Annotated in this window: 53 protein-coding genes and 1 riboswitch (1 of these 54 cut by a window edge); of the genes, 43 read left to right on the forward strand and 10 right to left on the reverse strand. The window is 71.7% G+C overall.

Annotated features, from left to right (window positions below):
* Window positions 1-139 precede the first annotated feature (139 nt).
* Entirely contained in the window at window positions 140-640 is a 501-nt protein-coding gene (bldD, locus tag ACIQJT_RS36995; protein ID WP_003956405.1) for a transcriptional regulator BldD, read from the reverse strand.
* Between the two features lie 253 nt (window positions 641-893).
* On the opposite strand from bldD, the gene pyrR reads away from it, so the two are divergent.
* From pyrR to ACIQJT_RS37065, 14 genes are all read left to right on the forward strand, one after another.
* Entirely contained in the window at window positions 894-1469 is a 576-nt protein-coding gene (gene pyrR / locus ACIQJT_RS37000; protein WP_365463574.1) for a bifunctional pyr operon transcriptional regulator/uracil phosphoribosyltransferase PyrR, read from the forward strand.
* A gap of 81 nt (window positions 1470-1550) precedes the next feature.
* On the forward strand, window positions 1551-2528 hold the full coding sequence (locus ACIQJT_RS37005) for an aspartate carbamoyltransferase catalytic subunit (protein WP_053852071.1): 978 nt from the start codon (window positions 1551-1553) through the stop codon (window positions 2526-2528).
* 5 nt (window positions 2529-2533) lie between these two features.
* Window positions 2534-3820: a dihydroorotase gene (locus ACIQJT_RS37010; protein ID WP_365463571.1), complete on the forward strand. Its 1287-nt coding sequence runs from the start codon at window positions 2534-2536 to the stop codon at window positions 3818-3820.
* Complete coding sequence (locus ACIQJT_RS37015) at window positions 3817-4383, forward strand: hypothetical protein (protein ID WP_365463569.1); 567 nt, start codon at window positions 3817-3819, stop codon at window positions 4381-4383. Before ACIQJT_RS37010 ends, ACIQJT_RS37015 begins: the two co-directional genes overlap by 4 nt.
* Complete coding sequence (gene carA / locus ACIQJT_RS37020; RefSeq protein ID WP_402650044.1) at window positions 4380-5522, forward strand: glutamine-hydrolyzing carbamoyl-phosphate synthase small subunit; 1143 nt, start codon at window positions 4380-4382, stop codon at window positions 5520-5522. The genes ACIQJT_RS37015 and carA overlap by 4 nt, the downstream gene beginning before the upstream one ends.
* A complete protein-coding gene (carB, locus tag ACIQJT_RS37025) occupies window positions 5515-8823 on the forward strand; it encodes a carbamoyl-phosphate synthase large subunit (protein ID WP_402650045.1) in 3309 nt (1102 codons plus the stop codon). Before carA ends, carB begins: the two co-directional genes overlap by 8 nt.
* A 51-nt stretch (window positions 8824-8874) precedes the next feature.
* Complete coding sequence (locus ACIQJT_RS37030) at window positions 8875-9984, forward strand: quinone-dependent dihydroorotate dehydrogenase (RefSeq protein ID WP_402650046.1); 1110 nt, start codon at window positions 8875-8877, stop codon at window positions 9982-9984.
* A complete protein-coding gene (gene pyrF, locus ACIQJT_RS37035; RefSeq protein ID WP_365463557.1) occupies window positions 9981-10820 on the forward strand; it encodes an orotidine-5'-phosphate decarboxylase in 840 nt (279 codons plus the stop codon). The genes ACIQJT_RS37030 and pyrF overlap by 4 nt, the downstream gene beginning before the upstream one ends.
* Before the next feature lie 324 nt (window positions 10821-11144).
* Complete coding sequence (locus ACIQJT_RS37040; protein ID WP_003977346.1) at window positions 11145-11468, forward strand: integration host factor; 324 nt, start codon at window positions 11145-11147, stop codon at window positions 11466-11468.
* Window positions 11469-11528: 60 nt separating this feature from the next.
* On the forward strand, window positions 11529-12122 hold the full coding sequence (gmk, locus tag ACIQJT_RS37045; protein WP_078960127.1) for a guanylate kinase: 594 nt from the start codon (window positions 11529-11531) through the stop codon (window positions 12120-12122).
* 65 nt (window positions 12123-12187) lie between these two features.
* A complete protein-coding gene (gene rpoZ / locus ACIQJT_RS37050) occupies window positions 12188-12460 on the forward strand; it encodes a DNA-directed RNA polymerase subunit omega (protein WP_003988945.1) in 273 nt (90 codons plus the stop codon).
* A gap of 128 nt (window positions 12461-12588) precedes the next feature.
* Window positions 12589-13791, forward strand: a complete 1203-nt coding sequence (coaBC, locus tag ACIQJT_RS37055; RefSeq protein WP_402650047.1) for a bifunctional phosphopantothenoylcysteine decarboxylase/phosphopantothenate--cysteine ligase CoaBC — start codon at window positions 12589-12591, stop codon at window positions 13789-13791.
* Between the two features lie 240 nt (window positions 13792-14031).
* On the forward strand, window positions 14032-15240 hold the full coding sequence (gene metK, locus ACIQJT_RS37060; protein WP_086724675.1) for a methionine adenosyltransferase: 1209 nt from the start codon (window positions 14032-14034) through the stop codon (window positions 15238-15240).
* A gap of 127 nt (window positions 15241-15367) precedes the next feature.
* Window positions 15368-17530, forward strand: a complete 2163-nt coding sequence (locus ACIQJT_RS37065) for a primosomal protein N' (protein WP_402650048.1) — start codon at window positions 15368-15370, stop codon at window positions 17528-17530.
* 155 nt (window positions 17531-17685) lie between these two features.
* Here the strand turns inward: ACIQJT_RS37065 and ACIQJT_RS37070 are convergent, their stop codons facing one another.
* Window positions 17686-18237 (reverse strand): hypothetical protein, encoded by a 552-nt coding sequence (locus tag ACIQJT_RS37070; RefSeq protein WP_365463548.1) that lies wholly within the window; start codon window positions 18235-18237, stop codon window positions 17686-17688.
* A gap of 293 nt (window positions 18238-18530) precedes the next feature.
* Between ACIQJT_RS37070 and fmt the strand changes: the two genes are divergently transcribed.
* Both fmt and ACIQJT_RS37080 read left to right on the forward strand, forming a co-directional pair.
* Window positions 18531-19463, forward strand: a complete 933-nt coding sequence (gene fmt / locus ACIQJT_RS37075; protein ID WP_402650049.1) for a methionyl-tRNA formyltransferase — start codon at window positions 18531-18533, stop codon at window positions 19461-19463.
* Window positions 19464-19772: 309 nt separating this feature from the next.
* Window positions 19773-21191, forward strand: coding sequence for an RsmB/NOP family class I SAM-dependent RNA methyltransferase (locus ACIQJT_RS37080; RefSeq protein WP_402650050.1), 1419 nt, complete (start codon window positions 19773-19775; stop codon window positions 21189-21191).
* Between the two features lies 1 nt (window position 21192).
* On the opposite strand, the gene ACIQJT_RS37085 is transcribed toward ACIQJT_RS37080, so the two are convergent.
* Window positions 21193-23355, reverse strand: coding sequence for an MMPL family transporter (locus tag ACIQJT_RS37085; protein ID WP_402650051.1), 2163 nt, complete (start codon window positions 23353-23355; stop codon window positions 21193-21195).
* Window positions 23356-23489: 134 nt separating this feature from the next.
* Between ACIQJT_RS37085 and rpe the strand changes: the two genes are divergently transcribed.
* The 8 genes from rpe to ACIQJT_RS37125 all read left to right on the forward strand — a co-directional run bounded on the left by rpe (window position 23490) and on the right by ACIQJT_RS37125 (window position 30163).
* Complete coding sequence (gene rpe, locus ACIQJT_RS37090; protein WP_053846711.1) at window positions 23490-24176, forward strand: ribulose-phosphate 3-epimerase; 687 nt, start codon at window positions 23490-23492, stop codon at window positions 24174-24176.
* 78 nt (window positions 24177-24254) lie between these two features.
* On the forward strand, window positions 24255-25298 hold the full coding sequence (locus ACIQJT_RS37095) for a sugar-binding domain-containing protein (protein ID WP_365463535.1): 1044 nt from the start codon (window positions 24255-24257) through the stop codon (window positions 25296-25298).
* 40 nt (window positions 25299-25338) lie between these two features.
* On the forward strand, window positions 25339-25704 hold the full coding sequence (locus ACIQJT_RS37100) for a ribonuclease domain-containing protein (RefSeq protein WP_053846713.1): 366 nt from the start codon (window positions 25339-25341) through the stop codon (window positions 25702-25704).
* Window positions 25701-26003, forward strand: a complete 303-nt coding sequence (locus ACIQJT_RS37105; protein WP_402650052.1) for a barstar family protein — start codon at window positions 25701-25703, stop codon at window positions 26001-26003. Before ACIQJT_RS37100 ends, ACIQJT_RS37105 begins: the two co-directional genes overlap by 4 nt.
* 132 nt (window positions 26004-26135) lie before the next feature.
* A complete protein-coding gene (locus ACIQJT_RS37110) occupies window positions 26136-27578 on the forward strand; it encodes a GuaB1 family IMP dehydrogenase-related protein (RefSeq protein ID WP_402650098.1) in 1443 nt (480 codons plus the stop codon).
* A gap of 114 nt (window positions 27579-27692) precedes the next feature.
* On the forward strand, window positions 27693-28184 hold the full coding sequence (locus ACIQJT_RS37115) for a hypothetical protein (RefSeq protein ID WP_402650053.1): 492 nt from the start codon (window positions 27693-27695) through the stop codon (window positions 28182-28184).
* 58 nt (window positions 28185-28242) lie between these two features.
* Entirely contained in the window at window positions 28243-29700 is a 1458-nt protein-coding gene (locus ACIQJT_RS37120; RefSeq protein ID WP_402650054.1) for an amino acid permease, read from the forward strand.
* 10 nt (window positions 29701-29710) lie between these two features.
* Window positions 29711-30163, forward strand: coding sequence for an Lrp/AsnC family transcriptional regulator (locus ACIQJT_RS37125; protein ID WP_020117426.1), 453 nt, complete (start codon window positions 29711-29713; stop codon window positions 30161-30163).
* On the opposite strand, the gene ACIQJT_RS37130 is transcribed toward ACIQJT_RS37125, so the two are convergent.
* Entirely contained in the window at window positions 30156-30614 is a 459-nt protein-coding gene (locus ACIQJT_RS37130) for a hypothetical protein (protein ID WP_402650055.1), read from the reverse strand. The two genes, ACIQJT_RS37125 and ACIQJT_RS37130, sit on opposite strands and share 8 nt — an antisense overlap.
* Window positions 30615-30816: 202 nt before the next feature.
* On the opposite strand from ACIQJT_RS37130, the gene ACIQJT_RS37135 reads away from it, so the two are divergent.
* The 3 genes from ACIQJT_RS37135 (at window position 30817) to ACIQJT_RS37145 (ending at window position 34673) form a co-directional block, all read left to right on the forward strand.
* Window positions 30817-32040: an MFS transporter gene (locus ACIQJT_RS37135; protein WP_402650056.1), complete on the forward strand. Its 1224-nt coding sequence runs from the start codon at window positions 30817-30819 to the stop codon at window positions 32038-32040.
* A gap of 114 nt (window positions 32041-32154) precedes the next feature.
* Complete coding sequence (locus ACIQJT_RS37140) at window positions 32155-32943, forward strand: carbon-nitrogen hydrolase family protein (RefSeq protein ID WP_053846718.1); 789 nt, start codon at window positions 32155-32157, stop codon at window positions 32941-32943.
* A 32-nt stretch (window positions 32944-32975) separates the two neighbouring features.
* A complete protein-coding gene (locus ACIQJT_RS37145) occupies window positions 32976-34673 on the forward strand; it encodes a flavin monoamine oxidase family protein (RefSeq protein ID WP_402650057.1) in 1698 nt (565 codons plus the stop codon).
* Here the strand turns inward: ACIQJT_RS37145 and ACIQJT_RS37150 are convergent.
* Both ACIQJT_RS37150 and ACIQJT_RS37155 read right to left on the reverse strand, forming a co-directional pair.
* Window positions 34670-35602 (reverse strand): LLM class F420-dependent oxidoreductase, encoded by a 933-nt coding sequence (locus tag ACIQJT_RS37150; protein ID WP_402650058.1) that lies wholly within the window; start codon window positions 35600-35602, stop codon window positions 34670-34672. The genes ACIQJT_RS37145 and ACIQJT_RS37150 overlap by 4 nt on opposite strands.
* Window positions 35603-35678: 76 nt before the next feature.
* Window positions 35679-36365, reverse strand: coding sequence for a DUF5995 family protein (locus ACIQJT_RS37155; RefSeq protein ID WP_365463508.1), 687 nt, complete (start codon window positions 36363-36365; stop codon window positions 35679-35681).
* A 101-nt stretch (window positions 36366-36466) separates the two neighbouring features.
* Between ACIQJT_RS37155 and ACIQJT_RS37160 the strand changes: the two genes are divergently transcribed.
* Together ACIQJT_RS37160 and ACIQJT_RS37165 are read left to right on the forward strand one after the other, a co-directional pair.
* Window positions 36467-37669, forward strand: coding sequence for a glycoside hydrolase family 6 protein (locus tag ACIQJT_RS37160; protein WP_402650059.1), 1203 nt, complete (start codon window positions 36467-36469; stop codon window positions 37667-37669).
* 78 nt (window positions 37670-37747) lie between these two features.
* A complete protein-coding gene (locus ACIQJT_RS37165) occupies window positions 37748-38206 on the forward strand; it encodes an acyl-CoA thioesterase (RefSeq protein WP_402650060.1) in 459 nt (152 codons plus the stop codon).
* Here ACIQJT_RS37165 and ACIQJT_RS37170 read toward each other — a convergent pair.
* Complete coding sequence (locus ACIQJT_RS37170) at window positions 38166-39377, reverse strand: MFS transporter (RefSeq protein ID WP_402650061.1); 1212 nt, start codon at window positions 39375-39377, stop codon at window positions 38166-38168. The two genes, ACIQJT_RS37165 and ACIQJT_RS37170, sit on opposite strands and share 41 nt — an antisense overlap.
* A gap of 113 nt (window positions 39378-39490) precedes the next feature.
* Here ACIQJT_RS37170 and ACIQJT_RS37175 point away from each other — a divergent pair, with 113 nt between their 5' ends.
* From ACIQJT_RS37175 to ACIQJT_RS37220, 10 genes are all read left to right on the forward strand, one after another.
* The gene (locus ACIQJT_RS37175) at window positions 39491-40699 is read left to right on the forward strand and encodes an ROK family transcriptional regulator (protein ID WP_365463499.1); all 1209 of its coding nucleotides are present in this window, start codon (window positions 39491-39493) and stop codon (window positions 40697-40699) included.
* A gap of 674 nt (window positions 40700-41373) precedes the next feature.
* Window positions 41374-41504, forward strand: a riboswitch (FMN riboswitch).
* 147 nt (window positions 41505-41651) lie between these two features.
* A complete protein-coding gene (locus ACIQJT_RS37180; RefSeq protein ID WP_402650062.1) occupies window positions 41652-42257 on the forward strand; it encodes a riboflavin synthase in 606 nt (201 codons plus the stop codon).
* Complete coding sequence (locus ACIQJT_RS37185; protein WP_365463493.1) at window positions 42254-42895, forward strand: nicotinamide mononucleotide transporter family protein; 642 nt, start codon at window positions 42254-42256, stop codon at window positions 42893-42895. The genes ACIQJT_RS37180 and ACIQJT_RS37185 overlap by 4 nt, the downstream gene beginning before the upstream one ends.
* A complete protein-coding gene (locus ACIQJT_RS37190) occupies window positions 42892-44181 on the forward strand; it encodes a bifunctional 3,4-dihydroxy-2-butanone-4-phosphate synthase/GTP cyclohydrolase II (protein ID WP_402650063.1) in 1290 nt (429 codons plus the stop codon). Before ACIQJT_RS37185 ends, ACIQJT_RS37190 begins: the two co-directional genes overlap by 4 nt.
* Window positions 44182-44205: 24 nt before the next feature.
* A complete protein-coding gene (gene ribH, locus ACIQJT_RS37195) occupies window positions 44206-44691 on the forward strand; it encodes a 6,7-dimethyl-8-ribityllumazine synthase (protein WP_365463487.1) in 486 nt (161 codons plus the stop codon).
* A 34-nt stretch (window positions 44692-44725) separates the two neighbouring features.
* A complete protein-coding gene (locus ACIQJT_RS37200) occupies window positions 44726-44998 on the forward strand; it encodes a phosphoribosyl-ATP diphosphatase (protein WP_020117406.1) in 273 nt (90 codons plus the stop codon).
* A 44-nt stretch (window positions 44999-45042) separates the two neighbouring features.
* Window positions 45043-45891: an ATP phosphoribosyltransferase gene (gene hisG, locus ACIQJT_RS37205; protein ID WP_365463484.1), complete on the forward strand. Its 849-nt coding sequence runs from the start codon at window positions 45043-45045 to the stop codon at window positions 45889-45891.
* Between the two features lie 14 nt (window positions 45892-45905).
* Window positions 45906-46364 (forward strand): PH domain-containing protein, encoded by a 459-nt coding sequence (locus ACIQJT_RS37210; RefSeq protein WP_365463481.1) that lies wholly within the window; start codon window positions 45906-45908, stop codon window positions 46362-46364.
* Between the two features lie 179 nt (window positions 46365-46543).
* On the forward strand, window positions 46544-47878 hold the full coding sequence (locus ACIQJT_RS37215) for a hemolysin family protein (RefSeq protein ID WP_365463478.1): 1335 nt from the start codon (window positions 46544-46546) through the stop codon (window positions 47876-47878).
* Complete coding sequence (locus ACIQJT_RS37220) at window positions 47875-48951, forward strand: hemolysin family protein (protein ID WP_365463475.1); 1077 nt, start codon at window positions 47875-47877, stop codon at window positions 48949-48951. The genes ACIQJT_RS37215 and ACIQJT_RS37220 overlap by 4 nt, the downstream gene beginning before the upstream one ends.
* 152 nt (window positions 48952-49103) lie before the next feature.
* Here ACIQJT_RS37220 and ACIQJT_RS37225 read toward each other — a convergent pair whose 3' ends face one another.
* Window positions 49104-50981 (reverse strand): AAA family ATPase, encoded by a 1878-nt coding sequence (locus tag ACIQJT_RS37225; protein WP_402650064.1) that lies wholly within the window; start codon window positions 50979-50981, stop codon window positions 49104-49106.
* 432 nt (window positions 50982-51413) lie between these two features.
* Entirely contained in the window at window positions 51414-52121 is a 708-nt protein-coding gene (locus ACIQJT_RS37230) for a uridine kinase (protein ID WP_402650065.1), read from the reverse strand.
* Window positions 52122-52256: 135 nt separating this feature from the next.
* On the opposite strand from ACIQJT_RS37230, the gene ACIQJT_RS37235 reads away from it, so the two are divergent.
* The 3 genes from ACIQJT_RS37235 (at window position 52257) to ACIQJT_RS37245 (ending at window position 54629) form a co-directional block, all read left to right on the forward strand.
* Complete coding sequence (locus ACIQJT_RS37235; protein WP_402650066.1) at window positions 52257-53618, forward strand: peptidase C39 family protein; 1362 nt, start codon at window positions 52257-52259, stop codon at window positions 53616-53618.
* 140 nt (window positions 53619-53758) lie between these two features.
* Window positions 53759-53899: an SCO1431 family membrane protein gene (locus tag ACIQJT_RS37240; protein WP_402650067.1), complete on the forward strand. Its 141-nt coding sequence runs from the start codon at window positions 53759-53761 to the stop codon at window positions 53897-53899.
* Between the two features lie 67 nt (window positions 53900-53966).
* Window positions 53967-54629, forward strand: coding sequence for a TetR/AcrR family transcriptional regulator (locus ACIQJT_RS37245; RefSeq protein WP_365463460.1), 663 nt, complete (start codon window positions 53967-53969; stop codon window positions 54627-54629).
* 101 nt (window positions 54630-54730) lie between these two features.
* Here ACIQJT_RS37245 and ACIQJT_RS37250 read toward each other — a convergent pair whose 3' ends face one another.
* Window positions 54731-55963 carry a glycoside hydrolase family 18 protein gene (locus ACIQJT_RS37250; protein WP_365463457.1) on the reverse strand — a complete coding sequence of 411 codons (1233 nt, stop codon included), beginning with the start codon at window positions 55961-55963 and terminating at the stop codon, window positions 54731-54733.
* 343 nt (window positions 55964-56306) lie between these two features.
* Between ACIQJT_RS37250 and ACIQJT_RS37255 the strand changes: the two genes are divergently transcribed.
* Window positions 56307-56759, forward strand: the start of a protein-coding gene (locus ACIQJT_RS37255) for an acyl-CoA dehydrogenase (RefSeq protein ID WP_365463454.1). It continues 720 nt past the right edge of the window; 453 of the gene's 1173 nt are visible here — the first part of the coding sequence; it begins with the start codon at window positions 56307-56309; the stop codon falls past the right edge of the window.

Here is a 56759-nt window from a genome sequence, read left to right on the forward strand (position 1 = left end):
CCCGCGCCCGGCGGGGCCGCCCCGTCGGGTGGCGGGGGGCCGCGGTGTGGCGGGCCCCCCCCAGCCGGCGGGGGGGGGGCCCACGCGCGGTCCGCCCCCCCCCCCCGGGCGCCACGTTTCTGCTGAGGCTGGGAGCGGCTCAGCTCTCCTCGTGGGACACCGCGCGACGCGCGTCCGCGTCCAGCACGCCCCAGCTGATCAGCTGCTCGGTGAGGACCGAGGGGGACTGGTCGTAGATGACGGCGAGTGTGCGCAGGTCGTCCTGGCGGATCGAGAGCACCTTGCCGTTGTAGTCACCGCGCTGCGACTGGATCGTCGCGGCGTAGCGCTGGAGGGGGCCCGCCTTCTCGGCCGGGACGTGGGCCAGCCGCTCCAGGTCCAGGACCAGCTTCGGCGGGGGCTCGGCGGCCCCGCCCGGGGTGGTGCCGGGCAGCAGCTCCTGCACCGGAACGCCGTAGAAATCCGCCAACTCGGCAAGACGCTGCACGGTCACCGCGCGGTCGCCGCGCTCGTACGAACCGACCACGACCGCCTTCCAGCGTCCCTGGGACTTCTCCTCGACACCGTGGAGGGAAAGGCCCTGCTGGGTGCGGATGGCCCGGAGCTTGGCCCCGAGCTGTTTGGCGTATTCGCTGGACATATAGCTCCCCGGACACTGGATCGACGCGGCCGCAGTGGTTTCGAGCCGCGCGTCTGGTAACTCACTGTGAGGTTACGCAGCGTGACTCTTCTGCGTCAAGCCGAATGGTCCACACCGACTCTTCCGTAAGAGTGGAGGCCGATTGGGCCAGGGGGGTGAACCGGGGCCTCGTTCCGGCCTGCTACGGTGGATGGCGCAAATCCGACGTCCTTTAAGGTCCGTCCCGTGAGGCGGAGAAGGAGGTCCGTTTCGTATGGACAAGCAGGACACTTCCGATATCCAGGCGTCCGATGCGCGGCCCGTTCTCGAAGGCCCCGACATCGCGCGCGTGCTGACCCGTATCGCCCACGAGATCGTCGAACGCGCCAAGGGCGCCGACGACGTGGTGCTCCTCGGAATCCCGACCCGAGGTGTCTTCCTCGCCCAGCGGCTCGCCGCGAAGCTGGAGGAGATCACCGACCGCACGGTCCCGGTCGGTTCGCTCGACATCACCATGTACCGCGACGACCTGCGCATGCACCCGCCGCGTGCGCTGGCCCGCACCGAGATCCCCGGTGACGGCATCGACGGCCGCCTGGTCGTCCTCGTCGACGACGTGCTCTTCTCCGGCCGCACCATCCGCGCGGCCCTGGACGCCCTGAACGACATCGGGCGCCCGCGCGCGGTGCAGCTCGCGGTCCTCGTCGACAGAGGCCACCGCGAACTGCCCATCCGCGCCGACTACGTCGGCAAGAACCTCCCCACGTCGTTGCGGGAGACGGTCAAGGTCCAGCTCGTCGAGGAGGACGGTCGCGACACCGTCCTGCTCGGTGTGAAGCCGGCCCAGTAGCGAGCCCCCGGGGCACGCCGGTCCTCGGCGCGCCCTCGCTTGCCCGGAATCTCCCCTGAACTGCCTTACGGAGCCTGACAGATGCAGCGTCATCTCATCTCGGCCGCCGACCTCACCCGCGACGACGCCGTCCTGATCCTCGACACCGCCGAGGAGATGGCCCGGGTCGCCGACCGGCCGATCAAGAAGCTGCCGACCCTGCGCGGCCGCACGATCGTCAACCTCTTCTTCGAGGACTCCACGCGCACGCGTATCTCCTTCGAGGCCGCCGAGAAGCGTCTCTCGGCGGACGTCATCAACTTCACCGCCAAGGGCTCCAGCGTGTCCAAGGGCGAGTCCCTCAAGGACACCGCCCAGACCCTGGAGGCCATGGGCGTCGACGCCGTCGTCATCCGCCACGGCGCCTCCGGAGCGCCGTACCGCCTCGCCAACTCCGGGTGGATCGACGCGGCCGTCATCAACGCCGGTGACGGCACCCACCAGCACCCGACGCAGGCCCTGCTGGACGCGTTCACCATGCGCCGCCGGCTCGTCGGGCGGGACGCCGGGATCGGACAGGATCTCTCCGGAAAGCGCATCACGCTCGTCGGGGACGTCCTGCACAGCCGCGTCGCCCGCTCCAACGTCGACCTGCTGCACACCCTCGGCGCCGAGGTCACCCTCGTCGCCCCGCCCACCCTGGTGCCGGTCGGCGTCGAGACCTGGCCCTGCGAGGTCTCGTACGACCTGGACAGCACGCTCGCCAAGTCCGACGCGGTGATGATGCTGCGCGTCCAGCGCGAGCGCATGAACGCCGCGTTCTTCCCGACCGAGCGCGAGTACTCGCGGCGCTACGGCCTGGACGGCGACCGCATGGCGCGGATGCCCGAGCACGCCATCGTGATGCACCCCGGCCCGATGGTCCGCGGCATGGAGATCACCGCCGAGGTCGCCGACTCCGACCGCTGCACCGTGGTGGAGCAGGTCGCCAACGGCGTCTCCATCCGGATGGCCGTGCTGTACCTGCTGCTCGGTGGGAACGAGCCCGCCGCCTCTCACACCCGCATCGAGGAGAAGTAAGTCACATGAGCAAGATCCTGATCCGTGGTGCGAAGGTCCTCGGCGGCGAGCCGCAGGACGTCCTGATCGACGGCTCCGTCATCGAGGCGGTCGGCACGGGCCTCTCGGCCGAGGGCGCCGAGGTCGTCGAGGCGGCCGGCAAGGTGCTCCTGCCGGGCCTGGTCGACCTGCACACCCATCTGCGCGAGCCGGGCCGCGAGGACTCCGAGACCGTGCTGACCGGCACGCGCGCGGCCGCCTCCGGCGGTTACACGGCCGTGTTCGCCATGGCCAACACCTTCCCCGTCGCCGACACCGCCGGCGTGGTCGAGCAGGTGTACCGGCTCGGCCAGGAGCACGGCTACTGCGACGTGCAGCCCATCGGCGCCGTCACCGTCGGCCTGGAGGGCAAGAAGCTCGCCGAACTCGGCGCCATGCACGAGTCGGCCGCCGGGGTCACCGTGTTCTCCGACGACGGCAAGTGCGTCGACGACGCCGTGATCATGCGGCGCGCCCTGGAGTACGTGAAGGCCTTCGGCGGGGTCGTCGCCCAGCACGCGCAGGAGCCGCGCCTGACCGAGGGCGCCCAGATGAACGAGGGGATCGTCTCCGCCGAGCTGGGCCTCGGCGGCTGGCCCGCGGTGGCCGAGGAGTCGATCATCGCCCGGGACGTCCTGCTCGCCGAGCACGTCGGCTCCCGCGTGCACATCTGCCACCTGTCGACCGCCGGGTCCGTCGAGATCGTGCGCTGGGCCAAGTCCCGGGGCATCGACGTCACCGCCGAGGTCACCCCGCACCACCTGCTCCTCACCGACGAGCTGGTGCGCACCTACAACCCGGTCTACAAGGTGAACCCGCCGCTGCGCACCGAGCGGGACGTGCTCGCCCTGCGCGAGGCCCTGGCCGACGGCACGATCGACATCGTCGCCACCGACCACGCCCCGCACCCGCACGAGGACAAGGACTGCGAGTGGGCCGCCGCCGCCATGGGCATGGTCGGCCTGGAGACCGCGTTGTCGGTGGTGCAGGAGACCATGGTGGACACCGGGCTCCTCGACTGGGCCGGGGTCGCCGAGCGCATGTCCCTCGCGCCGGCCCGCATCGGGCAGGCCGCCGGACACGGCCGTCCCGTCTCGGCTGGTGAGCCCGCCAACCTCACGCTGGTCGACACGGAATACCGTGGGTCGGTGGACCCCGCGGGCTTCGCCTCGCGCAGCCGCAACACCCCGTACGAGGGGCGTGAGCTGCCGGGCCGTGTCACCCACACGTGGCTCCGGGGCAAGGCCACGCTCGTCGACGGGAAGCTCACGTGACATCTGCACTACTGATCGCGGCCGGCAAGGAATCGGCGCCGGTGACCGACTGGGCCGCCCGCATCGGCTGGCTCGTCGGCCTCGCCCTGTTCGTCGCCCTCGTCTACTGGCTGATGCGCGAGGGCTGGAAGTGGCGCGGCACCCTCCAGGGCGACCTGCCCGAGCTCCCCGCCGCGCCGGACGACCCCGGCCCGGCGAGACTGAGCATGAGCGGCCGCTACCACGGCTCCACCACGGCCGGCCAGTGGCTCGACCGGATCGTGGCGCACGGCCTCGGCACCCGCAGCCGGGTCGAGCTCACCCTGACGGACGCGGGAGTGGACGTCGTACGCCCCGGGGCGACCGACTTCTTCATCCCGCGCGAGGCCCTGCGGGAGGCCGTGCTCGGCAAGGGCATCGCCGGCAAGGTCCTGACCGAGGGCGGACTCCTCCTCGTGACCTGGGCCCACGGCGAGCGACTGATCGACTCGGGGTTCCGCTCGGACCACGCGGCCGAGCACACCGAGTGGGTCGACGCCATCAACTCCATGATCAACAAGACGGAAACGGAAGGCGCGCGATGACGACCTCCACAAGGGGGGCCTCGAAGGTCCCCGCGGTACTCGTCCTGGAGGACGGCCGGATCTTCCGCGGCCGTGCCTACGGGGCCGTGGGGGAGACCTTCGGCGAGGCCGTGTTCTCCACCGGCATGACCGGCTACCAGGAGACCCTGACCGACCCCTCCTACGACCGCCAGATCGTGGTCGCGACCGCCCCCCAGATCGGCAACACCGGCTGGAACGACGAGGACGACGAGTCCCGCCGCATCTGGGTCTCCGGATACGTCGTGCGCGACCCCGCGCGCGTGCCGTCCAACTGGCGCGCCCAGCGCTCCCTGGACGACGAGCTGGTCGCGCAGGACATCGTCGGGATCTCCGGCATCGACACCCGCGCGCTCACCCGCCACCTGCGCAAGCGCGGCTCCATGCGCGCCGGGATCTTCTCCGGCGAGGCGATCGCCGCCGAGTCCGAGCTCGTCGCGCGCGTGCAGGCCCAGCCGCACATGAAGGGCGCCTCGCTGTACGAGGAGGTCGCCACCAAGGAGACGTACGTCGTCCCGGCGGTCGGCGAGAAGAAGTTCACCGTCGCCGCGATCGACCTCGGCATCAAGGGCATGACCCCGCACCGCATGGCCCAGCGGGGCATCGAGGTGCACGTCCTGCCGGCCACGGCGAGCGTCGACGAGGTCTACGCCGTCGAGCCGGACGGCGTGTTCTTCTCCAACGGACCCGGCGACCCGGCGACCGCCGACGGCCCGGTCGCGCTCATGACCGCGGTGCTGGAGCGGAAGACGCCGCTGTTCGGCATCTGCTTCGGCAACCAGATCCTCGGCCGGGCCCTCGGCTTCGGCACCTACAAGCTGAAGTACGGGCACCGGGGCATCAACCAGCCCGTGCAGGACCGCACCACCGGCAAGGTCGAGGTCACCGCGCACAACCACGGGTTCGCCGTGGACGCGCCGCTCGACAAGGTCAGCGAGACCAAGTTCGGCCGCGCCGAGGTCTCCCACGTGTGCCTGAACGACGACGTCGTGGAGGGGCTCCAGCTGCTCGACCAGCCGGCCTTCTCCGTCCAGTACCACCCCGAAGCGGCAGCGGGCCCGCACGACGCCGCCTACCTGTTCGACCGCTTCGTATCCCTGATGGAGGGCCAGCGTGCCTAAGCGCTCCGATATCCAGTCCGTCCTGGTCATCGGCTCCGGCCCGATCGTCATCGGCCAGGCCGCCGAGTTCGACTACTCCGGTACCCAGGCGTGCCGCGTGCTCAAGGCCGAGGGCCTGCGCGTCATCCTCGTCAACTCCAACCCGGCGACGATCATGACCGACCCGGAGATCGCCGACGCCACCTACGTCGAGCCGATCACCCCGGAGTTCGTCGAGAAGATCATCGCCAAGGAGCGCCCCGACGCCCTGCTGCCCACCCTGGGCGGCCAGACGGCCCTGAACACGGCGATCTCGCTGCACGAGGCCGGCACCCTCGACAAGTACGGCGTCGAACTGATCGGCGCCAACGTCCAGGCCATCCACAAGGGCGAGGACCGCGACCTGTTCAAGGACGTCGTCGAGGAGGTCCGCAAGAAGATCGGGCACGGCGAGTCCGCCCGCTCGGTCATCTGCCACTCCATGGACGACGTCCTCAAGGGCGTCGAGACGCTCGGCGGCTACCCGGTCGTCGTGCGCCCCTCCTTCACCATGGGCGGCGCCGGCTCCGGTTTCGCGCACGACGAGGAGGAGCTGCGCCGCATCGCCGGCCAGGGCCTGACCCTCTCGCCGACCACCGAGGTGCTCCTGGAGGAGTCCATCCTCGGCTGGAAGGAGTACGAACTGGAGCTGATGCGCGACAAGCACGACAACGTCGTGGTCGTCTGCTCCATCGAGAACTTCGACCCGATGGGCGTGCACACCGGCGACTCGATCACCGTCGCGCCCGCCATGACGCTCACCGACCGCGAGTACCAGGTCCTGCGGGACGTCGGCATCGCGATCATCCGCGAGGTCGGCGTCGACACCGGCGGCTGCAACATCCAGTTCGCGGTGAACCCCGAGGACGGTCGCGTGATCGTCATCGAGATGAACCCGCGCGTGTCGCGGTCCTCGGCGCTCGCCTCCAAGGCGACCGGCTTCCCGATCGCCAAGATCGCCGCGAAGCTCGCCGTCGGCTACACGCTGGACGAGATCCCCAACGACATCACCGAGCAGACCCCGGCCTCCTTCGAGCCGACGCTCGACTACGTCGTGGTCAAGGCCCCGCGGTTCGCCTTCGAGAAGTTCCCGTCCGCCGACTCCACCCTCACGACCACCATGAAGTCGGTCGGCGAGGCCATGGCGATCGGCCGCAACTTCACCGAGGCCTTCCAGAAGGCGCTGCGCTCGCTGGAGAAGAAGGGCAGCCAGTTCACTTTCGTGGGCGAGCCCGGCGACAAGACGGCCCTCCTGGAGGAGTCCGTACGGCCCACCGACGGCCGGATCAACACCGTCATGCAGGCCATCCGCGCGGGCGCCACGCCGGAGGAGGTCTTCGAGTACACGAAGATCGACCCCTGGTTCGTCGACCAGCTCTTCCTGATCAAGGAGGTCGCCGACGAGCTGGCCTCCGCTGAGCGTCTGGACGCCGATCTCCTCGCCGAGGCCAAGCGGCACGGCTTCTCCGACCAGCAGATCGGCGAGATCCGCGGTCTGCGCGAGGACGTGGTGCGCGAGGTGCGGCACGCGCTCGGCGTGCGCCCGGTCTACAAGACCGTCGACACCTGCGCGGCCGAGTTCGCCGCGAAGACGCCGTACTTCTACTCCTCCTACGACGAGGAGAGCGAGGTCGCGCCCCGCGAGAAGGCGGCCGTCATCATCCTGGGCTCCGGCCCGAACCGCATCGGCCAGGGCATCGAGTTCGACTACTCCTGCGTGCACGCGTCCTTCGCGCTGTCGGACGCCGGGTACGAGACGGTGATGGTCAACTGCAACCCGGAGACCGTCTCCACCGACTACGACACCTCCGACCGGCTCTACTTCGAGCCGCTCACCCTGGAGGACGTCCTGGAGATCGTCCACGCCGAGCAGCAGGCGGGACCGGTCGCGGGCGTCATCGTGCAGCTCGGCGGCCAGACCCCGCTGGGCCTGGCGCAGGCGCTCAAGGACAACGGCGTGCCGGTCGTGGGGACCTCGCCCGAGGCGATCCACGCCGCCGAGGACCGCGGTGCCTTCGGCCGGGTCCTCGCCGAGGCGGGCCTGCCGGCCCCCAAGCACGGCACCGCCACCACCTTCGCCGGCGCCAAGGCCATCGCGGACGAGATCGGCTACCCGGTCCTCGTGCGGCCCTCGTACGTCCTCGGCGGCCGGGGCATGGAGATCGTCTACGACGAGACCCGCCTGGAGTCCTACATCGCCGAGTCGACCGAGATCAGCCCCTCGCGGCCGGTCCTGGTCGACCGCTTCCTGGACGACGCCATCGAGATCGACGTCGACGCCCTCTACGACGGCCAGGAGCTCTACCTGGGCGGCGTGATGGAGCACATCGAGGAGGCCGGCATCCACTCCGGCGACTCGGCGTGCGCGCTGCCGCCGATCACCCTGGGCGGCTTCGACATCAAGCGCCTGCGGGCCTCCACCGAGGCCATCGCGCGCGGGGTGGGCGTCCGCGGCCTGATCAACATCCAGTTCGCGATGGCCGGCGACATCCTCTACGTCCTGGAGGCCAACCCGCGCGCGTCCCGCACGGTCCCCTTCACCTCGAAGGCGACCGCGGTGCCGCTCGCCAAGGCCGCCGCCCGCATCTCGCTGGGCGCGACCGTCGCCGAACTGCGCGCCGAGGGCCTGCTCCCGGCCAACGGCGACGGCGGCGAGCTGCCGCTGGACGCGCCGATCTCCGTCAAGGAGGCGGTCATGCCGTGGTCGCGCTTCCGCGACATCCACGGCCGCGGCGTGGACACGGTCCTCGGCCCGGAGATGCGCTCCACCGGCGAGGTGATGGGCATCGACTCCGTCTTCGGCACGGCGTACGCCAAGTCGCAGGCGGGCGCCTACGGGCCGCTGCCGACCAAGGGCCGCGCCTTCATCTCGGTCGCCAACCGCGACAAGCGCTCGATGATCTTCCCGGCGCGCGAGCTCGTCGCCCACGGCTTCGAGCTGCTCGCCACCTCCGGCACCGCCGAGGTCCTCAAGCGCAACGGCATCAACGCCACCGTCGTGCGCAAGCAGTCCGAGGGCACCGGGCCGAACGGCGAGAAGACCATCGTCCAGCTCATCCACGACGGCGAGGTGGACCTGATCGTCAACACCCCGTACGGCACCGGCGGCCGCCTCGACGGCTACGAGATCCGTACGGCGGCGGTGGCGCGGTCGGTCCCGTGTCTGACGACGGTCCAGGCGCTCGCCGCCGCCGTCCAGGGCATCGACGCCCTCAACCACGGTGACGTGGGCGTCCGTTCGCTCCAGGAACACGCGGAACACCTGACCGCGGCCCGCGACTAGCAGCCCTGAGGGGGACACCGGAAACGGTGTCCCCCTCTTCATGAGGACACCATGTACAAGATCTTCTTCAATCTCGTCTTCCGGCGCATGGACCCCGAGAAGGCACACCACCTCGCCTTCCGCTGGATCCGGCTCGCCGCCCGCGTCCCCGTGCTGCGCACCTTCGTCGCGGCCGCCCTCGCGCCGCGGCACAAGGAACTGCGCACCGAGGCCTTCGGGCTGCGCATGCACGGACCCTTCGGTCTCGCCGCGGGCTTCGACAAGAACGCGGTCGCGATCGACGGCATGGCCATGCTGGGCTTCGACCACGTCGAGATCGGCACCGTGACCGGGGAGGCCCAGCCGGGCAACCCCAGGAAGCGGCTGTTCCGCCTCGTGCAGGACCGCGCGCTGATCAACCGCATGGGCTTCAACAACGAGGGCTCACTGGCCGTCGCGGCCCGTCTGGCGTCCCGTGAGCCGGTCTTCAAGACCGTCGTCGGCGTCAACATCGGCAAGACCAAGGTCGTCCCCGAGGCCGAGGCGGTCGGCGACTACGTGAAGTCGACGGAACGCCTCGCGCCCTTCGCCGACTACCTCGTCGTGAACGTGTCGTCGCCCAACACCCCCGGCCTGCGCAACCTCCAGGCCACCGAGGCGCTGCGCCCGCTCCTGACCGCCGTCCGCGAGGCGGCCGACCGGACCGTCACGAACCGCCGCGTCCCGCTCCTGGTGAAGATCGCGCCCGACCTCGCCGACGAGGACGTCGACGCGGTCGCCGACCTGGCCGTCGAACTCGGCCTGGACGGCATCATCGCCACCAACACCACCATCGCGCGCGAGGGACTCGGTCTGGCATCCGGACCTGCCCTGGTGAAGGAGACCGGCGGGCTCTCCGGAGCACCTCTCAAGAAGCGCTCCCTGGAGGTCCTCAGGCGCCTGTACGCGCGCGTGGGCGACCGGATCACCCTGGTGGGCGTCGGAGGCGTCGAGAACGCCGAGGACGCCTGGCAGCGGATCCTGGCGGGTGCCACCCTGGTCCAGGGCTACAGCGCGTTCGTCTACGAGGGGCCCTTCTGGGCCCGTGCCATCCACAAGGGCCTCGCCGCGCGCCTGCGCACGAGCCCGTACGCCACCCTCGCCGACGCGGTCGGCGCCGACGTGAGGAAGACCACGGTATGACCGAGCCCTTCGGCGCCCGCCTGCGCCGCGCCATGGACGAGCGCGGCCCCCTGTGCGTGGGGATCGACCCGCACGCCTCCCTGCTCACCGAGTGGGGTCTGCACGACGACGTGGCCGGCCTGGAGCGCTTCAGCCTGACGGTCGTCGAGGCGCTGTCCGACCGCGTCGCCCTGTTCAAGCCGCAGAGCGCGTTCTTCGAGCGCTTCGGCTCGCGGGGCGTCGCGGTCCTGGAGCGGACCGTCGAGGAGGCCCGCGCGGCCGGTGCGCTGGTCCTCATGGACGCCAAGCGCGGTGACATCGGCTCGACCATGGCCGCGTACGCCGAGGCCTTTCTGCGCAAGGACTCCCCGCTGTTCTCGGACGCCCTGACCGTGTCGCCCTACCTCGGCTACGGCTCGCTCTCGCCGGCGATCGCGCTGGCCCGCGAGAGCGGCGCGGGCCTGTTCGTGCTCGCGCTCACCTCCAACCCGGAGGGCGGCGAGGTCCAGCACGCGGTCCGCGCGGACGGCCGGAACGTCGGCGCGACCATGCTGGCCCACCTGGCCGCCGAGAACACGGGGGAGGAGCCCCTGGGGTCCTTCGGCGCCGTCGTGGGCGCGACCCTGGGCGACCTGTCGGCCTACGACCTGGACATCAACGGCCCGCTCCTCGCGCCCGGCGTCGGCGCCCAGGGGGCCACCCCGGCCGACCTTCCCCGGGTCTTCGGCGCGGCGATCCGCAACGTCGTCCCGAACGTCAGCCGGGGAGTGCTGCGGCACGGTCCCGACCTCGGCGCGCTGCGCGCCGCCACGGACCGGTTCGCGGAGGAGATCCGCTCGGCGCTGCCGACGGGCTGAGGCGGGTGTCGGAGGACCGGACGGGGCGTTTCCGGCGGTCGGCGCGGATGTTCGACGCCGGCGTTCGAGTCCTCCGGCGGGAGGTCCGAGGCCCGCTTGAGCCTGAATACATCCTCAAATCCGGGGCAGTATGTCAGGAATGTCCGTCCTGACGGAGGCTGACCAGGACTTTTCCGCTGTTCTCGCTGACTCTGGCGGACTTGGCCGCTAGTCTCCGACGCAGAGTCAACGGGCGAGCGTGTTGCTCGTGGCTCCCCAGGTGTGGGGCGACTAGGTTCCTCACCGGTCCGTATCCGACAGTTCGACATCCGAGGTGACGTAGGCGTGGCTCTTCCGCCCCTTACCCCTGAACAGCGCGCAGCCGCGCTCGAAAAGGCCGCCGCGGCTCGCCGGGAGCGGGCCGAGGTCAAGAATCGACTCAAGCACTCCGGCGCCTCTCTCCACGAGGTCATCAAGCAGGGCCAGGAGAACGACGTCATCGGCAAGATGAAGGTCTCCGCCCTGCTCGAGTCCCTGCCGGGCGTGGGCAAGGTCCGCGCCAAGCAGATCATGGAGCGACTCGGCATCTCCGAGAGCCGTCGTGTGCGCGGCCTCGGCTCCAACCAGATCGCTTCGCTGGAGCGTGAGTTCGGCAGCACGGGTTCCTGAACCGGGTCTCTCCGGGAAGGGGAGTCCCGGGCACTCCGGGATTGCTGGAATAATCGCTGCATGGCTGCAACATTCCGGGGGACGACCCCCGAGCCCCCGGACGTACGTCCGCGGCTGACCGTGCTCTCCGGCCCCTCAGGGGTCGGCAAGAGCACGGTCGTCGCCCATATGCGCAAGGAACACCCCGAGGTCTGGCTCTCGGTGTCGGCGACGACCCGCAAGCCCCGCCCCGGCGAGAAGCACGGCGTCCAGTACTTCTTCGTCACCGACGACGAGATGGACAAGCTGATCGCCAACGGCGAGCTGCTGGAGTGGGCCGAGTTCGCCGGCAACCGCTACGGCACGCCGCGTGCGGCCGTGCTGGAGCGACTGGAGGCGGGTGAGCCCGTCCTGCTGGAGATCGACCTCCAGGGTGCCCGGCAGGTCCGTGAGTCCATGACGGACGCCCAGCTCGTGTTCCTGGCTCCGCCCTCCTGGGAGGAGCTGGTGCGCAGACTCACCGGTCGTGGCACCGAGCCGCCCGAGGTGATCGAGCGCCGCCTGGAGGCGGCGAAGGTCGAACTGGCGGCTGAACCCGAGTTCGATGTGACCTTGGTCAACACCTCCGTCGAGGACGTGGCGCGCGAGCTGCTAGCCTTGATGGATGTCGTGTGATCGTGCCTGCTCGTAGAGGCGTGATCACGCACACCGATTCTTTCCCATCCATCGGAAGGTAGAGCGTGTCCTCTTCCATCTCCGCGCCCGAGGGCATCATCAACCCGCCGATCGACGAGCTCCTCGAGGCCACCGACTCGAAGTACAGCCTCGTGATCTACGCGGCCAAGCGGGCCCGCCAGATCAACGCGTACTACTCGCAGCTCGGCGAGGGCCTCCTCGAGTATGTCGGTCCGCTGGTGGACACCCACGTCCACGAGAAGCCGCTCTCGATCGCCCTCCGCGAGATCAACGCGGGTCTGCTGACGTCCGAGGCCGTCGAGGGTCCGGCGCAGTAGCAGGCGTTTCAGTAGTACTTTCAGCTTTTCGCTGACTCATCCACAGGCCCGACAGCGCGACTGTCGGGCCTGTGGTGTGTGATGGACCCGTACGCCGCACGCGTACGTTGCCGAGCCGGGGAGAGACGGTGGACAAGCCGAAGGTCGTGCTGGGGGTCAGCGGTGGCATCGCCGCGTACAAGGCCTGCGAGCTGCTGAGAAGGCTCACGGAGTCCGGCCACGACGTCCGGGTCGTCCCCACCGCCTCCGCCCTGCACTTCGTGGGCGCCGCCACCTGGTCCGCGCTGTCCGGCCACCCGGTCTCGACCGAGGTCTGGGACGACGTCCACGAGGTCCCGCACGTCCGCATCGGGCAGCACGCCGACCTCGTCGTCGTGGCCCCGGCCACCGCCGACATGCTCGCCAAGGCGGCGCACGGCCTGGCGGACGACCTGCTCACCAACACGCTCCTGACGGCCCGCTGCCCGGTCGTCTTCGCCCCCGCCATGCACACCGAGATGTGGGAGCACCCGGCCACCCAGGAGAACGTCGCGACCCTGCGCCGCCGCGGTGGCGTGGTGATCGAACCGGCCGTCGGCCGTCTGACCGGCGTCGACACCGGCAAGGGCCGGCTGCCCGACCCGGCCGAGATCTTCGAGGTCTGCCGCCGTGTGCTGGCCCGCGGTGCGACCGAGCCCGACCTCAAGGGCCGGCACGTCGTGATCAGCGCCGGTGGCACCCGCGAACCCCTCGATCCGGTGCGGTTCCTCGGGAACCGCTCCTCCGGCAAGCAGGGGTACGCCCTCGCCCGCACCGCGGCCGCGCGCGGCGCCCGGGTCACCCTCATCGCCGCGAACACCGGCATGCCGGACCCGGCCGGTGTGGACGTCGTCCCCGTCGGGACGGCCGTGCAACTGCGGGAAGCCGTCCTGAAGGCCGCGGCCGACGCCGACGCGGTCGTCATGGCGGCGGCGGTCGCGGACTTCCGGCCGCAGACCTACGTGGCCGGGAAGATCAAGAAGAAGGACGGTCAGGAGCCCGATCCCATCGTTCTGGTGCGGAATCCGGACATCCTCGCCGAGATCTCGGCCGAACGCGCCCGCCCGGGCCAGGTGGTCGTCGGATTCGCCGCCGAGACCGACGACGTGCTGGCCAACGGCCGCACGAAGCTGCTGCGCAAGGGCTGCGACCTCCTCGTCGTCAACGAGGTGGGCGAGCGCAAGACCTTCGGGTCGGAGGAGAACGAGGCGGTGGTTCTGGGCGCCGACGGCAGCGAGACCCCGGTCCCGCACGGCCCGAAGGAGTTCCTGGCCGAAACCGTCTGGGACCTGGTGGTGAGGCGTCTGCCCTGACCGCTTCCGTCGCTTCCCGGTCCCCAGGAACCTCTGCCGCGAAGGCGTGGCGCCCCTGGCCAAGTCCGCTCGGAATTGGGCACAATGCCCGTGCCGCAGGTCACAGCACTCCCGAGAGGCGAGACAGGGGGGCCGGTGGCAGAGCACGACCGATAAACTGTTCTCGGACGATGCCGGGCGCAGCCCCCGAGCCCGTCCGCCCATGATCAGCCAGCAGCCGCTGCAACCCCAGGGAGCGTTGTGTCCCGTCGCCTGTTCACCTCGGAGTCCGTCACCGAGGGCCACCCCGACAAGATCGCTGACCAGATCAGTGACACCATCCTCGACGCGCTCCTCAAGGAGGACCCGACCTCCCGGGTCGCCGTCGAGACCCTGATCACCACCGGTCTGGTGCACGTGGCCGGTGAGGTCACCACCAAGACGTACGCGCCGATCGCGCAGCTCGTCCGCGACAAGATCCTGGAGATCGGCTACGACTCCTCCAAGAAGGGCTTCGACGGCGCCTCCTGCGGTGTCTCGGTGTCGATCGGCGCCCAGTCCCCGGACATCGCGCAGGGCGTCGACACGGCGTACGAGAACCGGGTCGAGGGCGACGAGGACGAGCTGGACCGCCAGGGCGCGGGCGACCAGGGTCTGATGTTCGGGTACGCGACGGACGAGACCCCCACCCTGATGCCGCTGCCGATCTTTCTGGCGCACCGCCTCGCGAAGCGCCTCTCCGAGGTCCGCAAGAACGGCACCATCCCCTACCTGCGCCCCGACGGCAAGACGCAGGTCACCATCGAGTACGACGGCGACAAGGCCGTCCGTCTCGACACGGTCGTGGTCTCCTCGCAGCACGCGTCCGACATCGACCTGGACTCCCTGCTGGCTCCCGACATCCGCGAGTTCGTCGTGGAGCCGGAGCTCAAGGCGCTCCTCGACGAGGGCATCAAGCTCGACACGGAGAACTACCGACTCCTGGTCAACCCCACCGGCCGCTTCGAGATCGGCGGCCCGATGGGTGACGCCGGCCTGACCGGTCGCAAGATCATCATCGACACGTACGGCGGCATGGCCCGCCACGGCGGCGGCGCCTTCTCCGGCAAGGACCCGTCCAAGGTGGACCGCTCGGCGGCGTACGCGATGCGCTGGGTCGCCAAGAACGTCGTGGCCGCGGGTCTCGCCTCGCGCTGCGAGGTCCAGGTCGCCTACGCCATCGGCAAGGCCGAGCCGGTGGGCCTGTTCGTGGAGACCTTCGGTACCGCGACGATCGACACCGACAAGATCGAGAAGGCGATCGACGAGGTCTTCGACCTCCGTCCGGCCGCCATCATCCGCGACCTCGACCTGCTGCGCCCGATCTACTCCCTGACGGCGGCGTACGGCCACTTCGGCCGTGAGCTTCCGGAGTTCACGTGGGAGAAGACGGACCGCGTGGAGGCGCTGAAGAAGGCCGCGGGCCTGTAGGTCCGCGCCGTCCCGTACGAGGCCCGGCCCCTTCTGGGGGGCCGGGCCTCGGGCATGTCCGGCGACCGGCTCACCGCAGCGAGGACAGCGCGGCCCGCTGTCAGTCGGGTCTGGTACCAATGATGCTGTGAGCAGCGAGAACGGTTCGGTGGACGAGGGCGCCGAAGGAGCGCGTCCCGAGCAGTTGGCGCTGATTCGGGAGACCGTGCGCAAGGCCAAGGTGCCGCGGGCCAAGCCGCGGACGTGGCGGGGGGCCGCGCTGGCCAAGGAGTTGCCGGTCGCGCGGGTGCTGGTCGACAAGGGCGTGCTGCATCTCGACCGGTACTTCGACTACGCCGTGCCGGAGGAGCTCGACGCGGAGGCGCAGCCGGGGGTGCGGGTGCGGGTGCGGTTCGGCGCCGGGCGCGGGCGCGTCCGGGAGGGGCGGCGTGAGGGCGGGGGGCTGATCGACGGGTTCCTGGTCGAACGGCTGGCTGAGTCCGACTACTCCGGGCCGCTGGCGGCGCTCGCCCAGGTCGTCTCGCCCGAGCCGGTGCTCAGCGAGGAGCTGCTGGGGCTCGCGCGGGCCGTCGCCGACCGGTATGCGGGAAGTCTCGCCGATGTGCTCCAGCTCGCCGTGCCACCCCGTAGCGCCAGGGCCGAACAGCGGCCCTCGCCCGAGCCCTTGCCGCCGCCGGCCCCGCCGGAGACGGCCTCCTGGGGCCGGTACGAGCGCGGGGGCGTGTTCCTGGAGTCGCTGGCCTCGGGAGGCGCACCGCGCGCGGTGTGGAACGCCCTGCCCGGTCCGGAGTGGAGCGAGGAGCTGGCGCGGGCCGTCGCCGCGACCCTGGCATCCGGGCGGGGGGCGCTCGTCGTCGTGCCGGACGGGCGGGCCGTCGCACGCGTCGACGCCGCCTTGAGCTCGGTGCTGGGGGAGGGGCGGCACGCGGTCCTGACCGCCGACGCCGGGCCCGAGAAGCGGTACCGGGAATGGCTGGCCGTGCGGCGGGGCGCTGTACGGGCCGTGGTCGGGACGCGGGCCGCCATGTTCGCCCCGGTGCGGGACCTCGGTCTGGTCGCGCTCTGGGACGACGGCGACGACAGCCACAGTGAGCCGCATGCCCCGCAGCCGCACGCGCGCGAGGTGCTGCTGTTGCGGGCAGCATTGGACAAGTGCGCCTTCCTGCTGGGGAGTTGGAGCTGCACGGTGGAGGCCGCGCAGCTCGTGGAGAGCGGCTGGGCCCGGCCGCTCGTGGCCTCGCGCGAGCAGGTGCGGGCGGCGGCGCCCCTGGTGCGCACGGTCGGGGACCAGGACCTCGCGCGGGACGAGGCCGCGCGGGCGGCCCGGCTGCCCACGCTCGCCTGGCAGGCCGTCAGGGAGGGCTTGCGGCACGGGCCGGTGCTCGTCCAGGTGCCGCGGCGGGGGTACGTGCCGCGGATGGCCTGCGCCAACTGCCGGGCTCCCGCGCGCTGTCGGCACTGCGCCGGGCCGCTGGAGGGGCAGGAGTCGGCGGCGGCGCTGCGGTGCGGGTGGTGCGGGCGCGAGGAGGAGTCCTGGCACTGTCCGGAGTGCGGGGGGTTCCGGCTGCGCGCGCAGGTCGTGGGGGCCCGGCGGACCGCGGAGGAACTGGGGCGGGCGTTTCCGGCCGTTCCGGTGCGGACGTCCGGGCGTGAGCACGTGCTGGACACCGTGCCCGGGGCGCCGGCGCTGGTGGTGAGCACGCCGGGGGCCGAGCCGGTCGCCGAGGGCGGGTACGCGGCGGCGCTGCTGCTGGACGGCTGGGCCATGCTCGGCCGGCCCGACCTGCGGGCCGGGGAGGACGCGCTGCGGCGGTGGATCGCGGCGTCGGCGCTGGTGCGGGCGCAGGGAGCCGGCGGCACCGTGGTGGTGGTCGCCGAGCCCACGCTGCGGCCGGTGCAGGCGCTGGTGCGGTGGGACCCGGTGGGGCACGCGGTGCGGGAGCTGGGGGAGCGGGCCGAGCTGGGGTTTCCGCCGGTGTCGCGGATGGCCTCGGTGTCCGGGCCCGGGGAGGCGCTCGCCGAGTTCCTCGCGGCGGTGGAACTGCCGGACGAGGCCGAGGTGTTGGGACCCGTGCCGTTGCCGGTGACGGCGGCGGGAGGGCCGCGGAGGGTGGGGGCGCCGCCGGTCGGGGAGCGGTGGGTGCGGGTGCTGGTGCGGGTGCCGCCCGGGAGGGGGGCCGCGTTGGCGGCTTCCCTCAAGGCCGCGCAGGCTTCGCGGATGGCCCGGAGCGGGGGAAGCGGGGGCGAGGGAGCGGTCTGGGTGCGGATCGATCCGCCTGACATCGGTTGACGAATGTGGGTGCGGCGGGAGGTGACGGGGCGTCGGACGGCCCGTTCGCGGGACCGCCCACGCGCCGCCGGATGCCGGTGCGGGGCAGTGCGGCCTGGACATGCGTCTGCCCTCCCGGTCGTGGGGTGGGAGGGCAGAGGGAGGGGGCGGAGAGGTCAGCCGTTGCGGGGGCCGGGGAAGGCTGTGGGGCGTGCCTCCTCGCGGAGGGCGGGGCTGCCCGCGGTCGGCTGGGTCGGCATGGAGCGGGCCGCGGGCACCGTGGGGACCGACGGCACGGTGGGGACACCGGTGTCGACGCTGACCGTGCGGGTTCCCGACGGCTCCGTCGCGCGCTCGGCGTCGGCCGTCGCCTGGGCGGCGGCGCGGCGGGCGCCGTAACGACGGTGGACCGCCTGCTTGGTGACGCCGAGGGCGGAACCCACCGCGTCCCACGAGAAGCCGAGCGAGCGGTCGAAGTCGACCGCGGCCGTCACCAGGGTCTCGACACTGTCCCGCAGTTCCTGCGCGAGACGGACCGTGGGGGCGGGTGCGCGTCCGTAGACGACGAAGCCCGTGGAGGGACCGGAGCGGCGCGGGCGGTAGACGTTGCCCAACTGGGCGGTCAGGGTGCGCAGTGCGTCCACCTGCCGGCGGACCCGCTCGATGTCCCGCACCAGCAAGTGCAGGCTGGCCCGAGCCTGGGCGTCGTGGGTTGCGTGGTCGGCCATGAACAAGCCTCTCGAACCGGCGTTGAATAGGACGTTGATTGGGACGTTGAAAAGGATGGGGCCGCGCCAGCGGCCCGTTGTGGTCAACTCTTTCTTGACCAACGCGTCTACGCTCCGCTGGTCACGCAATGGGGGCGTACCGGCATATGCGTGCGCCGGGGGTAGGGGGTTCGCGCCTTGGCAGCAAGGCCGGGTCTCGTCTGCGAGGGCGCTCTCCGGCGGTGCGGTGGTCGTGCCCCGCCATAGACTTGTGTGCTGCCCGTCGTCACCCGTCCGAGAGGCCCTGCCCACCCATGAAGCTCGTCTTCGCCGGTACCCCCGAGGTCGCCGTTCCCGCTCTGGACGCTCTCATCGCCTCCGGGCGGCACGAGGTCGCCGCCGTCGTCACGCGTCCCGACGCGCCGGCCGGGCGGGGGCGCAGGCTGGTCGCGAGCCCGGTCGCGGAGCGGGCCGAGGAGGCGGGCATCGAGGTGCTGAAGCCCGTCCGGCCGCGGGACCCGGAGTTCCTGGAGCGGCTCCGCGAGATCGCCCCGGACTGCTGCCCCGTGGTCGCCTACGGCGCCCTGCTGCCCCGCGTCGCCCTCGACATCCCCGCCCACGGCTGGGTCAACCTGCACTTCTCGCTGCTGCCGGCCTGGCGCGGGGCCGCGCCCGTGCAGCACTCCATCATGGCGGGGGACGAGATCACGGGCGCCTCGACCTTCCTGATCGAGGAGGGCCTGGACTCCGGGCCCGTCTACGGAACCGTCACCGAGGAGATCCGGCCCACCGACACCAGCGGCGACCTGCTGACGCGGCTCGCCTTCGCCGGGGCGGGGCTGCTGGCCGCGACGATGGACGGCATCGCCGACGGCACGCTGAAGGCCGTACCGCAGCCGGCCGAGGGCATCACCGTCGCCCCGAAGATCACCGTCGAGGACGCCCGTGTGGACTGGGCCGCGCCCGCGCTGCGGGTGGACCGGGTCGTGCGGGGGTGCCACCCGTCGCCCGGCGCCTGGACGACCTTCCGCGGCGAGCGGCTCAAGCTCATCCAGGTCCAGCCGGTTCCCGACCGTACGGATCTCGCCCCCGGCGCGCTGTCCGTCGGCAAGAACAGCGTCCACGTCGGGACCGGGTCGTACGGCGTGGAGCTGCTGTGGGTGCAGGCCCAGGGGAAGAAGCCGATGAAGGCCGCGGACTGGGCGCGGGGCGTCAGGATCGCGGAGGGGGAGAGCGTCGGCGGGTGACGGGTCGCGGCGAGGTGGTCCGTGCCTCGGGCCTTCGGTGGGCAACGAGTTGGGCAAGGTGGTGCGCCCCGGGGCCTTCGGCGGGTCGCGGCAGGGTGGCCCGCGCCCCGGGGCCTTCGGCGGGTGACGGGGACCGGCAGGGTGGTCCGCACCGGGTCTTCGGCGGATAGCGGGTCTCGGCGGGGTGGTCCGTGCCCCGGGCTCTCGGCGGACAGCGGGGCCCGGCTGGCGCCCCTCGGGGGGTGGCGGGACCCCCGCTGGACGTACGCTTGGGGCGTATCCAGACCTTGAACCCGGAGCACCTTTTTCGTGAGCGAGCAGCCCCGGCGGGCCGGTAAGCCCGGCAAGCCGTACCGTCGGCCCCAGAAGGACCCCGTCCGCATCCTCGCCTTCGAGGCGCTGCGGGCCGTGGACGAGCGCGACGCGTACGCCAACCTCGTCCTGCCGCCGCTGTTGCGGAAGGCGCGGGAGAAGGGCGGCTTCGAGGCGCGGGACGCGGCGCTCGCCACCGAGCTCGTGTACGGCACGCTGCGGCGGCAGGGGACCTACGACGCGATCATCGCCGAGTGCGTCGACCGGCCGCTGCGCGAGGTCGATCCGCCGGTGCTCGACGTGCTGAGCCTCGGGGCGCACCAGCTCCTCGGCACACGCATCCCGACGCACGCCGCCGTGTCCGCCTCCGTCGAGCTCGCGCGGGTCGTGCTCGGCGACGGACGGGCCAAGTTCGTCAACGCCGTACTGCGCAAGATCGCGCAGGACGACCTCGACGGATGGATCGCCAAGGTCGCGCCGCCCTACGACGACGACCCCGAGGACCATCTCGCCGTCGTGCACTCCCACCCCCGCTGGGTCGTCTCCGTACTGTGGGACTCCCTGGGCGGCGGACGCGCCGGTATCGAGCGGCTGCTGGAGGCCGACAACGAACGGCCCGAGGTGACCCTGGTCGCCCGGCCCGGCCGGGCCACCACCGAGGAGCTGCTGCGCGAGGAGTCCGCCGTGGCGGGGCGCTGGTCGCCGTACGCCGTCCGGCTGGCCGAGGGCGGGGAGCCCGGGGCCGTAGGCGCCGTACGGGAAGGCCGGGCCGGGGTGCAGGACGAGGGCAGTCAGCTCGTCGCGCTGGCGCTGGCGAACGCCCCCCTGGACGGGCGGGACGAGAAGTGGCTCGACGGGTGTGCGGGGCCCGGTGGCAAGGCAGCCCTGCTCGCCGCGCTCGCCGCCGAGCGCGGGGCCGTGCTGCTCGCCTCCGAGAAGCAGCCGCACCGGGCCGGCCTGGTGGCCAAGGCGCTCGACGGGAACCCGGGGCCCTATCAGGTCATCGCCGCGGACGGGACCCGGCCGCCGTGGCAGCCGGGCAGCTTCGACCGGGTGCTGATGGACGTGCCGTGCACGGGGCTCGGCGCGTTGCGGCGGCGGCCGGAGGCCCGGTGGCGGCGCCGGCCCGCGGATCTGGAGGGGTTCGGGCCCTTGCAGCGGGGCCTGTTGAGCACCGCGCTGGACTCCGTCCGGGTGGGCGGCGTGGTCGGGTACGCGACCTGCTCGCCTCATCTCGCGGAGACGCGGGCCGTCGTGGAGGACGTGCTCAAGCAGTGGCCGGCTGCCGAGCTGGTCGACGCGCGGCCGTTGTTCCCCGGTGTGCCGGACCTGGGGGAGGGGCCGGACGTGCAGTTGTGGCCGCATGTGCACGGGACCGACGCGATGTATCTGGCGGTCATTCGCCGGACCGGGTGAGCTAGTCGTGTGTCCGCTGTGCCGTCTCGGCCGGTCGCGCAGGTCCCCGCGTCCCTGAGTGGGGCGAGTCGTCCCCCTCCCCGGCGAGACTGTGGGGCCACCACATCTTCGGTCCCACGTCCAGGAACAGGGACGTCACCAGGACCGAGCGGACGATGAACGTGTCCAGCAGGACACCCAGCGCCACCGCGAAGCCGATCTCCGCGAAGGCGACCATCGGGAGGGTGCCGAGAGCGGCGAAGGTGCCGGCCAGGACCAGGCCGGCGGAGGTGATGACCGCGCCGGTCGCGGCCAGACCCGTGATCACGCCCGCACGGGTGCCCCGGTGGGCGGCCTCCTCGCGGATGCGGGTGGTCAGGAAGATGTTGTAGTCGATGCCGAGGGCCACCAGGAAAACGAACACGAACAGCGGGAAGTCCGTGGACTCGCCCGCGTAGTCGAACAGGTGCCGGAAGGCCAGGGCGCTGATGCCCAGGGCCGCCGCGAAGGACAGGATCACCGTCCCGATCAGCAGCAGCGGGGCGATCAGGGCGCGCAGCAGGGCGCACAGGATCAGCATCACCACGACCAGCACCAGCGGGATGATCAGGATGTTGTCGTGCGTGGTCGCCCGGTCCATGTCCAGCAGGGCGGCCGTACCGCCGCCGACCTGGGCGTCGGCGTCGGGGACCGCGTGGACGGCGTCCCGGACCCGCTCCACCGTCTGCTTCGCGGCCTCGCTGTCCGCCGGGGCGGTCATCGTCGCCTCGAAGAGGACCTTGCCCTCGTGGGAGGGTTTCGTGCCCGGGGGCAGGCCCAGGGACTCGGGTACGACTCCCCGCGTGCCCGCGACCGCCTCGCCGACCTGGCGTGCCTGGGCCTGGTTGCTGACGATGACCAGGGGATCGCCGCTGCCCGCCGGGAAGTACTTCGCCGAGACCTCCTGCCCGACGATCGAGTCCGGTTTCCCGGTGAAGGCGTCCGCGTTGCCGATGCCCTCGGCGCGCAACTGGATCAGGCCGAGGGAGCAGACCGCCAGGACCACGGTCGTGATGATCCAGATCATGCGGGGGCGCTGGGCGATCTGGCGGCCGGTGCGGGCCCAGACGCCGGTCTCGATGCGGTCCGGGGCGCCGAAGCGCGGGGTGACCGGCCAGAAGATCCAGCGGCCGAAGATCACCAACAGGGCCGGGAACAGCGTCATCATCGCCAGCAGGGCGACCGTGACACCGATCGCGGCGACCGGACCGAGACCGCGGGTCGAGTTCATCTCGGCGGCCAGCAGGACCAGCATGCTCAGGACCACGGTCGCCCCCGAGGCGATCACCGCGGGGCCCGCGCGGTGCAGGGCGAGGGCCATCGCCTCGTGGCGGTCCTCGTGCCGGTGCAACTCCTCGCGGTAGCGGGCCACCAGCAGCAGGGCGTAGTCGGTCCCCGCGCCGAAGACGAGGACCGTCAGAATGCCCGCGCTCTGGCCGTTGACCGTCAGGCCTGCGTGCTCGGCGAGCAGGTAGATGAAGGCCTGCGCGGTGAACAGCGCGGCGACCACGGAGAGCAGCGGCACCAGGAGCAGGGTGGGGCTGCGGTAGGTGATGAGCAGCATGACGATCACGACGCCCATCGCGGACAGCAGCAGCGTCGAGTCGATGCCCTCGAAGGCCTCGGAGAAGTCCGCCGAGGTGCCGCCCGGACCGGTGATGTGCACGGCGAGGCCGTCGCCGCCCTCGCCGACGACGTCACGGATGGAGTCGACCGCGGGGGCGATCTCCTCCCAGCCCTTCTCGTCCATGGTGATCGGGACGAGGATCTGGGCCGCGCGCGGGTCGCTCTGCCGGTCGTAGACCGGGCCCCGGGTCTCCGCACCGCGGATGCCGTGCGCCGTGAGCCGCTTGATCTCGGCGACGTCCTCGGCGATCGCGGCCCGTTCCTGCGGCGTGAGGCCGCTCTCGCGCGCGTAGACGACCACCGCGGGGATCTGCTCCGGCCTGAAGCCCTCGCTGATCTGGAGGACCTGGGTCGACTCCGCGGAGCCGGGCAGCCAGGAGGCCGCGTCGTTGTCCTGGGCGTCGGTGAGCTTGGAGGCGAGGGGCGCCGTCAGGAACAGCACCACCAGCCACAGCGCGAGTACCACCCACTTGGCGCGCCGTCCGCAGACGAAGTGCGCGATGCCCCGATTACCGGTCATGGCCACCCCCGGCGCCACCAGTCGAGCCGATCGGCCGCCCAGCATGGCACGCACAGCTCGTCCACAACATCCGATGAACGGCTTAGGTCCGGACCGGCGCGCCCGTTCGGGCCCCGGCATGGGAGGCTTGGGGCATGGCCGCGCAGATCAATCCCAGCATCCTGTCCGCCGACTTCGCCCGCCTCGCGGACGAGGCGAAGGCGGTCGAGGGAGCCGACTGGCTCCATGTCGACGTCATGGACAACCATTTCGTCCCGAACCTCACGCTCGGGGTGCCGGTCGTAGAGTCTCTGGCCCGTGCGACGGACACTCCGCTGGACTGCCATCTGATGATCGAGGCCCCCGATCGCTGGGCGCCCCAGTACGTAGAGGCGGGGGCTTCCTCCGTCACCTTCCACGTGGAGGCGGCCGCCGCCCCGGTCCGGCTCGCCCGGGAGATCCGGGCCAAGGGCGCCCGCGCCTCCATGGCGCTGAAGCCCGCGACGCCCATCGAGCCGTACGAGGACCTGCTCCCCGAGCTCGACATGCTGCTGATCATGACGGTCGAGCCCGGTTTCGGGGGACAGGCGTTCCTCGACATCATGCTCCCCAAGATTCGCCGGACCCGCGAGTTGATCAGCAAACACGGTCTCGAGCTGTGGCTCCAGGTCGACGGCGGGGTCTCGGCGTCCACCATCGAGCGCTGCGCGGACGCCGGCGCCGACGTCTTCGTCGCCGGATCGGCGGTGTACGGGGCGTCCGACCCGGCAGAAGCGGTACGTGCATTGCGCACCCAAGCGGAGGGGGCGACCGCGAAGGCGTCGTGGGCGTGCGACCACTGAGCGTCAGGAACGTGAACGGCTCCGATCAGGGCTGATCAAGTGCGCCGGATCTGCAAGGATGAACGGCGAATCCAGAGTGTGAACAGCAGTGAGGAGAACGCCGTGTCGGGTATGTCGGCGGGCCGGTCAGCCATGCGGATGGGACCCGCTGAGCTGGTGCAGGCGGCGGCCATGGCCCGCCGCTTCTACCTGGAGGGCAAGTCCAAGATCCAGATCGCGGAGGAGTTCGGCGTCAGCCGCTTCAAGGTGGCCCGGGTCCTGGAGACCGCCCTGGAACGGGATCTCGTGCGCATCGAGATCCGTGTGCCCGCCGAGCTGGACGCCGAGCGCTCCGACGCGCTGCGCGCCCGCTACGGCCTGCGGCACGCCGTCGTGGTCGAGTCCCCGGCCGAGGCCCAGGACTCGCCCGACCCCGAGAACCTGGGAGAGGTGGCCGCCGACCTGCTCGGCGAACTGGTCGACGAGGGCGACATCCTGGGCCTGGCCTGGGGCCGCTCCACCATCCACATGGCGGCCGCCCTGGACCGGCTCCCGCCGTGCACGGTGGTGCAGTTGACCGGCGTGTACGACGCCGGGACCGCCGAGCGCGGTTCGGTGGAGGCGGTACGGCGGGCCGCCCAGGTGTCCGGCGGGGACGCCCACCCCATCTACGCGCCGATGCTGCTGCCGGACGCGGCCACCGCGGCGGCGCTGCGCAACCAGACCGGGATCGCCCGGGCCTTCGAGTACTTCGACAAGGTCACGGTCGCCTGTGTCTCCATCGGCTCCTGGGAGCCGGGCATCTCGACGGTGCACGACATGCTCAGCGACGAGGAGCGGGCGCACTACGCCTCGCTCGGTGTCGCCGCCGAGATGTCCGCGCACCTCTTCGACGCCGAGGGCCGCAGGGTCGGCCGGGACCTGGGCGAGCGGTGCATCACCGTCAAGACCGAGCAGCTCCGCCGTATCCCCGAGGTCGTCGCGATCGCGGGCGGTCAGCGGAAGGGGGCCGCGATCGACGCCGTGCTGCGGTCCGGTCTCGTCACCAGCCTGGTGACGGACACCTCCGCGGCGGACTACCTGATGACGGCGGGGGCACCGCCGAAGCCGGCGCTGAACAGGGCGGACCCGGACGGGTCCTGACGCCGGGTCATACGGGGACGGCCGTGGCAGCATCGGACGCATGCTGCTGCGGTTCGTCTCCCGGATCCTGCTCTGCGTCCTCGTGCTGGCCGGCTGCTCGGCCGGACACGACCCGGCGCGGGGCGGCGACATGGCCACCGTCCAGGAGGCCCGGCTGCCGGCCGAGGCCCGGCAGACCCTCGAACTCATCGACAGGGGCGGTCCCTTCCCGTACCCGAAGGACGGCGCCGTCTTCGGGAACTTCGAGGGGCTGCTGCCCGCGCACCGGCGCGGCTACTACCACGAGTACACCGTGCCCACCCCGGGCTCGCGCGACCGCGGAGCCCGGCGGATCGTCACCGGGCGGGACGGCGAGATCTACTACACCGATGATCACTACGACTCGTTCAGGGCGGTACTGAGATGACGGCATGCGTGGTCACACTGGACCTCGGCGGGGTCACGGACAAGGCGGGCCTCATGGAGCGCTGCGCCCGGGACCTGCGGCTGCCGGACTGGTTCGGCCGCAACTGGGACGCGCTGGCCGACGTCCTGTCCGACCCGGACCTGTGGTCCGGTGACGGCGCCGGGGCGGAGACCGTCGTGGTCGTACGGCACTGGGAGCGGTACGCCGAGGCGCGGCCGGACGAGTGGGCGACCGCGCGCGAGGTCTTCGCGGAGGCGTCCGCGCTCACCGTGGCGCTCGCCCTTGGAGGTTCGTCCTAGGGCCCCCGCGGCCGGTCTGGACGATTCGCCCGTGGGTCGCGACCCGCCCGGCATGGGAGAATGAAGTACGTGCTCTTTCCCCCTGGCTGACCTGTCCGGGGGCCACCTCTGATCGACTGGGATGTGCAGCACGTGCGTTTCCTCAACGACATCCAGCCCCCGTACGACCTGACGTACGACGACGTCTTCATGGTCCCGAGCCGCAGCGCGGTCGGCTCGCGGCAGGGGGTGGACCTCAGCTCCCCGGACGGCACGGGCACCACGATCCCGCTGGTCGTCGCCAACATGACCGCCATCGCCGGGCGCCGCATGGCCGAGACCGTGGCCCGGCGCGGTGGCCTCGTGGTCATCCCGCAGGACATCCCGATCGAGGTCGTCACCGAGGTCGTCTCCTGGGTGAAGAGCCGCCACCACGTCCTGGACACCCCGATCGTGCTGGCCCCGCACCAGACCGTGGCCGACGCGCTCGCCCTGCTGCCCAAGCGCGCGCACAACGCCGGCGTGGTCGTCGACGAGGACGGCCGGCCCGTGGGTGTCGTCACCGACCAGGACCTGTCCGGCGTCGACCGCTTCACCCAGCTCGCCGAGGTCATGTCGCGCGACCTGCTGCTGCTCGACGCGGACATCGACCCGCGCGAGGCCTTCAACCGCCTCGACGCCGCCAACCGGCGCTACGCCCCCGCCGTGGACCGGGACGGCCGCCTGGCCGGCATCCTCACCCGCAAGGGCGCCCTGCGCGCCACGCTGTACAAGCCCGCCGTCGACGCGCAGGGCAGGCTGCGGATCGCCGCCGCCGTGGGCATCAACGGCGACTTCGCGGAGAAGGCCAAGCAACTGCTCGACGCGGGCGTGGACACGCTCGTCATCGACACCGCGCACGGCCACCAGGAGTCGATGATCACCGCGATCAGGACGGTCCGGGCGCTCGACCCGCAGGTCCCGATCGTGGCCGGCAACATCGTGGCCGCCGAGGGTGTGCGGGACCTGATCGAGGCCGGCGCGGACATCATCAAGGTCGGTGTGGGCCCCGGTGCCATGTGCACGACCCGCATGATGACCGGTGTCGGGCGGCCGCAGTTCTCGGCGGTCCTGGAGTGCGCGGCCGAGGCGAAGAAGTACGGCAAGCACGTGTGGGCCGACGGCGGTGTCCGGCACCCGCGCGATGTCGCCATGGCGCTGGCCGCGGGCGCGTCCAACGTGATGATCGGGTCCTGGTTCGCCGGCACCTACGAGTCGCCGGGCGACCTCCAGCAGGACGCGAGCGGACGGCTCTACAAGGAGTCCTTCGGCATGGCGTCCGCGCGGGCGGTGCGCAACCGCACGTCGGACGAGTCCGCGTACGACCGGGCCCGCAAGGCGCTGTTCGAGGAGGGCATCTCGACCTCCCGGATGTTCCTCGACCCGGCCCGCCCGGGCGTCGAGGACCTGATCGACTCGATCATCGCGGGGGTGCGCTCCTCCTGCACCTACGCGGGCGCGGGCTCCCTGGAGGAGTTCGCCGAGAAGGCGGTCGTGGGCATCCAGAGCGCGGCCGGCTACGCGGAGGGCAAGCCGCTGCACGCGAGCTGGAGCTAGGTCAGCGGCGAACGGCCCCCGCCGGCACGCGGGGCCGTTCGCGTTTCCCGCCGCTGTCGGCCCTGCGCGTCAGGCCGCTTTGGCGTCAAGCCTCCTTGACGAGTCTCTGGAGCCATGACGACACCCGAGAGCGTCGAGCCGCGGTACACCCTGCTGATCGCCGTCTCCCGGCTCGGCGACCTGCGCATGCGGGAGGCCCTGGGCGGGGACGGGGCCACGGACGCCCCCGACCGGGCCGAACTCCTCGAACTGCGCGCACTGAGCGAGGTCGTGGCCCGCAAAGCAGCCTGCGGTCGCCGGCCGACCGTGCGGGCGGCCCGTGCGGCCGGGGCCTCCTGGCCGCAGATCGGGGCCGCGATGGGCACCAGCAAGCAGGCCGCGTGGGCGGCGCGCACGTGCTGGATCGACGGCCGGGCCCGGCCCACGGCAAGCCCGGCCGGACGGGGTTCGACGCGGCCGAGGCGCGGGCGGTCGCGGGCGAGCCGGAGGACCGCTGACGCCGTCGGAACGGCGCCGGAGACGGGTGCGCGCAACGAACCCCCACCCGGACGCGCGGAACGCAACGATCTTGCGAGGGCGTGCAAGGTTGCTGCATTACGGCTGTGAGGTCCGGGCTCGTAGGGTGCTTCGCTGTACTCACCTGCAACGACGAAGGAGTCAGCGCGTGCTCGACCAAGGCGCACCCCCAGGACAGCGCACACCCCGGGCGACGGGACTCGGTGCGCGCCTCATGCGGCGCAAGCCGGTGGAGCGCCTGGTGGCGGAGGACGGCCAGGGCGAGGGAGGAGCCCTCAGGCGCTCCCTCGGGCTCTGGCAGCTCACGATGATCAGCATCGGCGCCACCCTGGGCACCGGCATCTTCGTCGTCCTCGGCGAGGCGGTCCCCAAGGCCGGCCCGGCCGTCACCCTCTCCTTCGTGATCGCCGGCCTCACCGCCCTCTTCTCGGCCCTCTCCTACGCCGAGCTGGCCGGCACCATCCCGGTCTCCGGGTCCTCGTACTCGTACGCGTACGCAACCATGGGCGAACTGATCGCCTGGATCTGCGGCTGGTGCCTGGTCCTGGAGTACGGGGTCTCGGTCGCCGCCGTGGCCGTCGGCTGGGGCGAGTACCTCAACGAGCTCCTCGACGGCACCATCGGCGTCACCATCCCCGACGCCCTGTCCGCCCCGCCCGGTGACGGCGGCGTCTTCAACCTCCCGGCGCTGATCGTCGTCCTCCTCGCGATGGCCTTCCTGCTGGGCGGCGCACGCGAGTCGGCCCGCGCCAACACCGTGATGGTGGTCGTGAAGATCGCCGCGCTGGTGCTGTTCTGCGCGATCGGCGTCCAGGGCTTCCGTTCGGGCAACTACGAGCACTTCATGCCGCTCGGCATGGCGGGGGTCAGCGCGGCCGGTGCCACGCTCTTCTTCTCGTACATCGGCTTCGACGCCGCCTCCACCGCCGGCGAGGAGGCGAGGAACGCCCAGCGCGACCTGCCGCGCGCGATCATGCTGTCGCTGGTCATCGTGACCGCGCTGTACGTCCTGGTCGCCGCCGTCGCGGTCGGCGCGAAGCCCTGGCAGCACTTCGACGACTCGGAGGCCGCGCTCGCCCAGATCATGCGCGAGGTCACCGGTCAGACCTTCTGGGGCACCCTGCTGGCGTTCTGCGCGGTCATCGCCATCGCGAGCGTCGTCCTGACCGTGCTGTACGGCCAGACCCGCATCCTCTTCGCGATGTCCCGGGACGGACTGGTGCCGAAGGTGTTCGCCCGGGTCCACCCGAGGACCGGCGCCCCGCGCGCCAACACGGTGATCGTCTCCCTGTTCTGCGGGGTGCTGGCCGCGGCGATCCCCCTCGGCCAGCTCGCCGACGCCACCAGCATCGGCACGCTGTTCGCCTTCGCGCTGGTCAACATCGCCGTCGTGGTGCTGCGCCGGACCCGTCCCGACATGCCCCGGACCTTCCGGGTCCCGCTCTCGCCGGTCTTCCCCGCGCTGGGCTTCGGCTTCTGCGTGTGGATGATGGGCAGCCTGTCCACCGTCACCTGGGTGGTCTTCGGGGTCTGGATGGCCGTCGGGCTCGTGTTCTACTTCGTGTACGGCCATCGCCGTTCCCGACTCGCAACACCCGAAAGCTGATCCGCCCACCGTGCTGAACGATCTCGACGAACGCATCGTGCACGCCCTCGCCGAGGACGCCCGCCGCTCCTACGCGGACATCGGGCAGATCGTCGGCCTGTCCGCGCCCGCCGTGAAACGGCGCGTGGACCGGCTGCGTGCCACCGGGGCCATCACCGGCTTCACCGTACGCGTGGACCCGGCGGCCCTCGGCTGGGAGACCGAGGGGTTCGTCGAGATCTACTGCCGGCGCAACACCTCCCCGGAGACCATCCAGCGGGGCCTGGAGCGCTACCAGGAAGTCGTGGCCGCCTCCACCGTCACCGGCGACGCCGACGCAGTGGTGCAGGTCTTCGCCTCCGACATGCGGCACTTCGAACGCGTCCTGGAACGGATCGCGGGCGAGCCCTTCGTGGAGCGCACCAAGTCGGTCCTCGTCCTCTCCCCGTTGCTGCGCCGCTTCTCGTCGGGCTCGCCTACCTGACCTTCTCGGCGCGGCGCCGGACCGCGGCCAGCAGCCGCCCGGTGAGCAGGGCGTGCGCCCCCGTGCCGACGACCAGCAGCCGGTAGAGGGCACCGCCGGGTCCGGGAAAACGGGCCCGGCTCTCCGCCCGCAGCCGCGTCCGCCCGCCCCCGGCCGCCTCCACGCGGAAGACCAGGGCGTACGTCGAGAAGCGGTGCCGCCCGACGAGGACCAGCTCGCGTCCCGGTTCCGCGTCGGCCACCCGGAACCCGGGGAACGCCGAGCCCCGGGCGAGGGGCCGCGGCCCGGACGCCGTACGGTCGGCGACGCCCACGAGCCGGGCGTAGCGGGCGGATCGGGGGCGGCCGAAGGACTCCTCCAGGACCTCGCCGAGCGCGTCCCAGACCTCCCCGGCCGGGGCGGCGACCAGCGTCGCGTGCTCGTCGATCCGGGGGAGTGCGGCGATGTCCACGGGAACCTCCGTCTCGGGTGCCGGCGACCGCCGGGCCGCTCACCACAGATCGTCGCAGACCGCTGTTCCACTGGGCAGCGGGCCCGGGACTGTCTAGCATCGTGGACATGACCTGGCGACATTGATCCCCCAGCCGTGCCTCCCGAGGGCCGCCTCGGACGCCGTACCGACGACGTCCGATCCGCCCTTCCGGGAAGGCCTCATGACACTCTCACCCGCACGTGTGCCCGCGACCGGCGTCCGCCGGCTGACGACCGTGCTGTACGGCTACGCGTTCCTCGACGACCTCGTCCTGCTCTACCCGGTGTACGCGCTGCTGTTCGCCGACACCGGTCTGCCGCTCTGGCAGATCTCCTCGCTGTTCGCCCTGTGGTCCCTCACGGCCGTCGTCCTGGAGGTGCCCTCGGGCGCCTGGGCCGACACCGTCTCGCGGCGCCGTCTGCTGTGGCTCGGCCCGCTGCTCACGGCCGCCGGCTTCACGCTGTGGGTGACCGTGCCGTCGTACGGCGCCTTCGCGCTGGGCTTCGTCCTGTGGGGAGCCGGCGGCGCGCTCGGTTCCGGCTCGCTGGAGGCCCTGGTCTACGACGAGCTGGAACGGCTCGGGGCCGCCGAGCGGTACGCCCGCCTGATGGGGCGGACCCGTGCGGCGCGGCTGCTGGCCACGGTCGCGGCGATGGGCCTCGCCGGACCGGTCCTCGCCCTCGGCGGCTACCCGGCCGTCGGCGCCGCGAGCGTCCTGGCCTGTCTGCTGGCCGCGCTGACGGCGACGCTGCTGCCGGAACACCGGGTGCCGGCCGAACAGGGGAACACCCGCTGGTCGGCGACGCTGCGGGCCGGACTCGCCGAGGCGCGCGGGGACCGGCGCGTCCAGGCGGCCCTGCTGCTCGTGCCGGCCGTCGCCGCGGTGTGGGGCGCCCTCGACGAGTACGTCTCGCTGCTGGTCCGCGACCTCGGCGTGGCCGACACCACCGTGCCCTGGCTGGTCCTGCTGGTCTGGGCGACCGTGACCGTCGGCAGCCTCTTCGCCGGTCCCGCCGAGCGCCTCGGCACCCGGGGCCTCGCCGCCCTGATCGCGGGTGCGGCGCTCGCCCTCGCCGTGGGCGCCGGGGTCCGCACCCCGGCCGGCATCGCCCTCGTGGGCCTCGCCTTCGCCGGGTTCCAGCTGGCCGAGGTGCTCGCCGACGTCCGTCTCCAGCGGCGCATCGACGACGCCCGCCGGGCCACCCTCACCTCGGTGGCGAGCCTGGGCACGGAACTGGTCACGGTCGCGGTGTTCGGTCTGTACTCCGTGCTCGGGGCGTCCCTGGCGCACAGCACGGTGTTCGTGGTCCTGTCCGTCCCGTACGCGGTGACGGCGCTGGTGCTGTTCCGGGGCCGCGGCCGCCCGCGCAACGAATCGCCGCGTCAGCGCCCTCGGACGCAATGAACCGCTCCCGAGCGCGCAACAGCTCCTTCTTGTCCGCCCTGGTCAGCCGCCCGTACCGTCTACGTGGCCCTCCTCTGCGGCCCCCGTCCGCCTTCCGCCCGGTGAGGATCACGCATGCGTACCGCCCTGCTCCAGAGCTCCGGCCGCCCCGGCTCCGTCGAGGGGAACCTCAAGGTCCTCGACGAGGCCGCGGGCCGGGCCGCCGCCGCGGGCGCCGCGCTGCTGGCCGCACCCGAGATGTTCCTCACCGGGTACGCCATCGGCGACGACATCGCCCGCCTCGCCGAAGCGGCCGACGGCGACTCGGCGGACGCGGTCGCCGAGATCGCCGAGCGGCACCGGATCGCCATCGCGTACGGATATCCCGAGCGCCTCGCCGACACGGTCCACAACTCGGCCCAGCTCATCTCCGCCGACGGTGCCCGCCTCGCCAACTACCGCAAGACCCACCTCTTCGGCTGCTTCGAGCGCGACCACTTCGAGCCGGGCGAGCAGCCGGTCGTCCAGGCCGAGGTGGGCGGACTCACCGTCGGCCTCATGATCTGCTACGACGTGGAGTTCCCGGAGAACGTCCGGGCCCACGCCCTGGCCGGCACCGACCTGCTGATCGTGCCGACGGCGCAGATGCACCCCTTCCAGTTCGTCGCCGAGTCCCTCGTGCCGGTGCGGGCCTGGGAGAGCCAGATGTACGTCGCCTACGTCAACCGGGTCGGCCCCGAAGGGGAGTTCGAGTTCGTCGGGCTCTCCACGCTGGCCGGTCCCGACGGGGTGGCCCGCGCCCGGGCCGGACGCGCCGAGGAGCTGGTGTTCGCCGACGCCGACCCCGCGTTCCTCGCCGCCTCCCGGGCGGCCAACCCGTACCTGACGGACCGCCGCCCCGGTCTCTACGGGTCCCTCGTCTGAACCACCCCTTTGTTCCAAGGAGTCCGTACCCCATGACGTCCACCGTGCCCAACGCCGTCGAGCACGCAGACGAGCAGCAGCCGCCGATCACCATGTTCGGACCGGACTTCCCGTACGCCTACGACGACTTCCTCGCCCACCCGGCGGGCCTCGGCCAGATACCGGCGACCGAGCACGGCACCGAGGTCGCGGTGATCGGCGGCGGTCTCTCGGGGATCGTGGCCGCGTACGAGCTGATGAAGATGGGCCTCAAGCCGGTCGTGTACGAGGCCGACCGGATCGGCGGACGGCTGCGGACCGTGGGCTTCGAGGGCTGCGATCCCGCGCTGACCGCGGAGATGGGCGCGATGCGCTTCCCGCCCTCCTCCACCGCCCTCCAGCACTACATCGACCTCGTCGGCCTGGAGACCCGTCCCTTCCCCAACCCCCTTGCCGAGGCCACCCCTTCGACCGTCGTCGACCTCAAGGGCGAGTCCCACTACGCCGAGACGATCGACGACCTCCCGCAGGTCTACCGCGATGTCGCCGCCGCCTGGAACAAGTGCCTCGAGGAGGGCGCCGACTTCTCCGACATGAACCGCGCGATGCGCGAGCGGGACGTGCCGCGCATCCGCGAGATCTGGGCGAAGCTCGTCGAGAAGCTCGACAACCAGACCTTCTACGGCTTCCTCTGCGACTCCGAGGCCTTCAGGTCCTTCCGGCACCGGGAGATCTTCGGCCAGGTCGGCTTCGGCACCGGCGGCTGGGACACCGACTTCCCCAACTCCATCCTGGAGATCCTGCGGGTCGTCTACACCGAGGCCGACGACCACCACCGCGGGATCGTCGGCGGTTCGCAGCAGTTGCCGCTCCGGCTGTGGGAGCGCGAGCCGGAGAAGATCGTGCACTGGGCGTACGGCACCTCGCTCGCGAAGCTGCACCGGGACGGCCGGCCCCGGCCCGCGGTCACCCGGCTGCACCGCACGGCCGGCAACCGGATCACCGTGACGGACGCCGACGGCGACATCCGCACCTACGCGGCGGCGATCTTCACCGCGCAGTCCTGGATGCTGCTGTCCAAGATCGCCTGCGACGACTCGCTCTTCCCGATCGACCACTGGACCGCGATCGAGCGCACCCACTACATGGAGTCGTCGAAGCTCTTCGTCCCGGTCGACCGGCCCTTCTGGCTGGACAAGGACGAGGACACCGGCCGGGACGTCATGTCGATGACCCTCACCGACCGCATGACGCGCGGGACCTACCTCCTCGACGACGGCCCGGACAGGCCCGCCGTCATCTGCCTCTCCTACACCTGGTGCGACGACAGCCTGAAGTGGCTGCCGCTGTCCGCGAACGAGCGGATGGAGGTCATGCTGAAGTCGCTCGGCGAGATCTATCCCAAGGTCGACATCCGCAAGCACATCATCGGCAGCCCGGTGACCGTCTCCTGGGAGAACGAGCCCTACTTCATGGGCGCATTCAAGGCCAACCTGCCCGGCCACTACCGCTACCAGCGGCGCCTGTTCACCCACTTCATGCAGGACGCGCTGCCCGAGGACAAGCGGGGCATCTTCCTCGCAGGCGACGACATCTCCTGGACCGCGGGCTGGGCCGAGGGCGCCGTCCAGACCGCGCTGAACGCGGTCTGGGGCGTCATGCACCACTTCGGCGGCGCGACCGACGCGACCAACCCGGGCCCCGGCGACCTGTACGAGCAGATCGCGCCGGTCGAACTGCCGGAGGACTAGACCCCGGCGGCCCGCGCCTTCTCGAACAGCTCGGCGGCGACGTCCTCGAGCTCCCGGGCGTCCCGCATCCCGCCCTGGAGCTCGAAGAAGAACTCCTCCAGGCCGATCCCGGCGTGCGCGACGAGATCCTCCACGATCTGGTCGACGCTGCCCTGGAAGGGGGCGCGGTCCGAGCCGTCGTACGCCTTCGGGCTGTACTGCGCGTTGACCCGCACCGAGGTCCGGATCGGGCGGGTGCGGCCGCGCTCGGCCGCGAGGTCCTGCAACTGCCGCCATTCCTGGGCGAGCCGGTCGGCGCCCGCCATCGCGATGGGCATCCAGCCGTCGGCCCGGTCGACCAGCCGGCGCATCGCCTTCCCGCTGAAGGCGGGCAGCAGGACGGGGATCGGGCGGGCCGGCTTCGGGCCCACCACGGACGAGGCGATCCGGGTGTGCCGGCCCTCGTAGCGCACCGGGTCCGGGCCCCACACGGCCCGGCAGACGTCGATGATCTCGTCCAGGACCTGGCCGCGCTCGGCGAAGGTGCCCACGCCCGCGGCCGCGTACTCGTCGGTCGACCATCCGGTGCCCAGGCCCGCCACCACCCGGCCGCCGCTCGCCGCGTCCAACGTGGCGAGGGACTTGGCCAGTTGGAACGGCCCGTGCAGCGGGGCCACCAGGACGCTGGTGCCGAGTTCGGCCCGCTCGGTCGCCGCGGCGGCCAGCGTCAGCGTCACCAGGGGCTCCGGGACGGCGCGGTACTGGTCGGGCCAGGGCACGCCCTCCATGCCGCCCAGGCCCTGCGTCGGGGGGTCGGGGAACAGGGCGCGTTCGTAGACCCAGAGACTGTCGTAACCGATCCGCTCGGCGGCGCGTGCCACGTGGGGCACGTCCCGTCCGAGGTCGTACTGCCGTGCTTGGGGAAGGCTCAGTCCCAGCCGGACGGCCATGGGTACGCTCCTTTGCGTCGGGTCGCATCGGGCGGTGCTCCGGCCAACGTAACCCCCGTGGGGCGCGGAAGCCGGGTCAGCCGGGCAGCGGAGTGAGCAGCATGCGTCCCGCGAACCCCACCGCGGTGTCCAGCCGCTCGGTGAACTCCCCGGCCACGTCCGGCAGTCCGCGCAGCGCCCACAGCGCCCGGGCCGCCGTCCAGGTGGCGTCGCGGGCGCGCTCCAGGCTCCAGGAGCCCAGCAGATGGGTGAGCGGGTCGGCGATCTGGAGGAGGTCGGGGCCCGGCATCAGATCTTCGCGGATGCGCTCCTCCAGCGAGACGAGGAGATCGCCCACGCGGTCGAACTCGTCCTCCACGTCGGCGGGTTCGCAGCCGAGGCTACGACAGGTGTCCACCACGGCGAGCGCCAGGTCGTGCCCGATGTGCGCGTTGATGCCCGCGAGCGCGAACTGCAGCGGTCGTACGCCGGGATGCCGGCGGAACTGGAACACGGGACGCCAGCAGGCCGGCGCACGGTGCTCGCGGGCGGCCGCGTCCACCGCCGCGAGATAGCGCTCGGCGAACCGCACGTCCAGCGTGATCGCGGCCCGCGGGTCCGCGAACCGGCCCCGGTCGACGCACCGGTCGACGGCCTCGGTGACAGCGAGGTAGACGCGGTTGAAGACGGCCACGCCGTCCCGTTCCGGCAGGGTCTCGTCCAGGGCGCGCATACGGGAGACGACCGCGTCGAGAGAAGTGGTGAACTGTTCCGATTGCGCCATAGCGGCAGGGTCCCAGTCCTAGGCTGGCCGGGGTGCCGGCGGGCCCGGGGCTTCCCCAGAACGGGGGAACGCGACCGTCGCGCGAGGGGGGGAGCGAGAGGGTGTCAGGCTTACGTGCCCAGCGGCTGGCCGCGCGCCGCGCCGCACGCAGGCGTGCTGTCGGCCGCGGGGTGGCGGTCGCGGCGGCCTCCCTGGTGGTCGCCGTCGGCACGGCGACCGGGATGCTCTCCGCGCTCGACGACGGCGGCGGCTCCGACGAGGCGCGGCCGGCCCCCGTGAGCGGCTCCCCGTACGCGGCCCCGAGTTCGCCGTCGGCGGTGCCGTCGGCCTCCGGCCCGGCCCCTTCCGCCACCTCCGTCCGGTCCTCCGCGAAGGCGAGCGTGTCCCCGTCCCCGGGGAAGGCCGGCCCCGGCTCGGCGAAGGCCCGGACCACCAAGGCCGCCCGCCTGTACCGCCACCCCTCCTCGCAGGTGCTCGACTGGGTGCGGGACAACCCCGGCGACCGGCGCGCCGAGGTCATAGCGAGCCGCATCGCCGACCGGCCGGCCGCGGTCTGGTTCGCCGACCACACCCCCGCGACCATCACCTCCCGGGTGCGCGCGGTCACCTCGGGCGGTGCCGCGCAGGGCCGGGTCCCGGTGGTCGTGGCGTACGCGATCCCGGACCGCGACTGCGGCGGTGCCTCCCAGGGCGGGGCTCCGGACCTCGGCGCGTACGACGCCTGGATCGACCGGTTCGCCGCCGGGCTCGGCTCCCGCGAGGTCGTCGTCGTCCTGGAGCCCGACTCGATCGCCCAGTCCGAGTGCCTCTCGGCCGCGGCGCGCGCCGACCGCTTCGCCTCACTGGCCCGCGCGGGCCGCGTCCTGAAGGCCGCGAACCCCAGGGCCCGCGTCTACTACGACGCCGGTCACTCGGGCTGGCGTCCGGCGGCCGAGCAGGCGGCCCTGCTGAAGCAGGCGGGCGCCGCGTCGGCCGCCTCCTCAGACGGGATCTTCAGCAACGTCTCCAACTTCCACACCACGTCCGCCGAGATCGCCTACGACCGGCAGGTCCTCGCCGCCCTGGGCGGGCCGTCCAGCCTGGGCGCCGTCATCGACACCAGCCGCAACGGCAACGGCGCCCCGCCCGACGGCGAGTGGTGCGACCCGGCGGGCCGGAAGATCGGCCGGCCGCCCACCCTGGACACCGGCGAGCCGCGGATCGACGCCTACCTGTGGGTAAAGCTGCCGGGGGAGTCGGACGGCTGCAAGGGCACACCGGGGACGTTCAGCCCGTCGTACGCCTATGAGCTGGCCGCTCCCTGACAAGGGCGCTCCGGCAGGAGGGTGAGCGACCGCTTAGGATAGGGGTCGTTGTCCTATACACCCAGGAGCTCCGCACCCGTGACCGCCGAAGCCGCCCTCGCCTCCGCCCTGTCCTACGGCCGACTGATCCCGGTCACCGTCCACTTCGACGATCTGGACGCCCTGGGCATGCTCCACAACGCCCGCTACCCGCTGCTCGTGGAGCGGGCCTGGACCGAGCTCTGGGAGGGGCACGGCATCCGCTTCGACGGCGACTGGGCGAGCGCCGGGGACGCCTGCAACGTCGTCAGGGAGCTGCTCATCTCCTACGACGCCCCCGTCACCCGCAGCGGCGCCTACGCCGTCCACCTCTGGCTGGAGCGCCTCGGCACCACCGGCCTGACCTACGGCTTCCGGTTCTGTTCCGCGGACGGGGCCACGACGTACGCGCGCGGCACCCGGGTGCTGGTCAGGCTGGACGCGCAGAGCCTGCGGCCCGCCCCCTGGAGCGAGAACTTCAGGGCTGCCGGTCGGGAACTGCTGCGGCCGGCGCACTGAGCTTCGGCCGGTCCCGGTCGCCGGCCCGCAGCACCCCCGCGAAGGCCACGAGACCGCCGGCCAGGACGGTCACCAGGGCGAACGAGACCATCAGGCTGGTGGCCTGGGCCAGCGTGCCGATCGCGCTCGGGGCGATCAGCCCCGAGGTGTAGGTGATCGTCGCGACGCCGGCGATCGCCAGACTGGGGTTGGGTCCGCTGCGGCCCGCCGCGGCGAAGCACAGCGGCACGACCACCGCGATGCCGAGACCCATCAGCGCGAACCCGCCCATGGCCACGGCCGGATGTCCCCCGACGACGATGAGCAGCCCGCCGAGGACGGCGAACGCCCCGCCCACCCGGACCGTGCGCACCGAGCCGAACCGGTCCACCACCCGGTCTCCGACGAACCGCGCGATCGCCATGGTGAGCGTGAAACCGGTGGTGCACGCCGCCGCGAGCCCGGCCGAGGTGTCGAGCTGGTCCCGCAGGTAGACCGCCGACCAGTCCAGGCTCGCGCCCTCCGCGAACACCGCGCAGAAGCCCACCGCGCCGATCAGCAGCGCCGACTTCGGCGGCAGCGCGAACCGGGGCGGCGGCTCCTCGTCCTCGGTGGGCTGAAGGTCCAGGACCCACCGGCAGAACAGCAGGCCGAGCACGGTGAGAGCCACCGACGCCAGCGCGTGGTGCACACGCGCGTCCGAGCCCAGGTGCGCGGCGAGCGTGCCTGCCGCCGAGCCGATCAGGGCGCCCGCGCTCCACATGCCGTGCAGCCCGGACATGATCGACCGGCCCAGGCGGTTCTCGATCTCCACGCCTAGCGCGTTCATCGCCACGTCCGCCATGCCGGCCGTGGCGCCGTAGACGAAGAGGGCCAGGCAGAGCGTGAGCAGGTTCGGGGCCAGGGACGGCAGGACCAGGGCCAGCGTCCACAGGGCGATCAGGCCGCGCAGGGCGTTCCGGGCGCCGAAGCGGTGGCTGACGCTGCCCGCCAGCGGCATGGCCACGGACGCGCCGAGCGCGGGGAAGGCGAGCGCGAGGCCCAACTGCCCGGCGCTGACCGAGGAGTGGTCCTGGATCCACGGCACCCGCGTCGCGAACGACCCGGTCACGGCCCCGTGCACGGCGAACACGGCGGCCACGGCGTACCGGGCCCGCCGTACCTCGGCCGGCGCGTACACCACATCGCTCATGGTCGGGCCCCTCCCGGATCCTCGTCGTCCCCTTGCTTCCGCCGTAAACTATCAGGAACCCTGCCTGATAGATAGCGCCTATTCGGCAGTTCGGATCTGAGAGGATTCCCGGCATGCCCGCATCCCCGAGCACCGCCCGGGCCATCAACGACCGGCTCGCCCTGCGCCTTCTCCAGCAGGAAGGCCCGCTGACGGCAGGGCAGTTGAAGCAGCTCACCGGACTGTCCCGGCCGTCCGTGGCCGACCTCGTCGAGCGCCTCGCCGCCGCCGGACTGATCGACGTGGTCGGGGAGTCGGGGGAGCAGCGCCGCGGCCCGAACGCGAAGCTGTACGGCATCGTCGCCGGCCGCGCCCACCTCGCGGCCCTCGACGTCCGCACCGAGGGCGTCTCCGTCGTCGTCTCCGACCTGCTCGGCCGGGTGCTCGCCGAGGCCTCGGTGCCCATCGGTGAGGACACCGGCACCGGGCCCGCGGTCGAGCAGGCCGTCGCGCTGGTCGAACGGGCGGCGAAGGAGGCGGGGGTGCCCGAACTGCACACGGTCGGCATCGGCGCCCCCGGCCTGATCGACCCGGCCACCGGCGAACTCCGCGACTCAGGCGGTCTGCCCGCCTGGCACCGGCGCCTGGTGCTGGCGCTCCAGGAGCGGCTCCCCGCGACCCGCGTCCACGTCGAGAACGAGACCAACCTCGCGGCCCTGGCGGAACAGCGCGAGGGCACGGCCCGGGACCGGGACACCTTCGTCCTGCTGTGGCTCGGCCACGGCACGGGCGCGGCCGTCGTCCTGGACGGCACCCTGCGCCGGGGCGCGTCGGGCGGCACGGGCGAGATCGGGTTCCTGCCCGTGCCGGGCACGGCGGTCCTGCCCTCGGCCCTGGACTGCGAAGGGGGCTTCCACTCCCTGGCGGGATCGGCGGCGATCGTGGAACTGGCCGGGCGGCACGGGCTGACGGTCGGGGCGCAGGGCCCCGAGCCACCGGCCGCGGGCCTGGTCCGGGAAGCGGTGGCCGGCGCCGCGACGGAGTTCCTCGACGCCCTCGCGGACCGTCTCGCCGTGGGAGTCGCCGCGGTCGTCGCCATCCTCGACCCCGGATGCCTGGTCCTGGGCGGCGAGGTGGGGCAGGCGGGAGCAGAGGACCTCGCGGCGAGGGTGGAGCGACGGGTCCGCCGGATGTCACCGCTGCCCACCGAGGTGCGGGCGAGCACGCTGGGAGGCGAGGCGGTGCTGCGGGGAGCCCTGCTCACGGCGCGGGAGAGGGCTCAGGACGAGGTGTTCGCACCCCTCCCGGGGTCCGGGACGCTGCCCGGCCGACCCCGCACGTAGTCCTCGAACGTCCGCTCCCGCACGGCCCGTTCGGGCGCACGACGCCCACCCGCCCGAAACGCCCGGTACGCCTTCCGGACCAGCACACCGACCACCGGCCGCTTCCGTCCGGTGGCCCGCATGCAGGAGCGGGCCGGATCGGCGGGTGTACGCACCTCGGGACCGCCCATGTCGCCACGTGCCCTGTCGGTGCCGCCGCCAACTCGGCCAGTCGAGCGGAGACTTCGGCCACCTGCGCGGGCTGGTCCAGGACCCCCACCGGCACGGAAGTCCGGCCGGCCCTGGAAGAAACCCCCGCCCGCACGCAGGTCGACCGGGTGTTCCGGGCTGTGCCGGCTCAGCAACCGCACCTCGGGCCCGTCCGCCCGAAGCCGCCGGGTGCCGCGCAGCCGCCCGGACGCGTCTTCGCGGGGCGAAGGAGACCCGGCGGCGGGCAAGGGCCGTCGTCACCGCCGCCGGGCCCGTCTCTACGGGTTTCCACGCACGGCGACCCTAAAAAGGACTAGACCATTTCGTCAATGGATCTGCGCCAACCGCCGGTTGAGGGATCTGCGCCGACCGCCCGTCGAAGGACGGGCGCCGCACAAGTCCGTCGACGCCACCTGTGAGCCACCCCACACTCTTCGCCTGTATGGACGTCGATCAGGCGTGGCAGACTGGCTCTGTACCAGAAGCAGCGCACTCCGGGGTCGGTGAAAGTCCGAACCGGCGGTTACAGTCCGCGACCCGACCGCTTCCAGCGGCCGGTTGACCAGGTGAAATTCCTGGACCGACGGTTAAAGTCCGGATGGGAGGCAGTGCGCGGCGGGCGGGCATTCGTGCGCGCCGCCGTATCCGTTCGTCCTGAGGGACGAGTGCGTCCGGCGTCGCCCCCGGTGTTCCCGCTCGTCCATTCTGTCGTCATCGACAGCCCCGGAGTCCGTGCCCGAATGAGGCAGGGAGGACCCGGGAAGTGTTCACCGGAATCGTCGAAGAGCTGGGCGAGATCACCGCCGTCGAGAACCTCTGCGACGCCTGTCGCTTCCGACTGCGCGGCCCCGTCGTCACCGAGGGTGCGAAGCACGGGGACTCCATCGCCGTCAACGGCGTCTGCCTCACCGTCGTCGACCACGAGGGCGACGAGTTCACCGCCGACGTCATGGCCGAGACCCTCGACCGCTCCAGCCTCGGCGCCCTGGGCGTCGGCTCCCGCGTCAACCTGGAGCGGCCCACCGCCGTGGGCGCGCGCCTCGGCGGGCACATCGTGCAGGGCCACGTCGACGGCACCGGCGAGATCCTGGAGCGCAAGCCCTCCGAGAACTGGGAGATCATCAAGATCTCGCTGCCCGCGGACCTTGCCCGCTATGTCGTGGAGAAGGGCTCCATCACGGTCGACGGCATCAGCCTCACCGTCGTGGACGCGGGCCCCGACTACTTCACCGTCAGCCTCATCCCCACCACCCTCGCCCTGACCACGCTCGGCCTCAAGCAGCCCGGCGCCCCGGTCAACCTCGAGGTGGACGTCGTCGCCAAGTACGTCGAGCGCCTGCTCGCGAGCAGTCAGGGGGCCGGCAAGTGAACTCCCTCAACACCGAGGCCTTCACCCTGTTCGGCCAGCACATCCTCTGGTCGGACATGATCGGCAACATCCTGGGCCTCATAGCCCTCGCCCTCGGCTGGCGGCGCAACCTGTGGAGCTGGCCGGTGCAGTTCGCCTCCGGCCTCATCCTCTTCGGCGCCTTCTACGGCCACCTCACCGGCAGCGCCGGCAAGCAGGCCGTCGTGATGGTCGTCGCCCTGTACGGCTGGTGGCAGTGGAACCGCAACAAGGGCCAGTCGGGCGACGGGCACATCGCGCCCCGCTTCGCCACCTGGCGTGAGCGCGGTGCCCTGGTCGGCGCCGCCGCCGTCGGCACCGTCGCCGTCGCCCTGCTCTTCAAGGCCTACCCGACGCTGTCCTGGGACCCCTGGCCGGACGCCTACATCTTCGTCGGCACCGTCGTCGCCATGTACGCCCAGGCCCGCGGCATGGTCGAGTTCTGGTTCGCCTGGCTCCTCGTCGACCTCGTCGGCGTCCCGCTGAACTTCGCCAACGGCTACGCCTTCTCCGGCTTCGTCTACGTCATCTACGGCGCGCTCGTCCTGTGGGGCATGCGCGACTGGTGGCTGCGCTCCCGGGAGTCCGCGCGGCCCGTCATGGAAGGAGCGCCGGCATGACCGCCGCACCCATCTTGTACAGCACCGACGGGTTCGAGGACTTCGCGCTGGACCCGGTCGAGCAGGCCATCGCCGACATCGCGGCCGGCCGCCCCATCGTGGTCGTCGACGACGAGGACCGCGAGAACGAGGGCGACCTGGTCGTCGCCGCCGAGAAGATCACTCCCGAGATCGTCGCCTTCATGATGAGCGAGTGCCGCGGCCTGATCTGCGCCCCCATGGAGGGCGACGAACTCGACCGGCTCAAGCTGCCGCAGATGGTCGACGACAACACCGAGTCGATGAAGACCGCGTTCACCGTCTCCGTGGACGCCTCGGGCGCCCACGGCGTGACCACCGGGATCTCGGCATCCGACCGCGCGACCACACTCCGGCTCCTCGCGAGCGGCGACGCCGAGCCCACCGACTTCGTCCGCCCCGGCCACATCTTCCCGCTGCGCGCCAAGGACGGAGGCGTCCTCACCCGCAACGGCCACACCGAGGCCGCCGTCGACCTCGCCCGCCTCGCGGGCCTGCGTCCGGCCGGCGCGATCGTCGAGATCGCCGGTGAGGACGGCCGGATGCTCCGCCTCCCCGAGCTGATCCCCTTCGCCCGCAAGCACGGCCTGACGATCATCTCCATCGAGGACCTGATCGCCTACCGCCGCAGCAGCGAGCCCACGGTCCGCCGCGAGGCCCAGACCCGGCTGCCCACCGCCCACGGCACCTTCACGGCGTACGGCTACCGCTCCACCGTCGACGGCGTCGAGCACGTCGCCCTCGTCCACGGCGAGATCGGCGACGGCGAGGACGTCCTGGTCCGCGTCCACTCCGAGTGCCTCACCGGCGACGTCTTCGGCTCCCTGCGCTGCGACTGCGGCCCCCAGCTCGACGCCTCCCTGGAGCGCATCCAGGCCGAGGGCAGGGGAGTGGTGGTCTACCTGCGCGGCCACGAGGGGCGCGGCATCGGCCTGCTGTCCAAGCTGCGGGCGTACGAACTCCAGGAACAGGGCCACGACACCCTCGACGCCAACCTGGAGCTGGGCCTGCCCGCCGACGCCCGGGACTACGGCGCCGGCGCGCAGATCCTTCAGGACCTCGGCGTCCGCAGCCTGCGCCTGATGACCAACAACCCCGACAAGTCCGACGCCCTCCTGCGGCACGGCCTCAAGGTCACAGGCCGGGAGCCGATGCCCGTGCAGGCGGGCGAGCACAACCTCCGCTACCTGCGCACCAAGCGGGACCGGATGGGTCACGACCTTCCCTGGCTGGACACCGCCCCGGTGTCCACCTGCAGCAACCAGTAAGCACTTCGAGGAGAGTTCGAGAACGTGAGCGGCAAGGGTGCACCGGAGCTGTCCGTACGCAACGTGGGCGACCTCAGGGTCGCCGTCATCGCGGCGCAGTGGCACGAAAAGGTGATGGACGGACTGGTCGACGGCGCCCTGCGGGCCCTGCACGACCTGGGCATCGACGAGCCGACCCTCCTCAGGGTCCCCGGCAGCTGGGAGCTCCCGGTCGTCGCCAAGGTCCTCGCGGGCCGCGGCTACGACGCGATCGTCGCCCTCGGTGTCGTCATCCGCGGCGGCACCCCGCACTTCGAGTACGTGTGCCAGGGCGTCACCCAGGGCCTCACCCAGGTCTCGGTGGACACGGGCGTCCCGGTCGGCTTCGGTGTCCTCACCTGCGACACCGAGGAACAGGCCCTGGACCGCGCGGGCCTCGAGGGCTCGAACGAGGACAAGGGCCACGAGGCGGTGACCGCCGCGGTGGCCACGGCTGCCACCCTCCGCTCAGTATCTGAACCGTGGCACTAGGTGGTCCGGGCTTACGCGTAAAGTGGGCGCCACCATGTCCAATAAGACGTTCGAGGAGCTCTTCACCGAGCTCCAGCACAAGGCCGCCAACGGCGATCCCGCCACCTCCCGCACCGCAGAGCTGGTCGGCAAGGGCGTCCATGCCATCGGCAAGAAGGTCGTCGAAGAGGCCGCCGAGGTCTGGATGGCCGCCGAGTACGAGGGCAAGGAGGCGGCCGCCGAGGAGATCTCGCAGCTGCTCTACCACGTCCAGGTGATGATGGTCGCGCGCGGCATCTCCCTCGACGACGTCTACGCCCACCTGTAAGCCGTCCGCCGCACCCACCCCTCAGAGCAAAGGAAGCCGACCTCATGCTGCGCATCGCCGTCCCCAACAAGGGTTCCCTGTCAGGACCTGCGGCGGACATGCTGCATGAGGCCGGCTACCGGCAGCGCCGCGAGTCCAAGGAACTGCGGATCGTCGACCCGGGCAACGACGTGGAGTTCTTCTACCTCCGCCCCCGGGACATCGCCATCTACGTCTCCTCCGGCCAGCTCGACATCGGCATCACCGGCCGGGACCTGCTGGTCGACTCCGGCGCCGACGCCGAGGAGATCCTCCCGCTCGGCTTCGCCCGCTCCACCTTCCGCTTCGCGTCCAAGCCGGGCACCGCGAACGGCGTCGAGGACCTCAAGGGCAAGACGGTCGCCACCTCGTACGAGGGGATCGTCGCCGGACACCTCGCCGACAACGGCATCGACGCCGCCGTCGTCCACCTCGACGGCGCGGTCGAGACCGCCATCGAGCTCGGGGTCGCCGAGGTCATCGCGGACGTCGTCGAGACCGGCACCAGCCTGCGCAACGCGGGCCTGGAGGTCTTCGGCGAGCCCATCATGAAGTCCGAGGCCGTGGTCATCCGCCGCACCGGCGCCGACGGCGAGGACCCCAAGGTCCAGCAGTTCCTGCGCCGCCTCCAGGGTGTGCTCGTGGCCCGGACGTACGTGATGATGGACTACGACTGCCGCGTCGAGCAGCTCGAGAAGGCCGTCGCGCTCACCCCGGGCCTCGAGTCCCCGACCGTCTCCCCGCTGCACAACGAGGGCTGGGTCGCCGTCCGCGCGATGGTCCCCGCCAAGGAGGCGCAGCGGATCATGGACGACCTGTACGACATCGGCGCACGGGCCATCCTGACGACGGCCATCCACGCCTGCCGTCTGTGAGGGAAGTACCGCAGATGTCCTCCGAACCGCCCACCCTCCCCGTCACCTTCCGGCCGGGCCGCACCCGTGCCGTGCTGATCGCCGCGGGTGTCGCGATCTTCGTGACGATCACGGTGATCGCGCTCCTCCTGGAGCAGCTCGGCCCCGGCGAGCGCCTGAGTTTCATCGTCACCGCCGCCCTGCTCGCCGGTGTGCTGTTCCTGCTGGCGAGGGTGAAGGTCGTCGCCGACGAGTCCGGCGTCACCGTCCAGAACATCGCGGGCCGGCGGCATCTGGAGTGGGCCGAGATCATCCAGGTGAACCTCCGCCCGGGCGACCCGTGGGTGTTCCTCAACCTCAGCGACGGCACCAGCCTGCCGGCGCTCGGCATCCAGCCGGGCATCGCGAAGCAGCAGGCCATCGCCGACGCCAAGGCCCTGCGGGCACTCGCCGAGGCCCGTTCCACAGCCCGCACCGACGAAGATCAGGGCTGACTCAGGGGCTTCCACCCTGCCGCAGTCGCCCGTGTCTTGATTAATCTGTTGGCGGAGGCGTTTTCACCGCGCCTCCGCCTCTCGTTGTTCCTGCTACCCGAGGAGTGACTCCCTCCAGCGATGGACGGATCGTCCTGTAGTACCTGCGCCGCCCCCTCCCGGCATACCGAGGCGGCGGCATGACCATCCCCCTGCTGCTCCTGGCAGCGGCGTTCCTGTTGATTCTCGCCAACGGCTTCTTCGTGGCGGCCGAGTTCGGCCTCGTCACCGTCGAGGCCACCGACGCCGAGAAGGCCGCCGCGGAAGGCGACCGACGGGCCCGCCGGGTCGCCGAGTCGCTCAAGGAGCTGTCGTTCCAGCTCTCCGGCACCCAGCTCGGCATCACCATCACCTCTCTCGTCGTCGGCATGCTCGCCGAACCGGCGCTCGCGGAACTCCTGCACGGCCCGTTCACGGCCGTCGGCGTCCCCGCGGGCGCGGTCTCCGGGGTCGCCGTCGTCGTCGGCATGCTGCTGGCCTCGGCCGTGCAGATGGTGATCGGCGAGCTCGTGCCCAAGAACTGGGCGGTGTCCAAGCCGATGCAGGTCGCCCGCTTCGTCGCGGGCCCGCAGCACGCCTTCGCCCGGCTGTTCCGCCCGGTGATCGCCGCGCTGAACGCCGTCGCCAACCGCCTGGTCCGCGCCCTCGGCATCGAGCCCGCCGAGGAGCTGGCCTCCGCCCGCACCCCCGGCGAGCTGGTCTCCCTGGCCCGCCACTCGGCCCAGGCCGGCGCCCTGGAACAGGACACCGCGGACCTCTTCGTCCGCACCCTGTCGCTCGGCGAGCTCACCGCGCAGCACGTCATGACGCCGCGCGTGAAGGTCAGCTCGCTCCAGGCCTCGGCCACCGCCGAGGACGTCGTCAACCTCACCCGCGCCACCGGACTGTCCCGCTTCCCCGTCTACCGGGAGAAGATCGACGAGATCGTCGGCATGGTCCACCTCAAGGACGCCCTGGCGGTCCCGGTCCAGGACCGGCTGCGCACCCCCGTCGGCCGGATCGCCCGTCCGGCGCTGCTGGTGCCCGAGACGCTCCCGGTCCAGCCCCTGCTGGCCCGGCTGCGCAGCGAGCAGCCCATCGCCGTCGTCGTCGACGAGTACGGCGGCACGGCCGGCGTGGTCACCCTGGAGGACATCGTCGAGGAGATCGTCGGCGAGGTCCGCGACGAGCACGACGGTCAGGACGTCCCCGAGCTCGTCGCCGCCCCGCCCGAGGACGGCCGCCTCGCCTGGGACGCCGACGGCAGCTGCCGGGTCGACATCCTCCAGCGCATAGGCCTCGACGTGCCCGAGGGGCCGTACGAGACCGTCGCCGGGCTGGTCGCCGACCTCCTCGGCCGTATCCCCGCCGTCGGCGACCGGGCCGAGCTGCCCGGCTGGCGGCTCACCGTCCGCCAGGTCGGGCACTACCGCGCCGAGCGGGTCCGCCTGGTGCGCACCGTCCCCGCGGTCAACGTCATGGAGGCCGCCCGATGAGCGTGCTCCAACTCCTCTTCGCAGCCCTGCTCGTGCTCGCCAACGGCTTCTTCGTCGGCGCCGAGTTCGCGCTGGTCTCGGTGCGCCGCAGCCAGATCGAACCGCTCGGCACGGCACGGGCCCGCCAGGTGCTGTACGGCCTGGAGCGGCTGCCCCAGATGATGGCGGCGGCCCAGTTCGGCATCACGGTGTGCTCGCTGACGCTCGGCGCGGTCGCCGAACCGACGGTCGCGCACCTGCTGGAGCCGGTCTTCGAATGGATCCACCTGCCGCACGGCATGATCCATCCGCTCGGCTACGTCATCGCCCTGGCCGCGGTCGTCTTCTTCCACCTCGTCATCGGCGAGATGGTCCCGAAGAACCTCGCCATGGCGGCCCCGGAGAAGGTCGCCCTGTGGCTCAGCCCCGGCCTGGTCTGGTTCGCCCGCTTCTGCCGGCCGATCACCATCGCCCTCGGCGCCTGCGCCCGCGGCATCCTGCGGCTCTTCCACGTCGAGCCCAAGGACGAGGTCGAGGCGGTGTTCACCAGCGAGCAGCTGAACCGGCTGGTGGAGGACTCCGGCCAGGCGGGCCTGCTGGACCCCGAGGAACAGGAACGCCTGGAGGACGCGCTGGAACTGGGCTCGCGCCCGGTGACGGACGTCCTGCTCAAGCGCGAGTCCCTGGTGACGGTGCGGCCCTCGGTGACCCCGGGCCAGATCATCGAGCTCACCGGCCGTACCGGGTACTCACGCTTCCCGATCGCTGCGGAGAACGGCGCCTTCATGGGGTACCTGCATGTGAAGGACGTACTGGACCTGGAGGACTCGCAGCGGGCGGTGCCCCAGCAGATCTGGCGGCCGATGACCAAGCTCCGCTCCGACCTGCCGCTGGACGACGCGCTCACCGTGATGCGGCGGGCGGCGACCCATCTGGCCCAGGTGGCGGACGGATCCGGGAAGGTGCTGGGTCTGGTGGCCCTGGAGGACGTCCTGGAACTGCTGGTCGGCGAGGTACGGGACCCGGCGCACCGGGACCTGCCGGAGGTCCGGGTGACCGAGCCTCGGAGCAGCGAGGAAGCGCTGGCGTCGTAGGGGTCGTCGTACGGCTGCGGGCCGGTGGGGGCTGGTCGCGCAGTTCCCCGCGCCCCCAAAGGCAGTGGGTGCTGCCAAGCCTGCTTGAGTGCACCCCACCCAGGGGCGCGGGGAACTGCGCGAGAAGCCCCACCGGCCCGCAGTCGAACACATCACATCGCCGACGGATCCTGTGGGCCCCGCCCGGACAGAACCTCCCCGTACGCCTGCATCAGATCCGGCAGCCGCAGTGTCGACAAGTCGTCCCGCGTCAGCGTCCCCGGATACGTGGACAACCGAAGATCCCGGTACGCGCAGCTCTTCTCGTACAGGGTCCGCAGGAACCGCCCGTTGCCGAGCTCGTCGATCCACCCCTGGTCCACCACGTGCCCGGCGATGGAGCGCAGCTCGTCCAGCGCCTCCTCGTCCCAGGCGTCGCCGTTCTCCGCCGCCAGCACGTCGCCGATGGAGGTGAGTTCCAGGGGGCGGTAGGACGGGAAGTCCACGCGGGTCGTGAAGCGGGACGACAGACCGGGGTTCGCGGCCAGCAGGCGGTCCATGCCCTCCGGGTAACCGGCGAGGATCACGACCAGGTGGTCCCGGTTGTCCTCGGCCCGCTTCAGCAGGACCTGGAGCGCCTCGTCGCCGTACGCGTCACCCTTGCCGTAACCGGAGTTGGAGAGCGAGTACGCCTCGTCGACGAAGAGCACCCCGCCGAGGGCCGAGTCGATCAGTTCGTTCGCCTTGACCGCCGTCTGGCCGAGGTACTCCCCGACCAGGTCGGCCCGCTGCGCCTCCACCAGATGGTCGCCGCCGAGCAGCCCGAGGGCGTAGAAGACACGGCCCAGGATGCGGGCCACCGTGGTCTTGCCGGTGCCGGAGGGTCCGGAGAAGACGAAGTGACGTTTGGGCGGCTGCACCGGCAGGCCCTGCCCGGCGCGCAGGCGGGCCATGTTCAACTGGGCGGACAGGGCCTTTACCTGGCGCTTCACGGGCTCCAGACCCACCATGCGCTCCAGTTCGGCGAGCGCCTCCTCCAGTAAGACCGGGTCGGTGGGCCCCGCGGGCAGCGGTCCCGTGTGCAGCGGTCCCGCGGGTGGGCCGGACCTCTCGCGGCCGGCCGGGTCGGTCATCGAGGGCAGCGGGCCGGCCGGCGGCTCCGGGTCGGAGAGCTTCAGCTCCCGTCCCTCGACGCCGAAGAGCGGCTCGATCCCGTCGAGGCCCTCCAGCGCGTCCTGGCCGAACCCGGTGAGCGTGATCGCCGCGAGGTCGGCGGGGTCGTCGTACCCGTCGCCCTCGGCGATCGCGGCGAGCCGGGCCGAGGTGTCCATGAAGGCGGGGTCGACGCGGTGCACGGCCCGGTAGAGGGGGAGCGCGGCGGCGGAGCGGCCGGTCCCCTCGTGCGCCCGGGCCAGCCAGTAGCGCAGCTCCTTGCGCTGGGGCTGTTCGCTGCGGCAGCGCATCAGGGCCGCCGAGAGCAGGGGCTCGGCCTGTCCGTACATCTCCAGGCGGACCCGGGCCATGCCGCCGAACAGGCCGGCCTCGATGCCGAGCATGGGGTCGTCGATCAGCGGGTCGGTGTGCCGGACCAACTGCTCCCAGTCCTTGACCAGGTAGGCGCGGCAGGCGTGCAGGAAGCGGACCTGGTGGTCGGTGTCCACCGGGGGCAGTCCCGCGAGGGCCCGGTCGAGCTCGGGGACATGGCGTCCGTCCAGCCAGTGCGAGGCGTGCGCGAGCAGCAGGTCACGCGGGCTCTCCAGCACCGGTTGCACCCACCAGCCCAGCCAGTACCAGGAGTTGAGGGTGCGCCGGTGCCGGGCACGCTGTTCGCCGAAGCGTTCGCGGTGCCGGAACATCCTGAGCAGCGCGGTCGTCGTGTCGACGCGCAGCGCGTGCAGTCCGAGCCAGCCGTCGGCCATCCCGGGGTCGATCCGCACCGCGGCCCGGAACTCCTCCTCGGCCTGCGGATAGGCGCCCATCGTGTAGGCGTCCACACCTCGCAGCCAGGCGAGGTCGGCCGGGGCCTCGGGACCCTGCGTGCCGAAATCCATCACGTCCCCCACAAACCGTGCCCCCGTGGTTTCACCACCGGGCCGACGCCCGGTGGCCGACTTCGTCCAACCGCTGTGCCGCGGACCGGAGTTGCAACGGTGCGCAGAGCAGTCGTCCGTAGGTCGCACCGAGGGCATCGTACCTGCGGTGGTGTCGCCCGCCGTAGGGTGCCGCACAGGCCGTTTGGCGAGGTGGGAGCAGATGAGGCGCATCGGGGGCGGTGACCGAGGGTGAGCGAATCGCGGCTCACAGCGTCCGGAAAGCCGTGTGAGGGCAGAACGAAGCCCCCGATCACGGGGGAACAACCGGGGGCTTCGCGACTGCGGGCGGCCTCGAACGGCCGCTCATTGAGAACGTAAGACCTGTACGGCCCCTCGGTCAAGCGGAGTTGGGCGACCGAGGCAAGTTCCTACTGGTGGGTCTTCACAGGTTCAACACATCGCCGCTGGGCCGTCACCGTGGGTGACATCGTGGTCCGGTCCAATGGTCCCTGCGGGCCCGTTGGTGATCGTGTATCCCTCCTGGCACTGCCGTACCAGGAGGTCGGCGAAGGGCCGGGAGGGGTCTTCGGCGAAATGCCGTTGTTCCGCCACGACCCAGTGGTCCCAGAAATCCCGCAGTTCCGCTCCGTCCCGGGAACGGCCGCGCGCCCAGGACTCCTCGCGGGGCAACTCCATCCACAGCAGCCGCGCGAGGTGCGGCCGCAGCGCGCGCCGGCCGGCGCCGACCCCCTCCAGGAGGACCACCGGTGCGGGCGGCAGGGCGCGGGGCGCCCCGAAGCGGCGGGCGTGCCAGTCGTAGACGGCGTAGTGTGCGGTCTCGCCGCGGGCGAGCGGGGTGATCACCTCGTCCAGCAGCCGCCCGGTCCAGTCGAACAACTCGTCGTGACTGGCGACGTCGTCGAGGTGCAGTACCGGAGCGCCGCCGAGGGCGTCGGCCAACCGCCCGCAGAACGTGGACTTCCCGGAACCGGCGTGCCCGTCGACGCCGATCAGACGGACCGGGCCGCAGGACGGCGGGAGCCGGCGGAGCCGGGAGGCGAGGTCGTGCACGGTGTTCCTGAGGGCTGGGCGGGCGGGGCGCGGCCAGTCTAGTGACGGCTCGGCGGCGTTCGGCGGAACCACGGCTTCCCAGGTCATGCCAGTGGACCAGACCAATATTCGTGGGCGTGGCATGGGCCGAAGTGCTGGCAGGAGCATGCCGCCTCATTCATAGTTGGCGCACAACCGTGCATTGGCCCGCCCCGAATCGGACACCTGGGGGTCTTCCCACCCATGAGCAGAGCCGAACAGCCGTCCCGCAGAACCGTTCTGGCCGTCGCGGTCGCCGCCGCGGTGGCAGGCACCACGGGTTCCGCGACCGCCGCCGGCCACCCGGCCGTCGCGGAATCCGACGAGACCGCCGGCCGCCCGGTCGACAACCACGCCTGGACCACCTACAGCGACTGGCGCGCAGGCACCGCGAGCGGCACGCGCGCCGTCGCCGGAAGGCGCCCCGGTGTCGTGATCGGCGCTCCCGCCGGCACCACCGAGTACACCGACCCGCACACCGGGACCACCGCCACCTGGGAGTACGCGACCTGGACCTCCCCGGTCCACACGCTCGCCGTGCCCTCGACCGAGGTGATCGCCTCCTGGAACGCGCACACCCCGGCCGGCACCTGGATCCAGATCGAACTCCAGGGGACGTACTCCGAAGGCACGGCCACCCCCTGGTACGTGATGGGCCGCTGGGCCGCCGGGGACGGGGACATCAAGCGGACCTCGGTGGACGACCAGACCGACGGCAAGAGCACGATCTGGACGGACACCTTCGCGATCGACGACCCGTCGACCGGGCTGCGCCTGACTTCGTACCGACTGCGGCTGACCCTGTACCGCAGGCCCGGCGCGAAGAACACGCCGACGGTCTGGCGGCTCGGCGCGATGGGCTCGGACGTCCCGGACCGTTTCACCGTCCCGGCCTCCACGCCCGGCCTCGCCAAGGAGCTGATCGTCCCGCGCTACTCGCAGGAGATCCACAAGGGCCAGTACCCGGAGTACGACAACGGCGGCGAGGCCTGGTGCAGCCCCACCTCCTCGCAGATGATCATCGAGTACTGGGGCGGCCGGCTCACCAAGGAGCAACTGGCCTGGGTCGACCCGTCGTACGCCGACCCGCAGGTCTGCCACGCGGCCCGGTACACCTACGACTACCAGTACGCCGGATGCGGCAATTGGCCCTTCAACGCGGCCTACGCGGCCACCTTCAAGGACCTCCAGGGCGTGGTGACCCGGCTCGGCTCGCTCACCGACCTGGAGACCCTGATCGCGGCCGGCATCCCGGCCATAACGTCCCAGTCGTTCCTCAAGGAGGAGCTGACGGGGGCCGGTTACGGCACCTCGGGCCACCTCATGACGGTGATCGGTTTCACCGCCGAGGGCGATGTGATCGCCAACGACCCGGCCTCGCCGAGCGACGAGGCGGTGCGGCGCGTCTACAAGCGGCGCGAGTGGGAGAACATCTGGCTGCGCACCAAGCGGTACAACGCTAGCGGCAAGGTCGTCTCCGGCACCGGAGGCGTCTGCTACCTGTACTTCCCCGCCTGCCCGACCCCGCGCCAGCGCAAGGCGCTCGCGGCGGTGGGCGTGCGCTGAACCGCCCAGCAGCGGCCCCCGGCATCCGCCGGGGGCCGTTTCGCTGTGACCAAGGTCTCGGCCGCAAAAGCCGCCAGGAGTGGCAAGGTGGACGGATCGGCGGGGGAGTCCACCAGTACATCCGAGATCAGCGAGACGCCATGACCGCACACTCTGCCACCGCCGCCCGCGCCCGTACCGGCGGCCCCGAGGACCAGGGTCCGAAGATCCTCGAACATGTCGCGGGCTGGACCCTCGTCGCGGTGATCGCGATGCTCGTCACGCAGCTCGGTCTCCTGTGACCTGATCCACAAGTCACCTGCCATACTGCGGATGTCCCGCCGCCAGCCCGAGACCAGGGGCGAAAACTTGAATATCAGTGATCAGCGTGAAGCCGCCCGGCCACGGGCCCGCGGCACCGAGCGCTCGGTTGCGCGCCGCGCCGAACTCATCGCCATCGGGCGGAAGTTGTTCGCGGACACCTCCTACGACGCGCTCTCCATGGACGACATCGCCAAGCAGGCGCATGTCGCCAAGGGGCTGATCTACTACTACTTCCAGTCGAAGCGGGGCTACTACCTGGCGATCATCCAGGACTCCGTGGCCGACCTGGTCACCTACGCGGCGAGCGGTCTGGAGATGGAGCAGGTGGACCGCGTCCACCGTACCCTGGACAGCTATCTGCGCTACGCCGAGCACAACCAGGCGGCCTACCGCACCGTCGTCAGCGGCGGGGTCGGTTTCGACGCCGAGGTGCACGCCATCCGGGACGGGGTGCGCGACGCGATCGTCGCGACCATCGCCGAGGGGGCGTACGGCCGTACCGACATCTCCCCGCTGGCCCGCATGGGCCTGCTCGCCTGGGTGTGCAGCGTCGAGGGCGCCACCCTCGACTGGATCGACCGCCCGCCCCAGCTCTCCCGCGACACCATGCGCGACCTCCTGGTGAAGACGCTCGGCGCGTCGATGCGGGCCATCGAGGAACTGGACCCCGGCTATCCGGCCCCGGAGCCGGCCCGCCGCGGCGACTGACCGTCCGACGGGCGGAGCCCGGGACACGGCGAGGGGCGGAGGCTCGTGGTCCCCCGCCCCAAGTCCCCCGTGGGACCGGTCAGTTCATGACCTGGCCCCGGCTAGTTGATCGCCTTGATCAGCTCGCCGCCCGAGGTGTCCCCGCTCAGCTCCCAGAAGAAGGTGCCGCCCAGGCCCTGCTGGTTCTTGTACGTCATCTTCGTCGCGATGGTCGCGGGGGTGTCGTAACTCCACCAGTCGTTCCCGCACTTGGCGTACGCGGTGCCGCCGACCGTCCCCGTCGCCGGGCACTTGGTCTTGAGCACCTTGTAGTCGTCGATGCCCTGCTCGTAGGTGCCCGCCGCCGGGCCTGTGGCGGTGCCGCCCGGCGCCGACTGGGTCACGCCGGTCCAGCCGCGGCCGTAGAACCCGATGCCGAGCAGCAGCTTCGAGGCGGGGATGCCGAGACCCCTGAGCTTGTCGATGGTCGCCGAAGTGTGGTAACCGGCCCTGGGAATGCCGGAGTAGGAGTTCAGCGGCGAGTGCGGGGCCGTCGGCCCTGCCGCGTCCCAGGCGCCGAAGTAGTCGTACGTCATCGGGTTGTACCAGTCGACGTACTGGGCCGCGCCCGCGTAGTTCGCCGCGTCGATCTTGCCGCCGGCCGTGGCGTCCGCGGTGATCGCGGCCGTCACCAGCGAACCGCTGCCGAACTTCGAACGCAGCGCCGCCATCAGGTTCTTGAACGCCTCCCGGCCACTGGTGTCACAGGTGTTGCCGCAGGCGTTCGGGTACTCCCAGTCGATGTCGATGCCGTCGAAGACATCGGCCCACTTGGAGTTCTCGACCAGGTCGTAGCAGGACTGCGCGAACGCGGCGGGGTTGCGGGCGGCCTCGCCGAAGCCGCTCGACCAGGTCCAGCCGCCGAACGACCAGAGGACCTTCAGGCCCGGGTGCTTCTTCTTCAGCTCGCGCAGCTGGTTGAAGTTGCCCCGCAGCGGCTGGTCCCAGGTGTCCGCGACGCCGTCCACGGACTCGGCCGCCGTGTAGGTCCGGTCGGTCGCCGCGTAGGCGTCGCCCATCGCGCACTTGCCGCCGGTGACGTTGCCGAAGGCGTAGTTGATGTGGGTCAGCTTCGCCGCGGAGCCCGAGGTCTCGATGTTCTTGACGTAGTACTTGCGGTCATAGGTGCCCCATTCGGTGAAGTAGCCGACGACCTTGGAGCCGGCCGCCTTCGCCTGGGGAGTCTCGGGGGTCGCGGTGGCGCTGCTCGCGCCGGCCAGCAGGCCCGCGCCGAGGACCGCGCAGCACGCGGCGGAGACGAGCGCCCGGAAGCGGGCGCGGTGGGGAACGTGCATCGGTGTCTCCTCGTGGGGGAGAGGGGAACGCCAGCCGATTGGCATGAACGCGGTAACGCGTTGCCGGAACAGTAGGAGGACTAGACCACCGCGTCAATGGTTCGGACCAATCCCGGCTCGATTCGAGGTCGGTTGTCGGTGCGCTGGGATATCTTGAAGTAAGCGGTCGTTAACCAGTGACCGGGTGTCTCCTTTCGGGCATACTCACAGGGCGCAGCCGCTGGTCAGCAGCTTCCGAGACCCGGGAGACGCGAGCAGCGACCGGCGCCCAGTGAGACCGGCGGAGCCGCCCCACCCCACGGCGCGCGTCCGCCAGCGCCCCAACAGGGAGGAGAGCGTCGCCATGCCCGACCGCGCCCCGCAGCCGGTGGACCGGCAACTGCCCACGGACGAGGCCCGGGATCTGATCTCGCTCGTCCGCGACATCGCGCACCACGAGATCGCCCCGAAGGCGGCCGAGGAGGAGGACGCCGGGCACTTCCCGCGCGAGGTCTTCACCCTGCTCTCCCGGACCGGACTGCTCGGTCTGCCCTACGACTCCGAGCACGGCGGCGCCGACCAGCCGTACGAGGTCTACCTCCAGGTCCTCGAGGAGCTCGCCGCGGCCCGCCTCACCGTCGGCCTCGGCGTCAGCGTGCACACCCTCGCCTGCTACGCGCTCGCCACCTACGGCACCAAGGAACAGCAGGTCGAGCACCTGCCCGCGATGCTCGGCGGCGGACTGCTCGGCGCCTACTGCCTCTCCGAGCCGTCCTCCGGCTCGGACGCGGCCTCGCTGCGCACCAGGGCCGTCCGG

Origin of the sequence: Streptomyces sp. NPDC091972, from assembly GCF_044756385.1 — a bacterium.
Taxonomy (GTDB): domain Bacteria; phylum Actinomycetota; class Actinomycetes; order Streptomycetales; family Streptomycetaceae; genus Streptomyces.

What these genes read in the sequence shown, in the direction of transcription:
- ACIQJT_RS37215 (WP_365463478.1), top strand. Translation starts at nt 46,544, where the DNA reads ATGACCATCCCCCTGCTGCTCCTGGCAGCGGCGTTCCTGTTGATTCTC.
- ACIQJT_RS37135 (WP_402650056.1), top strand. Translation starts at nt 30,817, where the DNA reads ATGACACTCTCACCCGCACGTGTGCCCGCGACCGGCGTCCGCCGGCTG.
- ACIQJT_RS37010 (WP_365463571.1), top strand. Translation starts at nt 2,534, where the DNA reads ATGAGCAAGATCCTGATCCGTGGTGCGAAGGTCCTCGGCGGCGAGCCG.
- ACIQJT_RS37140 (WP_053846718.1), top strand. Translation starts at nt 32,155, where the DNA reads ATGCGTACCGCCCTGCTCCAGAGCTCCGGCCGCCCCGGCTCCGTCGAG.
- carA (WP_402650044.1), top strand. Translation starts at nt 4,380, where the DNA reads ATGACGACCTCCACAAGGGGGGCCTCGAAGGTCCCCGCGGTACTCGTC.
- ACIQJT_RS37105 (WP_402650052.1), top strand. Translation starts at nt 25,701, where the DNA reads ATGACGGCATGCGTGGTCACACTGGACCTCGGCGGGGTCACGGACAAG.
- hisG (WP_365463484.1), top strand. Translation starts at nt 45,043, where the DNA reads ATGCTGCGCATCGCCGTCCCCAACAAGGGTTCCCTGTCAGGACCTGCG.
- ACIQJT_RS37030 (WP_402650046.1), top strand. Translation starts at nt 8,875, where the DNA reads ATGTACAAGATCTTCTTCAATCTCGTCTTCCGGCGCATGGACCCCGAG.
- ACIQJT_RS37230 (WP_402650065.1), bottom strand. Translation starts at nt 52,121, where the DNA reads ATGACCTGGGAAGCCGTGGTTCCGCCGAACGCCGCCGAGCCGTCACTA.
- ACIQJT_RS37220 (WP_365463475.1), top strand. Translation starts at nt 47,875, where the DNA reads ATGAGCGTGCTCCAACTCCTCTTCGCAGCCCTGCTCGTGCTCGCCAAC.
- ACIQJT_RS37175 (WP_365463499.1), top strand. Translation starts at nt 39,491, where the DNA reads ATGCCCGCATCCCCGAGCACCGCCCGGGCCATCAACGACCGGCTCGCC.
- ACIQJT_RS37250 (WP_365463457.1), bottom strand. Translation starts at nt 55,963, where the DNA reads ATGCACGTTCCCCACCGCGCCCGCTTCCGGGCGCTCGTCTCCGCCGCG.
- pyrR (WP_365463574.1), top strand. Translation starts at nt 894, where the DNA reads ATGGACAAGCAGGACACTTCCGATATCCAGGCGTCCGATGCGCGGCCC.
- ACIQJT_RS37210 (WP_365463481.1), top strand. Translation starts at nt 45,906, where the DNA reads ATGTCCTCCGAACCGCCCACCCTCCCCGTCACCTTCCGGCCGGGCCGC.
- ACIQJT_RS37240 (WP_402650067.1), top strand. Translation starts at nt 53,759, where the DNA reads ATGACCGCACACTCTGCCACCGCCGCCCGCGCCCGTACCGGCGGCCCC.
- ACIQJT_RS37170 (WP_402650061.1), bottom strand. Translation starts at nt 39,377, where the DNA reads ATGAGCGATGTGGTGTACGCGCCGGCCGAGGTACGGCGGGCCCGGTAC.
- bldD (WP_003956405.1), bottom strand. Translation starts at nt 640, where the DNA reads ATGTCCAGCGAATACGCCAAACAGCTCGGGGCCAAGCTCCGGGCCATC.
- ACIQJT_RS37100 (WP_053846713.1), top strand. Translation starts at nt 25,339, where the DNA reads ATGCTGCTGCGGTTCGTCTCCCGGATCCTGCTCTGCGTCCTCGTGCTG.
- ACIQJT_RS37235 (WP_402650066.1), top strand. Translation starts at nt 52,257, where the DNA reads ATGAGCAGAGCCGAACAGCCGTCCCGCAGAACCGTTCTGGCCGTCGCG.
- ACIQJT_RS37145 (WP_402650057.1), top strand. Translation starts at nt 32,976, where the DNA reads ATGACGTCCACCGTGCCCAACGCCGTCGAGCACGCAGACGAGCAGCAG.
- pyrF (WP_365463557.1), top strand. Translation starts at nt 9,981, where the DNA reads ATGACCGAGCCCTTCGGCGCCCGCCTGCGCCGCGCCATGGACGAGCGC.
- ACIQJT_RS37070 (WP_365463548.1), bottom strand. Translation starts at nt 18,237, where the DNA reads ATGGCCGACCACGCAACCCACGACGCCCAGGCTCGGGCCAGCCTGCAC.
- fmt (WP_402650049.1), top strand. Translation starts at nt 18,531, where the DNA reads ATGAAGCTCGTCTTCGCCGGTACCCCCGAGGTCGCCGTTCCCGCTCTG.
- ACIQJT_RS37115 (WP_402650053.1), top strand. Translation starts at nt 27,693, where the DNA reads ATGACGACACCCGAGAGCGTCGAGCCGCGGTACACCCTGCTGATCGCC.
- ACIQJT_RS37150 (WP_402650058.1), bottom strand. Translation starts at nt 35,602, where the DNA reads ATGGCCGTCCGGCTGGGACTGAGCCTTCCCCAAGCACGGCAGTACGAC.
- ACIQJT_RS37225 (WP_402650064.1), bottom strand. Translation starts at nt 50,981, where the DNA reads ATGGATTTCGGCACGCAGGGTCCCGAGGCCCCGGCCGACCTCGCCTGG.
- ACIQJT_RS37200 (WP_020117406.1), top strand. Translation starts at nt 44,726, where the DNA reads ATGTCCAATAAGACGTTCGAGGAGCTCTTCACCGAGCTCCAGCACAAG.
- ACIQJT_RS37155 (WP_365463508.1), bottom strand. Translation starts at nt 36,365, where the DNA reads ATGGCGCAATCGGAACAGTTCACCACTTCTCTCGACGCGGTCGTCTCC.
- ACIQJT_RS37005 (WP_053852071.1), top strand. Translation starts at nt 1,551, where the DNA reads ATGCAGCGTCATCTCATCTCGGCCGCCGACCTCACCCGCGACGACGCC.
- ACIQJT_RS37085 (WP_402650051.1), bottom strand. Translation starts at nt 23,355, where the DNA reads ATGACCGGTAATCGGGGCATCGCGCACTTCGTCTGCGGACGGCGCGCC.
- ACIQJT_RS37190 (WP_402650063.1), top strand. Translation starts at nt 42,892, where the DNA reads ATGACCGCCGCACCCATCTTGTACAGCACCGACGGGTTCGAGGACTTC.
- gmk (WP_078960127.1), top strand. Translation starts at nt 11,529, where the DNA reads ATGGCTGCAACATTCCGGGGGACGACCCCCGAGCCCCCGGACGTACGT.
- rpe (WP_053846711.1), top strand. Translation starts at nt 23,490, where the DNA reads ATGGCCGCGCAGATCAATCCCAGCATCCTGTCCGCCGACTTCGCCCGC.